A 54,223-nucleotide genomic window follows, 5' to 3' on the forward strand; every position below is an offset into this window, starting at 1 on the left:
CGTCACCGGAGCCTCCGAAGGCGGCGTCTTCCGCTGGACGGCCGCCGAAGAGGCCCTCTCGGCCAACTTCTCCCCCGACGCCGTCCCCCCCGCCCCCGCCGCCGACGGCATGATCGGAGACATCCACGGATCGCCCGAATACAGGGCCCATCTCGTCGCCGTGATGACGAAACGCGCCGTAAACGCCTGCTGAGACCGAACGGCGCCGCGCTCCGGCGCGGCGCCGTTCACATCCCTCGCGCCGCCTTCGCTAGGCGGCGCACGCCTTCCTCCAGCTTCGCCTCGTCGTTCAGCGTGAAGTTGAGCCGGATCGAGCGGCGATCCTCCCCCAGCGGGTCGAAGACGCGGCCCGGCGTGACGCAGACACCCGCCTCCAGCCCCGCCTCGAAGAGCCGGTCCGTATCGAAGGCCGGGTCCTTGGCCGTCGCCCAGAGGAACATGCCGCCGACGGGAACCTCCCAGTCGAAGACGTCCGGGAGATGCGTCGCCATCGCGGCGGCCAGCGCGTCCCGCCGCTTTGCGTAGAGCGCGAGGAGGCCGGGGCGGATCGCCTCCGGCAGGCGCGTCTCCAGCGCGCGGAGCGCGATCTTCTGCGTCAGCGGGCTCGTGCACATGTCCGCCCCCTGCTTCGCCGCGGCGAGCGCCGCGATCATCTCCGGCGCGGCGATGGCCCAGCCGATGCGGAGGCCGGGCGCGATCTCCTTCGAGAAGGTGCCGAGATAGACGACCGGGCCGCGATATGGGCCGGGGCGGAGCGCGCCGGAAAGGGAGAGGATGCGCGGCAGCGGCTCGGAATCGTAGTAGAGCGCGCCGTAGGGATCGTCCTCCACCAGCCATGTCCCCGTCGCCTCCGCCGCCGCCGCAAGCTCACGGCGCCGTTCGAGGCCGACGAGGCGCCCCGTTGGGTTGGAAAAATTCGGCACGACATAGCCGAACTGCGCGCCGGACAGCGACGCCTCTGCGTCGAACCCGTTCCGCTCGGGGAAGATCGGCCGCCAGGCCGGCCTGCGCGGGCGCCAGGCGTCGAGCGCGCCGAGATAGGCGGGGGACTGGCAGGCGACGACCTGCCCCGGCTCGATGAGAACCTGCCCGACGAGGCTGAGTCCCTGCATGCCTGCCGTCGTGATGAGCACGTTCTCCCGCCCCAGCGCCATTTCCGGCGTCGAGAAGCGGGCGGCGACGGCGTCGCGAAGCGCAGGCAGGCCGTGGATCGGGCCATAGGCCAGCGTCTCAGCGCTCTCCCGCGCCGCCTCGGCCGCGAGCGCGGCGACGGCCTCGCCCGGATAGGTCTCCGGCGCAGGCAGGCCGCCGGCGAGGTTGATAAGGCAGGGCACGCCCCCCGCGGCGAGAAAGCGGGCGGTGATGTCGTTCGTCTCCGACAGCCAGCCGGCGAAGGCGGGGCGGGGCGGTTGCGCGTTCATCGGCCTCGCTGCTCCTCGATCTCGCGGGTCGCCGGCGGGCGGGCGACGCCGAAGAGCAATCCCCCATCCGGCGGCACCGGTCAACGCCGCGCCGGAAATCAGGCCGCGCGCGCTGGCGCCCCGCCGCGGAGCGCGACCCAGGCGTCATGTTGCGAGAGGAAGACGCGGCCGTTCAGCGCGTCGAGGAAATGACTGCGCTTCAGCCGATCCATCACCGGCCCCTTCACCTCGGAGAGATGGAGGCCGACGCCGATCTCCCCGAGCCGCTGGTTGATCGCCTCGAGGCTTTCGAGGGCGGAGAAGTCGATCTCGTTCACAGCCGAGCACATGAGCACGACATGGCGCACGGCGCAGCCCTCCGCCACCCGGTCCTGCACCATGTCTTCGAGGAAGCGGGCGTTGGCGAAGAAGAGGCTCTCGTCCACCCGGAGCGTCAGGATCGCCGGGTCCGTCTCCACGTTGTGGCGGAGGATGTTGCGGAAATGCTGCGTGCCGGGGACGAGCCCGACCTCCGCCACATGGGGGCGCGAGGTCTTGAGGAGGTGGAGCGCGACGGAGAAGGCGACGCCGGCGGAGACGCCGGCCTCCACCCCGAAGCCGAGCGTGAGGAGGATCGTCGCGCTCACCGCTGCGAAATCGGCCTTCGAATAGGCCCAGGAGCGGCGGAGGATGGAGAAATCCACAAGGCTGAGCACTGCAACGATGATCGTCGCCGCCAGCGTCGCCGTCGGCAGGTGGAAGATGAGCGGCGTGAGCGCGACGGCGGCGACCGCGAGGCCGATGGCGGTGAAGGCGCCGGCGGCCGGCGTCTCCGCCCCCGCGTCGTAGTTCACGACGGAGCGCGCGAAGCCCCCCGTCACCGGATAGCCGCCGGTGAAGGCGGCGCCGAGATTGGCGGCGCCGAGGCCGATCAGTTCCTGGTCCGGGTCGATCCTCTGCCGCTTCTTCGCCGCCAGCGTCTGCGCCACGGAGACGGATTCGACAAAGCCGATCAGTGAGATGAGCGCCGCCGGGGCGAGCAGCGCCGTGACGAGGACGAGCGAGAAATCCGGCATGGTGAGCGGCGGCAGGCCTTGCGGCACGGAGCCGACCACGGCGACGCCCTCGGCTTCGAGCCCGAGACGGGCGACGAGCAGCGTCGTCGCCGCCACGGCGGCCACAGGGCCGGCCTTGGCCACGAGATCGGCGAGCCGCGGGCGGAGCCCGAGCCGGACGAGGAGCGGCTTCAACCCCTTCCGCACCCAGAAGAGAAAGGCCGTCGCCGACGCGCCGATGGCGAGGGTGATCGGGTTCGTCTCCGGCAACGCGGAAAAGAGCCCCGCGAGCATTTCGGGGAGCGTCCCGCCCCCCGCCTTCACGCCGAGAATGTGCTTGAGCTGGCTCGCCGCGATCAGGACGCCGGAGGCCGTGATGAAGCCGGCGATGACCGGATGGGAGAGGAAATTGGCGATGAAGCCGAGGCGCAGGAGCCCGAAGGCGAGCAGCATCCCGCCCGAAAGTGCGGCGAGGGTGAGCGCCGCGGCGGCGTAGTCCGCCCCCGTCTCCGCGACGGCCTGACCGAGGGCCGCCGCCGTCATCAGCGAGACGACGGCGACCGGGCCGACGGCGAGCGCCCGGCTCGATCCGAAGACCGCATAGAGCAGGATCGGCGCGATCGAGGCGTAGATCCCCACCTCCGGCGGCAGGCCCGCGAGCATGGCGTAGGCCAGCGATTGCGGGATCAGCATGATCGTGACGATGAGCGCGGCGACGAGGTCGTTCGTCAGCGCGCCGCGATCATAGGCGCGGCCCCAGGCGAGGATGGGGAGATAGCGGCTAAAGACGGGTTTCATGCGGGCTCCGGCCCTTCCTTCGGGGCCGGTCAGCGCGCGGCGCTGATCTTCTCCGGCTTCGCCATCCATTCGCGGCCGCGCAGCATCGCCTTCCAGTAAATCGGCGGCAGCATCTTCTCCTTCAGCAGCCAGGCGAGGCGGCTCGGCTTTGTCCCGTCGATCAGGAAGCCGGGGAAACTCGGCTTCAGCACGCCGCCATAGCCGAATTCCGCCAGCACGATGCGCCCGCGCTCCACCGTGAGCGGGCAGGAGCCGTAGCCGTCATATTGAGCGACGGCCTCGCGCCCCGCGATGTCGGCGGCGATGTTCTCCGCCACGACGGGCGCCTGTTTCCGCGCGGCGGCGGCCGTCTTGGCGTTCGGGGCGTTCATCACGTCGCCGAGCGCCCAGATATTGGCGTAGGTCTTGTGGCGGAGCGTGCTCTGGTCCACGTCCACCCATCCCGCCGCGTCCGCCAGCGGAGAGACGCGGATGAAATCCGGCGCCGTCTGCGGCGGGCAGACATGGATCATGTCGAACTCCGTCTCCACGCGCTCAGGCGCGGAATCCGGCCGCTTCACCTCGAAGGTCGCCTTTCGGGCCGGCCCGTCGATGGCGACGAGATTGTGGAAGAAGTCCAGCTTCGCGCCGTAGCGGTCGATATAGGACTGGAGCGCGGGCACATAATCCTTCACCCCGAAGAGCACGCCGCCGGCATTGCAGAAATGAATGTCGATGTCCTTCAGCGCGCCCGTCCGCCGCCAGTGGTCGGCGGAGAGGTAGAGCGCCTTCTGCGGGGCGCCGGCGCATTTGATCGGCATGGGCGGCTGGGTGAAGAGCGCGCGGCCGCGCTTCAGGCCCTGCACCAGCTTCCACGTATAGGGCGCGAGGTCGTAGCGGTAGTTGGAGGTGACGCCATTGCGGCCCAGCGTCTCCTCAAGCCCCTCCACCTTCGCCCAGTCGAGCTTGAGCCCGGGGCAGACGACGAGGCGCCCGTATTTCACCACACGGCAGCCGTCGAGGATCACCGCGTCGGCGCCGGGTTCGAAGGCGGCGACGGCGGACTTGATCCAGTGGACGCCGGGGGGGATCAGCGAGCCCATCGTGCGCGCGGTCTCCGCCGCCTCGAAGACGCCGCCGCCGACCATCGTCCAGCCGGGCTGGTAATAGTGGATGTCCGCCGGGTCGATGACGGCGATCTCGAGCCCCGGCTTCCGCGCCCGGAGGCTGGCGGCGACGGAGACGCCCGCGGCGCCGCCGCCGACGATGACGACGTCGAAGGAAGCGTCGCCCGTGTCCGTCGGCGTCCTGCCGCCATTGGCGATGCGCCGGGCGACGCCCGCCATGTCATAGCCCGCCGCCGCCGTCGCCCCGAGGATCTCCGGCAGGGGCCGGCGCCTGGCCTCCGCCAGCGACCAGAGCGTGGCGGAGCGCGTGCCGGTGCGGCAATAGGCGAGGATCGGCCCCGGCGCCTCGCGGAGCGCGCGGGAAAAGGCCGCCGCGTCCTCGTCCCGCACGATGCCGCCGGCTATGGGAATGTACCGCGCCTCCAGCCCGGCGGCGCGGGCGGCGGCCTCGATCTCCTCGAAATTCGGCTGGTCCGCGCCCTCCCCGTCCGGCCGGTTGCAGATGATGGTGCGGAAGCCGGCCGCCCCGATCGCCGCGACGTCCGCGGCGGCGATCTGCGGGCTGACGGAGATCTCGTCGGCGATCCTGCGGATGTCCATGTAGGTTTCCTCCCTTCGCGCCGCTCAGAGCGCGTTGACGGGCAGTTTCAGCATCTGGCGGCCGTCCGCATCCGTCGGCACCTCGCCGCCCCTCATGTTGACCTGGAGCGAGGGGAGGATGAGCTTCGGCATGCCGAGCGTCGCGTCCCGCGCCTCGCGCATCGCCACGAAGGCCTCCCGCGTCTTGCCGGCGCCGACATGGATGTTGTGCGCCTTCTCGTCAGCGACCGTCGTCTCCCAGCTTATGTCCCGCCCGTTCGGGCCGTAGTCGTGGCACATGAAGAGCCGCACCGAGTCCGGCAGGGCGAGCACGCGCTGGATGCTGTCATAGAGCGTCCCGGCGTCGCCGCCCGGAAAGTCGGCGCGGGCGGAGCCGCCATCCGGCATGAAGAGCGTGTCGCCGACAAAGGCGGCGTCGCCCATCACATGGGTCATGCAGGCCGGGGTATGGCCGGGCGTGTGCATGGCGAAGCAGGTCATCGAGCCGAGCTTGTAGGTGTCGCCATCGTTGAAGAGCCGGTCGAACTGGCTGCCGTCCCGCTGGAACTCGGTGCCCTCGTTGAAGATCTTCCCGAAGGTTTCCTGCACCACGAGGATGTTGGCGCCAATGCCGACCCGCCCGCCAAGCCGCTCCTGGATGTAGGGCGCGGCCGAGAGATGGTCGGCGTGGACATGGGTCTCGATGATCCAGTCGAGCGTCAGGCCGCGCTCCCGCACCCGCGCGATCAGCATGTCGGCATGCTCGAAGGTGATGCGTCCGGCGGCCTGGTCGAAATCCATCACGCTGTCGACGATGGCGCAGGCGTTCGAGTTCGGGTCCTTCACGATGTAGCTGATCGTGTTCGTCGCCTCGTCGAAAAAGCCTTCGACCTCGGGGCGAGTCTCGATGTTCAGGGGGTAGTTGGTCATGTCGATTTCCTCCGGAGCGTCATTTCTACAGGCTTGAACTGGAGATAAGGGGCCTTCGCCCCGGCTTCTGTGACGAAGTCACCGTAACGCGGAAGCCGCGGCGCCGCGTCGCGGGCGCCACCGGGTTCAGGCCCCGGCGAGGCGGGCGATTGCGGCCCGGTCCGCGATCTCGATCCGCCCGCGGGACTGAGCGATCCAGCCGCGGCGCTGGAATTCCTGCAACTGGCGGGAGACGACCTCCCGCGCCGTGCCGAGTTCCGCGGCGAGCTGCTGATGGGTGACGCGCAACTCGTCCTCCCCCGCCGCCAGCGCGATGAGGCGCTGGGCGAGGCGGATGTCCACCCGCCCGAAGGCGACGTCGTCGATCACATGGAAGAGATCCGTCAGGCGGCGGGCATAAGCTTCGAAGATCATTGCCCGGAAGGCGGCGGAACGGCCGGCGAGGTCGTCGAACACCGATTGCGGGATCGCGACCGCCTCCACATCCGTCTCCGCCACGCCCTCCGCCAGATAGGGGGCCCCGGCGAGCAGGCAGGCCGTCGTCATCACGCAGCTTTCGCCGGCGGAAACGCGGTAGAGCACGACCTCCCGCCCCGACTCGGAGGTCTGGCTCACGCGCACGCCGCCGGAAAGGACGAAGAGGAGGTTCGCCGCCTCCTGCCCCGAGGAAAAGACGACCGAGCCGGCGGGAACGCGGATGTAGACGCTGCGGCGCGCGACCTCGTCCCGCAATGGCGCCGGCAGGTCGGCGAGCGGGCCCAGACGGTCGATCATTCCCGGGGGAATCATGCCCGCGCCCTCGTCGGAGCCGCCGCCTCGAGCGGCGCGATCCGGGCGAGAAGCTCGCCCCGGTTGGCGGCGATGTCGGCCACCGTCACCCCGTCCAGCACGTCGAGAAAGGCGTGCGTCGCCTCCTGCAGGGCGCGGGAGAGGCGGCAGATTCCGATCAGCGGGCAGGTGTTCGTCGCCCGGTTGAAACATTCGACGATGTCGAGCGGCCCCTCCGTCAGCCGCACGACCTCCCCCACCGTGATCTCCGCCGCCGGGCGGGCGAGGCGGAAGCCGCCGCCGCGGCCGCGCTGCGTCTCGATCAGGCCGGCGCGGCCGAGGGCGTGGACGATCTTCACGATATGCGGGCGGGCGAGGCCATGGACCTTCACCACGTCGTCCACCCGCACCAGCGCCGGCGCCTTCAGCGCCGCAAGCTGGAGCGAGCGGAGCGCGTAATTGGTGTAGCTCGTCAGGCGCATCGGCCCTCGCCTCCCATTGCTCGATGCAGGATATAGGTTTCCGCCTCTTCGCGCCAGCCTCCGGCGCCGATGGCTCTGTATGGTAGATTGGTTCGCAACGCGCCTGCGTCGCAGCGCCGCGCATAAAGTTATATTAATTATATTGCTTATTAGGATGGGAGACCCCATCCCTCTTCCTGCAAGCCGCGGCGCCGCCGCGACGCTGGAAGGGAGCGAACCCATGAAGCCGATCATCCTCGCCGCCGCGGCCGCCGCCGCGCTGGCCGCCGCCTCCGCCGCTGCGGAGGAGCGCAAGCTTGTATCCGTCGTCACCACGCCGGAGCCGCAGACGCAACTCATGGCGATGGTGCTGACCATGCAGGCCGTGCAGCAGGGCGCGAAGGCGCATGTCCTTCTCTGTGGCCCGGGCGGCGACCTCGCGCTCCGGGACGCCCCGGCAAGCGCGACCGCGCCGCAGCCGCCGCGGGACATGAGCCCCCAGGGCCTGATGGGGAAGATCATGGAAGCAGGGGCGATTGTGGAGGTCTGCGCCATCTACCTGCCGGGCAAGGGCGCAGGGCCGGAGGCGCTGATCGATGGCGTCGGCGTCGCGCAGCCGCCGGCCATGGCGGGCGCGATGATGGACCCGGAGACGCGCGTCTGGTCCTTCTGACCGGAACGCAGCGGCGCCGCGGCTCACGTTTCCGGCGCCGCGGCCGCATCAAGCCTTGAATTGCGCCGCTCCGGCGCCCGACCTTGCGGAACGTGGGCCCCGAGGCCCGGCGATTCCATGAGGGAGGATGCGATGAGGGCGATTGCGACCGGCGTTCTGGCCGCGGCGGCGCTCGCCGCGGGCACGGCGGCCGAGGCGCCGGACCCGGCGGACTGGCCCGCCGTCCTCGGGGCGGCGAAGGGGCAGGAAGTGCACTGGCACGCCTGGGGCGGCTCCGCCGCGATCAACGACTACATCGCTTGGGCGGCGGCGGAGGCCGGGCGGCTTCATGGCTTCACGGTCGTCCATGTCCCGCTGGCGGACACGGCGGACGCGGTGAGCCGGGTGATCGCGGAGCGGGCGGCGGGGCGGGACGCGGGCGGCGCGGTCGACCTCATCTGGATCAACGGCGAGAACTTCGCGGAGATGAAGGAGCAGGGCCTCCTCTTCGGCCCCTGGGCGGAGAGCCTGCCGAACTGGGCGCTTGTGGACCCGGTCGCGAACCCTGCGGTCGCCTTCGACTTCACGATACCGACCGAGGGATACGAGGCGCCATGGGACATGGCGCAGATCGTCTTCTTCCACGACTCCGCCCGCCTGCCGGAGCCGCCGCGCTCCATTCCCGCCCTGCTCGACTGGGCGAAGGCCAATCCGGGCCGCTTCGCCTATCCGCAGCCGCCGGATTTCCTCGGCTCCACCTTCCTCAAGCAGGCGCTGATCGCCCTGACGCCGGACCGGGCGAGGCTTCAGGCGCCGGTGGACGAGGCGGATTACGAAGCGGCGACCGCGCCGCTCTGGGCCTGGCTCGACGAACTGACGCCCCATCTCTGGCGCGGCGGCGCGGCCTGGCCGCAGAGCGGGCCGCGGCTCATCCAGCTTCTGGCGGACGGGGAGACGGAGATCGCCTTCAGCTTCAACCCGAACGAGGCGGCGAACGCCGTCGCCAATTTCCAGCTGCCCGAAAGCGTGCGGAGCTTCGTGCTGGAGGAAGGCTCCATCGGCAACGCCAACTTCCTCGCCATCCCCTACAATGCGGGGGATGCGGCGGCGGCGATGGTTCTCGCGAATTTCCTGATGTCGCCGGAGGCGCAGGCGCGGAAGCAGGACCCGGAGATCTGGGGCGGGATGACGGTGCTGGCGATGGACCGGCTTTCGGCGGAGGACCGCGCCCGCTTCGACGGCTTCGCGCGGGGGGAGGCCTCGCTCCCGCCCGAGGCGCTGGGGCCGATCCTGCCGGAGCCGCATCCGAGCTGGATGGTCCGGCTGGAGGAGGACTGGGCGAAGCGCTACGGCTCGTCCCGGTGAGGCGGCGGTGACAGCGGCGGCGGGGCGAGCCCGGCGGGTTCCGTCGCTCGCTCCGGCGCTGACGGTCGCGCTGCTGCTCCTGCCGGTCTCGGCCGGGCTCCTCGGCGTCGCGGCCCCTTCGCTCGGCTACATGCCCGCGCTGGGCGGAGAGCGGCTGAGCGCCCTGCCCTTCCGGGAGCTTTTCGCCTGGCCGGGCCTCTCGCGCGCGGTCGCGCTCAGCGTCCTTGTCGGGCTCGCGGCGACGGCGCTCTCGCTCCTCGCCGTCATGCTGATCGTCGCGGGCTGGCGCGGGTCGCGGGCGTTCCGGGCGCTGGAGCGGGCGCTCTCCCCGCTCCTCTCCGTGCCCCATGCGGCGGCGGCCTTCGGCCTCGCCTTTCTCATCGCGCCCTCGGGCTGGATCTCCCGCGCCCTCTCCCCCTGGGCGACGGGGTGGGAGCGGCCGCCCGACCTCCTCATCGTGCAGGACCCGTGGGGCCTTTCCCTCATCCTCGGGCTCGTGGCGAAGGAGGTGCCGTTCCTTTTCCTGATGACGCTCGCCGCCCTGCCGCAGGCGCAGCCGGCGAAGAGCGAAACGGTGGCCCGCGCGCTCGGCTACGCGCCTTTGACTGGATGGTTCAAGACCGTCTTTCCCCGCATCTACAGGCAGATACGGCTGCCGGTGCTGGCCGTTCTCGCCTATTCGATGTCGGTGGTGGACATGGCGATCATCCTCGGGCCGAGCGCGCCGCCGCCCCTCTCCGTGCAGGTCGTGCGCTGGATGAACGACCCGGACCTTGCGCTCCGCTTCCGCGCGGCGGCGGGGGCGATGCTGCAGCTCGGGCTCGTCGCCGCCGCGCTCCTCCTCTGGGCCGGGCTGGAAAAGGCGGGCGCGGCGCTCGGCCGCCGCTGGGTCGAGCGCGGGGGGCGCGGCGGGGGAGCGGCGGAGGGCGCGCTGCGGCTCCTCGGCCTCGCGCTCGCCGCGCTCTCGGCGGGGGCGGTCTTCGCCGGGCTCGGGGGGCTCGCAATCTGGTCATTCGCCGGGCTCTGGCCTTTCCCGGACGCGCTGCCGGAGGGGCCGACGCTCCGCTCCTGGATGCGCCACGGCCCGGCGCTCGCCGCGCCGATGGCGGAGACGCTGCTGATCGCCGCCGCCGCCACCGCGCTTTCGCTCTTTCTGACGATCGCCTGCCTGGAGACGGAAAGCCGCCACGGGCTTGCGCCCTCGGGCCGGGCGCTCTGGCTTCTCTACCTGCCGCTGATCGTGCCGCAGGTCGCGTTTCTCACAGGGTTGCAGACGCTGGCGCTCGCCGCGGGGCTGGACGGCGGGCGGGGCGCGGTGATCGCGGCCCATGCGCTCTTCGTCCTGCCCTATGTATTCCTCTCGCTCGCCGGGCCCTGGCGGGAATGGGACGCGCGGCAGGCGCTCGTCGCGCGCACGCTCGGCGCCGGGCCGGGGCGCGTGCTTTTCGCGGTGCGGCTGCCGATGCTGTTGCGCCCGGCGCTGACCGCCGCCGCGGTCGGCTTCGCGGCTTCCGTGGGGCAATACCTCCCCACGCTGCTGATCGGCGGCGGCGCGGTGCGGACGGCGACGACCGAGGCCGTCGCCCTCGCCGCCGGGGGGGACAGGCGGGCGATTGCGATCTGGTCTCTGGCGCAGACCGCCGCGGCGCTCGCCCCCTTCCTCGCCGCGGCGCTGATCCCCCGCCTCGCCTGGCGCAACCGCGCGGGGCTCCGCGATGGCTGAGCGGGGGTTGCGGCTGGAGCGGCTGGAGATCACGCGGGAGGGGCGGCGCCTCGTCTCGCTCGACACGCTGATCGGCTCCGGCGAGGCGCTGACGGTGATGGGGCCCTCAGGCTCCGGCAAGTCCACCCTGCTCGCCGCCATCGCCGGCGCGCCGCCGCCCGGCTTCTCCGTTTCGGGGCGGGTGCTGCTCGACGGGCGGGACGTGACGGCGCTGCCGCCCGAGGCGCGACGGATCGGCATCCTCTTTCAGGAGGAGCTTCTCTTCCCCCATCTCTCGGTCGGCGCGAACCTCGCCTTCGGCCTCCGCCCGCATGTGAAGGGCCGCGCGGCGCGGCGCGCGCGGGTGGAGCGGGCGCTCGTCGAGGCCGGGCTCGAAGGCATGGCGGAGCGGGACCCGGCGACGCTCTCCGGCGGGCAGAAGGCGCGGGCGGCGCTGATGCGGATGCTTCTCTCCGAGCCCGCGGCGCTCCTCCTCGACGAGGCCTTCTCCCGCCTCGACGCCGCGCTGCGCGACCAGATCCGCGCGCTCGTCTTCGACACGGCGCGGCGGGAAGGGCTGCCGCTCTTGCAAGTGACGCATGACGAGGCGGATGCGGCGGCGGCGGGGGGGCGCATCGTCCGGCTTTGAACCGTAGGCGGTCGACGGCGCGGCGTCAGCGAGGGAGACACCGGCGCGTCGCGCATGTAACTAGAACCGACGGCAAAGCCGCGACGCGAACGGCGGAGGAGGCGCTCAACGCATGAAACGTCGCCTCGCCGCGATCCTCGCGGCGGACGCGGTCTCCTTCTCCGCCTTCGCAGGGCGGGACGAGGAGGCGGCGATCCGCGCGCTCAAGGGCCATATCGGCGCGATGGAGCCGGTGATCGGGCTCCATTCCGGACGTATCGTGAAGGGGACAGGGGACGGGTTCCTCGCCGAATTCGGCTCGGTGGTGGACGCCGTCTCCTGCGCCGACACCGCGCAGAAGCTGATGGCGGAGCGGAACGCGGCGCAGGGCGAGGAGAGCCGCCTCCTGTTCCGCATCGGCGTCCATGCCGGCGACATCGTGATCGCGGGGGATGACGTGCTGGGCGACGGGGTCAACATCGCCGCACGTCTCGAAGCGCTGGCGCCGCCCGGCGGCGTCGCCGTCTCGGCGAGGGTGCGGGAGGACGTCGAGGGCAAGCTCGACCTCGCCTTCACGGATACGGGCCTCCGGGAGCTGAAGAACATCGCGAGGCCTGTCCGCGTCTTCACGCTCGGCGCCGCGGCGGCCCTCGCGCCAGCCCCGGCGCCGGCGCTCCCCGACAAACCCTCCGTCGCCGTCCTTCCCTTCGCGAACATGTCCGCCGCCGCGGAGGATGATTATTTCGCGGACGGGGTGACGGAGGAGATCACCTCCGCGCTCGCGCATGTGCCCTCGCTCTTCGTCATCGCCCGCAATTCCTCTTTCACCTACAAGGGGCTGAACGTGGATGTGCGGGAGGTCGGCCGCGCGCTCGGCGTCCGCTACGTGCTTGAGGGGAGCGTCCGGCGCGGCGGCGCCCGGCTGCGGGTGACGGGGCAGCTCGTCGATGCGGAGACTGGCAAGCACATCTGGGCGGAGCGGTTCGACGGTGGGGTGGAGGACATCTTCGACCTTCAGGACCGGATCGCCGGCGAAGTCGCCGCCGCGATCGCGCCGGAGATCAGGAGCGCGGAGATCGCGCGCGGGCTCCGCAAGCGGCCGGAGAATCTTGACGCCTACGACCTTTACCTTCGTGCGCAGGACGCGCTGAACCGCTCCCGCATCGAAGAGGCCTGGGAGTTGCTGGCCAAGGCCGAAGAGGCAGCGCCGGGCTACGCAAAGGCCATGGCGCTCCGGGCGTGGCTGACGACGATCGGCCACATGTTCGGCGAGCTGACCGCAGAGGAGACGCATGAGACCGGCCGTCGCCTCGCGCGCCGCGCGCTCGACCTCGACGGGTCAGACCCGGAGGTGGCGGCCTACGCCGGCTACGCGATAGGTTTTCTCGAAGCCGCGCACGATCAAGCGCTTCGCCTGCTGGAGGAGACGACGGCGCGTTGCCCCAGCTTCGCCTGGGCGTGGATATCCTCCAGTTTCCTGTCAGTTTACGTCGGCGACGCCGAAGCGGCGATTCGTAAGGCGGAAACAGGGCTTCGCCTCAGCCCGCGGGACCCGCTCGCGTTCCGGGCATATATCGCGCTCTGCCTCGCGCATGTGATCCTGGCCGATTACGGGAAAGTGCTGGACTATTCCTCCCGCGGACTCTCGATGAACCCCCGCGCCTCGCTGATGCTGCGCTACCGTCTTCTGGCCTGCCAGAAGCTCGGCATGAGAGAGGAGGCCGAGATGGCGCGCCAAAGGCACGAAGAGATCTACCCGGAGTTTCGCATAAGCGAATATCTGACCATCGCCCGCGACAACCTCAAATCGGATCCTCGGCTCTGGAGCGCGGTTGTTTCGGCCCTGCGCGAGGCCGGCTTTCCCGAGTGATCCAAGGAGGAGCCCATGCCCAAGGTCATCTTCGAACGCGACGGCCGGATCGGCCGCGTCACTCTCAACCGCCCGGAGGCGATGAATGCCATCGACGACGAACTGCCGGGGCTGCTGGAGGCGGCGATCAAGGCCGCCGAGGCCGACCCGGGCGTGCATGTGATCGTTCTCTCGGGGAACGGCCCGGCCTTCTGCGCGGGCTACGACCTCAAGTATTACGCCGAGGGCAACGGCAACGGGCAGGCGACTCAGGACATGCCCTGGGACCCGATGAAGGACTACGCCTTCATGTGGGCCAACACGCAGAAATTCATGTCGATCTTCCGCTGCCTGAAGCCGGTGATCGCCAAGGTCCACGGCTACGCCGTCGCCGGCGGCTCGGACATCGCGCTTTGCGCGGACATGATCGTGATGGGGGAGGAGGCGCGGATCGGCTACATGCCGACGCGAGTCTGGGGCTGCCCGACGACGGCGATGTGGGTCTACCGGCTCGGCCCGGAAAAGGCGAAGCGGATGCTCTTCACCGGGGACAAGATCACCGGGCGGGAGGCGGCGGCGATGGGCCTCGTGCTCGAAGCCGTCCCCGAGGCCGATCTGGACGCGCGGGTGGAAGCGCTCGCGGCGCGGATGGCGACCGTGCCGGTCAACCAGCTCGTCATGCAGAAGATGGTCGTCAACCAGGCGGTGGAGGCGCTCGGCCTCAACGAGACGCAGCGCCTCGCGACGATCCTCGACGGCATCACGCGGCACTCGCCGGAAGGCCTGAACTTCAAGGCGCGGGCGGAGGCCGTCGGCTGGAAGCGGGCGGTGGATGAGCGCGACCGCGGGACATGGGACTGGACGGCGAACCGCCCGATCAACCCGGAGGCGTAGGCGGAGACGCCTCTCCCGCACAGGTTTCACCGGATCGTGAAGGCGGCGGGGGCGGCGCGCCCCTATTTCCCGAGATGCAGCTCAGGAGTCCGCCATGTTCCGCCGCGTTTCCCCCCTGCTTGTCGCCGTCTCCGCCCTCGCCCTCCTTTCCGCCTGCACGGCGGGGGCTACGTTCGAAGACCGGCATCCGGGCGCCGAGCGCGCCAACGCCTACGGCTGCCCCTGCCGCTAGGGCCGAAGAACGACGCTTGACGGATCGCTCCGCGCCGTGCTGCGTCTGTCACGGAACGCATCGCGATGGGGACGAGCGGCATGACCCATACCTACGAATCCGGCCGCCTGAATCTCCCCTTCGTCGGCATCGCGACCTTCGCGAAGAAGCCTTACGAGCCCGACTGGTCCGCGCTCGACGCCGATGTCGCGATCCTCGGCGCGCCGTTCGACATGGGGACGCAATATCGCGCCGGCGCCCGGTTCGGGCCCCGCGCGGTCCGGGAGGCCTCGACGCTCTTCTCCTTCGGCCATGCCGGCGCCTATGACCATGAGGACGACGCGGTCTATCTCGGCCCCGAAGTCTCCATCGTGGACATGGGGGACGCGGACATCGTCCATACCGACACGGAGCAGAGCCACGCGAACATCGAGGCCGGCGTGCGCGCCGCCCTCGCCGCCGGGGCGCTGCCTGTGGTGATCGGCGGGGATCACTCGGTCAACATCCCCTGCATCCGGGCCTTTGACGAGGAGGGGCCGATCCACATCCTCCAGATCGACGCGCATCTCGACTTCGTGGACGAGCGGCACGGCGTGCGCCACGGCCACGGCAACCCGATGCGCCGCGCGGCGGAGCGGGATCATGTGAGCGGGATCACCTCGGTCGGCATCCGCAACGTCTCCTCCACCGCGCGGGAGGGCTATGAGGCGGCGCGGGCGATGGGGGCGGACATCATCTCGGTGCGGCAGGCCCGCCGGCTCGGCGTTCCTGGCCTCCTCGACCGGCTTCCCGAGGGCGCGCGACTCTATGTGACCATCGACATCGACGGCTTCTGCCCCTCCATCGCCCCCGGAACCGGCACGCCGAGCCATGGCGGGTTCCTCTATTACGAGGTGCTGGAGCTCTTGCAGGGCGTCGCGCGCAATCATGAGATCGTCGGGATCGACCTTGTGGAGGTCGCCCCGGATTATGACCGTTCAGGGGTCACCGCGATCCTCGCCGCGCAGGTGCTGCTGAATTTCCTCGGCTTCGTCTTTCACGCGCGGGCGGAGCGATAGGCGCAACGGCCGCGGCGACGTGATAGGCTGAAGGCCGCAACCCGCCCGGAGCGCCCCATGCCCATCGCCGTCGGAGACCATATCCGCTTCCATCTCGGCCCGGACAGCGCCGCGCCCGGCCTCGACGACCTCGAGGCCGCCATCGTCGACTTCATCGACGGCGCGGAGAAGCGGCTCGACATCGCGGTGCAGGAGCTGGAGAGCCGCCCCATCGCCGAGGCCATCCTCCGGGCGGAGATCGAGCGCGGCGTGCGCGTGAGGCTCGTGCTGGAGGCGGATTATCTCCATGCCGGGCGGCGGCCGGCGAGCGTCGCCGAGGCCTTCGAGTCGAAGGGGCCGGAGGAAGAGAACCGCTTCCTCGCCGCCGCCGCGATGCGCGCGACCGTCTGGGTCCGGGCGGATTTCAACCCGGACATCTTCCACCAGAAATTCATCGTGCGGGACGGCTCCGCCGTCCTCACCGGCTCCACCAACTTCACGCCGACGGGAGTGGGCCGCTCGCCCGCGGGCGGCAATCTCAACCATGTGATCACCGTGAATTCGCCGGCGATGGCGAAGATCTATTCCCAGGAATTCGCCGAGATCGCGAAGGGAACCTTCGGGCGCCATTCGGCGGCCAGGGATCATCCGCCCGAATTCGTGGTGGACGGCGTGCGCTTCAAGGTCTGCTTCGCGCCGGAGCACAGCCCCGAGATGGAAATCGCCAAGCGCATCAACAAGGCGCGGGAGCGGATCGACTTCGCCATCTTCACCTTCGCCCAGTCGAGCGCGATCGACGACGCGCTGAAGATGGCGATGCGCGCGGGTGTGAAGATTTCGGGCGTGATGGACGGGATGCAGGCGAACCAGGTCTGGGCCGCGTCGAAGGGCCTGCTGGAGGCGGGGGCGGACCTGATGCGGGTGCCGAAAGTCTACGGCCTCGTGAACAAGATGCACCACAAGATGATGGTGGTGGACGAGGCGACGCTGGTGATCGGCTCCTTCAACTATACGGGCCCGGCGAACCTCGTGAACGACGAGAACATCGTCGTCATCACCTCGGACGGGGAATGCGGCGCCGCGCTGCCGCTCATCCGTGGCGCGCGGGCGGAGATCGAGAGGATTCGCGCGGCGCACGGCGCGCCGTTCCGATGAGGCGTTAACCGCGATTTAATATGGCGAATTCGCCGGAAACGGTTAAATGAGCGACAACATGCAGGCGCGCGCCTCCACCCCCGCGCGACGCAAGGCGCGGGAATGTTGCTGCGAAGCGCGCACGCCCACCCTCCCCTTCCCCTCTCCTGTTCTCGCGAGGGGGGAAGGGGGAGCCAGCAGGGCGCCTCACCCCCCGGTGAACCGCGGCGCGCGCCCTTCCGCGAAGGCGGCGACGCCCTCCCGATGGTCCTCCCCCGTCTGCGCAAGGGCGAACTGGTCGTAGTCCGCCCAGCTTGCGGCATGGGCGAGCGGCAGCGCGGCGGCCTCCACCGCCTGCTTGATCATCCGGAGCGGGACGGGCGGCATCGCGGCGGCGCGCGCGGCGAGGGCGAGCGCCGCATCCTCCGCATCCTCCGCCACCTCGTCCACGAGCCCGAACCGCTCCGCCTCCGCCGCGCCCCACCGCTCGGCCAGGATCAGGAGCCGCTTCGCCCGCGCCGGGCCGACAAGGGCGACGAGGCGCGGGACGGAGCCCCAGGACATGTTCATCCCCCGCTCGATCTCCGGCGCGTAGAAGACGGCGCCCGGCTCCGCGACGCGCAGGTCCAGCGCCCCGGCGAGCGCGACCCCGCCGCCGACGCACCAGCCCCGCACCGCGGCGATGGTGAGGCATTCGAGCTCCGCCCAGGCGCGGCACATCTTCCGCCCCGTCTGGAGGAGGAGCCGCCGCTCGGCGAGCGGCAGGGCGGCGAGGCTCGCCGTCTCCCCGTCCTTCAGGTCGAAGCCGAGCGAGAAGTTCTCCGCCCCGGCCAGCACGACGGCGGAGAGCGCGGGCGCCTCCGCCAGCCTCAGCGCCGTCTCGGTCAGCGCGCGCATGGCGGAGAGGGAGAGGGCGTTCGCCTTCGTCCCCCGGTCGAACCGGACGAGGGCGACGCGGCCCTCCTCCCGCATCTCCACGCTCACATCTTTCATGCCGCCTCCCTTGGCGTCAGGGCTGGACGCGCCCCGCGCTTCCCATAGTATCGGGATCAGAGCATGCCCGCGCCCCGCGCGCGAGGCGGGCCGAACCGACAAGGAGAGAAAGATGAAACACCGGAGCCTGAAAGGAGCCTCAGCCCTCGCGCTCGCCGCGGCCCTCGCCGCCGCGCCCGCCTCGGCGGAGAACGTCCTGCGCTGGACCAGCCAGGGCGACGCGCTGACGATGGACCCCCACGCGCAGAACGAGGGGCCGACCATCTCGATGAACGGCCAGATCTACGAGAGCCTCGTGACGCGGGACTACAACCTCGCGCTGCAGCCCGAGCTCGCGACCTCCTGGGAGGGCGACCTCGAAGGCTGGACCTTCACGCTCCGCCAGGGCGTGAAGTTCCATGACGGCGCCGACTTCACGGCGGAAGACGTCGCCTTCTCCTTCCGGCGCGCGCAGTCCGGCGCTTCGGACTACAAGGAGCAGATCAAGTCCATCAAGGACATAGAGATCATCGACGACCACACGGTCCGTTTCGTCACCGACGGGCCGAACCCGATCCTGCCGAACGAGATCACCTCGCTCTTCATCATGGATTCGGGCTGGGCCGCGGCCAACAACGTGGAGATGCCGCAGGACTACGCCGCGAAGGAGGAAACCTTCGCCGTGCGGAACGCCAACGGCACCGGCCCCTATCGCCTCGCCTCCCGCGCGCCGGACGAGCTGACCGTCATGGAGCGGAACGGCGAGTGGTGGGGCTGGAGCGAGTTCCCCGGCAACATCGACAAGATCGAATATCGCCCGATCAAGAACGCCGCGACCCGCGTCGCCGCGCTCCTCTCCGGCGAGGTCGATTTCGTGCTCGACCCGCCGCTGCAGGACCTGCCGCGCATCGAATCGACCGACGGGCTCGGCGTATCGACCGTCGCGCAGATGCGCTCGATCTTCTTCGGCATGGATGTGGGGAGCGCCGAGCTCCGCTCCTCCGACGTGAAGGGCAAGAACCCGTTCGCGGACCCGAAGGTGCGCCTCGCGGTCAACCATGCGCTCGACAAGGAGGCGATCAAGCGCGTCGTGATGGAGGGCCTCTCCTTCCCAACCGGCATGATCACCCCGCCGGGCGTGCGCGGCAACACGCCGGATAACGACGCGCCCTACGAGTTCAATGCCGAGGCCGCGAAGGCGCTGCTGGCCGAGGCGGGCTATCCGGACGGCTTCTCCGTGACGCTGGACTGCCCGAACGACCGCTACAACAATGACGAGAAGATCTGCCAGGCGGCGGTCGGCATGCTCGCGCGGATCGGCATCAAGGCGAATCTCGAGGCCGTCTCCAAGTCCCAGCACTTCCCGAAGATCCAGAACCGGCAGACGGACTTCTACCTCCTCGGCTGGGGCGTGCCGACGCTCGACAGCCATTACGTCTTCGCCTACCTGATCGACGGCGAGGGCTCCTGGAACGCCACCGGCTATTCCAACCCGCGGGTCAACGAGATCACCGACCTCATCGCCACCGAAATGGACGAGGAGAAGCGGGACGCGCTGGTGGCCGAGGCCTGGGACATCGTGAAGGCGGATGCGCCCTACGCCCCCGTCCACCATCAGGTCATCGCCTGGGGCATCTCCGACGGGTTCGAGATCCCGATCGGGGCGGATGACAGCTTCCGCCCGCGCTTCGTGGTGAAGAAGTAACGGAACTGCGGGGCGCCTCCCGGCGCCCCGCGACCCTGCACGGCCATGCTCGCATTTATCCTTCGTCGTCTGGCGCAGTCCGTCCTCGTGATGGCTGTCGTCTCCGTAATTTCCTTTTCGCTCTTCAACTTCGTCGGCGACCCGGTCAACAACATGGTCGGGCAGGACGCGACGCGGGAGCGGCGGGCTGAGATCCGTCTCGAACTCGGGCTCGACGATCCGATCCTCGTGCAATACGCGCGCTTCGTCGGGAACATCCTTTCCGGCGACTTCGGCATCTCCTACCGGATCAAGCAGCCTGTGGACGACCTCATCCTCGAGCGGCTGCCGGCGACGCTGGAGCTGGTCTTCGTCTCCGCGATCATCGCCCTCGTCTTCGGCATATCGCTCGGCGTCTATACCGGCATCAGGCGGGATTCCTGGATCTCGCGCCTCGTCCTCTCCTCCTCGCTGATCGGGGTGAGCCTGCCGACCTTCATCATCGGCATCGGGCTCATCTATCTCTTCGCCGTCCATCTCCGATGGCTGCCTTCCTCGGGGCGCGGCGGGGTGGTGGACCTCGGCTTCTGGAAGACCTCGCTGCTGACGCTGGACGGCTGGCGCTCCATCATCCTGCCCGCGATCACGCTCTCGCTCTTCCAGCTCACGCTGATCCTGCGCCTCGTGCGCGCGGAGATGCTGGAAGTGATGCGGACGGACTACATCAAGTTCGCCCGCGCGCGCGGCCTCTCCGAACGATCGATCAACTTCGTCCACGCGCTCCGCAACACGCTGGTGCCGGTGGTGACGATCATCGGGCTCAATATAGGCGGGCTCATCGCCTTCTCCGTCATCACGGAGACGGTGTTCCAGTGGCCTGGCACCGGGCTGATGTTCATCCAGGCGGTGGACTTCGTCGATGTGCCGATCATGGCGGCCTATCTCGTCTTCGTCGCGCTCCTCTTCGTGGTGATCAACCTGATCGTGGACATCCTCTATTTCGTCATCGACCCGAGGATCAGGATGGGCGGATCATGAGCGCCGTCGAACCCCGCGTCGATCCGGCCGCGAAACCGCCCTCAGCCTGGGCGCGGCTGCGGGAGAGCGACGTCTTCCACTCCTTCATCTCGACGCCCTCGGCGATGGTGGCCGCTTCCTTCACCGTCCTCGCCATCCTCGCCTGTTTCGCGGCGCCGCTGATCGCGCCCTTCAACCCGTTCGACCCGGCGCAGATCTCGCTCTGGGACGGGAAATTGCCGCCCGCCTGGGTGGAGGGCGGGCAGGCGCAATACGTGCTGGGGACCGACAATCAGGGCCGGGACATGCTCTCGACCATCCTCTATGGCGGGCGTCTCTCCATCATCGTCGGCCTCGCGGCGGTCGGGCTCGGCATGGTGCTCGGCGTCGGGCTCGGGGTGATCGCCGGCTATGTCGGCGGCGCGCTCGACGCTGTCATCATGCGGATCGCGGACGTGCAGCTGACCATTCCCGGCATCCTCCTCGCCATCCTCATAAACGGCATAGGGCGGGCCTTCCTGCCGCCCGAAATCCGGGAGGAATTCGCGATCTATGTCGTCATCATCGCCATCGGGCTGACGGACTGGCCGCAATTCGCCCGCGTCGCCCGCGGCGCGACGCTGGTGGAGGCGCAGAAGGAATACGTCCAGGCGGCGCGGGTGATCGGCCTGCCGGGCTGGCTCATCATGCTCCGGCACATCCTGCCGAACACGCTCCGCCCCGTCCTCGTGATCGCGACCATCGGCCTCGCGCTCGCGGTGATCGCGGAGGCGACGCTCTCCTTCCTCGGGCAGGGCATCCCGCCGACGACGCCATCGCTCGGCACGCTGATCCGCGTCGGCAACGAATATCTCTTCTCCGGCCTCTGGTGGATCACGCTCTTCCCCGCCATCGCGCTCGTCGTCCTCGTCTTCGCCGTGAACCTGCTGGGGGACTGGATGCGCGACGCACTCAACCCGAAACTCCGATGAGCGGCCACGGCGACCTACCGCCCGTGATGCTGCCGAGCGGGCGCACGATCCGCGAGCCGGCGGCGCGGGCCGAGGCGGCCGCGCCAGCCGCCCCGCCGCTGCTGGAGCTGCGCGGCCTCTCGGTCGAGTTCCCGACGCGGCGCGGCACGGTGGAGGCGGCGCGGAGCATAAACCTCGTCGTGAACGCAGGGGAGGTCGTGGGGCTCGTCGGCGAATCCGGCGCCGGGAAATCCACCATCGGCAACGCCGTGATCGACCTTCTGGAGCGTCCCGGCCGCGTCTCCGCCGGCTCCGTCCGCTTCGAGGGGGAGGAGATCCGCGGGCGCACGGAGGCGGAGATGCGCCTGATCCGGGGGGACCGGATCGGAATGATCTTCCAGGACCCGCAAACCTCCCTCAACCCTCTGATGACCATCGGCGACCAGCTCGCCGAGACCATCGCCAAGACGACCGGCCTTCGCGGCCCGGCGGCGCTTGAGCGGGCGGCGGAGCTTCTGGAGCAGGTGGGGATCGGGGAGGCGCGGGCGCGGCTCAAGTCCTGGCCGCACGAGTTTTCAGGGGGGATGCGCCAGCGCGTCGTCATCGCCCTCGCCCTCGCCGGCGACCCCGACCTCATCATCGCGGATGAGCCCACCACCGCGCTCGACGTCTCGATCCAGGCGCAGATCCTCGACCTCATCAAGGCCCTCTGCCGGGAGCGGAAGCTCGGCGTCATCATCGTCACCCACGATATCGGCGTGATCGCGGAGATCGCGGACCGGGTGGCGGTCATGTATCGCGGCGAGATCGTGGAGGAGGGGCCGGTCGCGCAGATCCTCGGTGCGCCGCGGCATGAATACACCAGGAGCCTCATCGCCGCCGTGCCGCGGGCGGACCGGAAGCTGCACCGCTTCGCCTCCGTGGACTATATCGAGGGCGGGGCGAGTGCGGCGCGGCGGATCGACATCGCCAATCACTGGCTCGGCCGCTCCGAGAGCCCGAAGGGAACCGGCGTCGCCGTCGAGATCGAGCATCTCAACCTCTCCTTCGTCCTCCAGAAGGCGGTGCTGAAGAAGAACCGCCGGATGCTGAAGGCGGTCAACGACGTGAGCCTGACGATCCGGGAGGGGGAGACCTTCGGCCTCGTCGGCGAGTCGGGCTCGGGCAAGAGCACGGTCGCGCGCCTTCTCGCCGGGCTCTACCGGCCGGATTCGGGCATGATCCGCGTGCTGGGGCAGGATCTCGTCACCAACCCGAAATCGCCCGAGGCGCGGCGCGCGCGGCGCGCGCTCCAGATGATCTTTCAGGATCCGTACTCCTCGCTCAATTCGCGAATGAAGGTGCTCGACATCGTGGCGGAGCCGATCCGCTTCTACCGGACCACCGGGAGCGAGGAGGAGACACGGCGCATCGTCGCCGACCTTCTGGACCATGTGGGCCTCGGCGCCGCCGCGGCGCTCCGCTACCCGCACGAGTTTTCGGGCGGGCAGCGGCAGCGCATCTCCATCGCCCGCGCCCTCGCCTCCCGCCCGCGGATTCTCATCTGCGACGAGCCGACGAGCGCGCTCGACGTCTCGGTTCAGGCGACGATCCTCAACCTTTTGAAGGACCTGCAGGAGGAGCTGGGCCTCACCATGCTCTTCATCAGCCATGACCTGCCGGTGATCCGCCAGATGTGCGACCGGGTGGCGGTGATGCGCCACGGCGCGATCTGCGAAACGGCGGAGACGGAACAACTCTTCGCCGCCCCGCAGCACGACTATTCGAAACACCTCCTCGGCCTGATGCCGAGCATGGAGCTGCTCGGCCCGACCGGGCTCTGAGCCGGCGCCTCAGTTGAGATCGGCGGAATGGGCGCGAAGATGCTCCAGCCGCACGATCTCCAGCGCGCGCCGGTGCGTCGCCGCAAGGCGCACCTTGGGCGCCCGGCCCGCCCGCCGCGCCTCCTCCCAACGCGCGGCGCAGAGGCACCATTGGTCCCCCGACTTCAGGCCGGGGAAGCCGTATTGCGGCATGGGCGTAGAAAGATCGTTCCCCGCAGCCTTCGAAAAGGCGAGGAATTCCGCCGTCATCACCGCGCAGACGGTGTGCGAGCCGCGATCCGCCTCGGCGGTGTCGCAGCAGCCGTTGCGGAAGAATCCGGTGAGGGGATCTTGCGAACAGGGCGCGAGATCGCCGCCGAGGACGTTCACCGAAGGGTCTAATTCAGCCTCGATCATGCAAGCCTCGTTGGAATCGCCGCCGGAATTGTCGATATAGAGCGTAACAGGCCGAAGATAAGGAGCCGAGCCATGATCGCCCTCACCCGCCGCACCGCACTCGCCGCCCTCGCCGCCGCGTCCCTGGCGCCGCTCGCCGCAGAGGCCGAGAGCGGGCCGGAGATCGACGCGAATGTGGACCGCGCGCTCCGCGAGCTCTACGGCACGGTTCCGGGCTCCGAGGAACTCGCCGCCCGCGCCCGCGGCGTGCTCGTCATGCCCTCGGTCGTGAAGGGCGGGCTCATCATCGGCGGCTCCTATGGCGAGGGCGCGCTCCGCGTCGGCGGCGCGACCGAGGCCTATTACAGCGTCGCCGCCGCCTCCATCGGCTACCAGATCGGCGTGCAGCAGACGGCGCACGCGCTCTTCTTCATGACCGACCCGGCGCTCAACCGCTTCCGTACCGCGAACGGATGGGAGCTCGGCGCGGACGCCGAATTCACCGTTCCGGGGGACGGGATCTCGCTGAACCTCGATTCGACGAGCGCGGGCAAGCCCGTCATCGCCATCGTCTTCGCGCAGGACGGGCTCCTCGCCGGGGCAAGCCTCGAAGGGGCGAAATACACGCGCATCGCCCGCTGAACCCGGGCTCCCGCCGGTGCGGGAGCCCGGAAACCTTCAGCGCCTCAGCCGGCGGATGAGGGAGGACGTGTCCCACCGCCCGCCGCCCATCGCCTGCACGTCGCCATAGAACTGGTCCACCAGCGCGGTGCCGGGGAGGGCGGCGCCGTTCGTCTTCGCCTCGTCGAGGCAGATGCCGAGATCCTTCCGCATCCAGTCCACCGCGAAGCCGAAATCGAACTTGTCCTCGCCCATCGTCACCGCGCGGTTCTCCATCTGCCAGGAGCCGGCGGCGCCCTTGGAGATCACGTCGATCACGTCGGGCACGGAAAGCCCGGCGCGGGCCGCGAAGTTCACCGCCTCCGAAAGCCCCTGGAGGAGCCCGGCGATGGCGATCTGGTTGACCATCTTCGTCAGCTGACCGGCGCCCGAGGGCCCGAGCAGCCGCCGCGCGCGCGCATAGGCGTCCATCACCGGGGCCGCGCGGTCGAAATCCGCCGCCTCGCCGCCGCACATGATGGTGAGCACGCCGTTCTCCGCCCCGGCCTGCCCGCCGGAGACCGGCGCGTCCACGAAGCCGAAATCGAGCCCCTTCGCCACCGCATGAAGCTCCCGCGCCACGGCGGCGGAGGCGGTGGTATGGTCGGTGAAGACGGCGCCGGGCGTCATCTCGGAAAAGGCCCCGTCTTCGCCGATGGTCACGGCGCGGAGATCGTCGTCATTGCCGACGCAGGCGAAGACGAGCTCGGCGCCCTTCGCCGCCGCGGCCGGCGTCTTCGCCGCCTTGCCGCCATGCTGGGCCGCCCAGGCCTCCGCCTTCGCCGCGGTGCGGTTGTAGACCGTCACCTCATGCCCGGCCTTCGCGAGATGGCCGGCCATCGGATAGCCCATGACCCCGAGACCGATGAACGCGCAGCGCGCCATGTTTCTTCTCCCCGTCCTTCCCGATAAGCTGGCGCACACTCGCCGCGCGCCGCCGCCCGGTCAAGGGCGCGGGGCCATCGAAGGGAAACGGATGCGGACGATCTTCAGGCTGCTGCTCTGGCTCGGCGGCGCGCTTGTCGCGCTCGCGCTGGCGGCTGCGGGCCTCGGCTGGCATCTCCTCTCCCGCTCCCTGCCGGACTATGGCGAGCGCCTCGCCCTCGCCGGGCTGGAAGCCCCGGTCGAGATCGTGCGGGACGCGAACGCAGTCCCGCACATCCTCGCGACGACGGAGCATGACGCCTTCTTCGCCATGGGCCTCGTCCATGCGCAGGAGCGCCTCTGGCAGATGGAGCTCTCGCGCCGGGGGGCGCAGGGGCGGCTCGCTGAGCTCTTCGGCCCGGCCGCACTGCCCCTCGACCGGCGGCTCCGCGCGCTCTCCCTCCACGCCGTCGCGCGTGCCGGGCTCGATCATCAGAGCGCGGAGACGCGCGCCGCGCTGGAGGCCTACGCCGAAGGCGTAAACGCATGGATCGAGGCGGTGAACGAGGGCGCGCGGGGCCGCGGCGCGCCGGAATTCTTCCTCTTCGGAGAGGGGCTTGCCCCCTGGACGCCGGAAGACAGCCTCGCGATCCTGAAGCTCATGGCGCTCCGCCTCACCGGCGCGGCGGAGAAGGAGACGCGGCGCGCGCGGCTCCTGCGGCAGGCGCCGCCCGAACGGCTGGAGGATCTCTTCCCGCTCAACCCCGATCCGGGCCTCATCGCGCTGCCGACCTTCGCGGAGGCCTTTCCCGGCCTCGATTTCCCGGAGACCCGGCGCGCCGAGGCGGAGACAGGGCCGGAGCGGCTGGCCTGGCTCGAAGGTTTCTTCTTCCCGCCGCAGGGCTTCGAGGGCGCGTCGAACGCCTGGGCCGTCTCCGGCGCCCGGAGCGCGACAGGCGCGCCGATCCTCGCCAACGATCCGCATCTCTGGCTCTCCGCCCCCAGCGTCTGGATGCTGATGCGCGTGGACTTCCCGGAAGAAAGCGCCATCGGCGGCACGCTGCCCGGCGTCCCCGCCATTCTCGTCGGGCGAAACCGCTCCCTCGCCTGGGGTCTCACCACGGTCGGGATGGACGATCAGGATGTCTATATCGAGCAGGTGAACCCCGAAAATCCCGGGGAATACCGCACGCCGGAAGGCTGGGCCCGCTTCATGACGAGGGAGGAGACGATCCGCGCCGCGGGCGGCGTGGAGGAGCGGGTGACGCTCCGCTGGACGCGGCACGGCCCGGTGCCGCCGCCCGATCTCTACGACCTCGGCGCGGTGACGCCGGAGGGCCATGTCGCCGCCCTCTCCTGGACGGCGCTGAATGTGGAGGACCGTTCGATCGAGGGGGCGCTGCGGCTGATGCGCGCCCGCACGATCGAGGAGGCGGAGGCGGCCGGCCGGCTCGTCATCGCGCCGGCCCAGAACGTGACCCTGGCGGACGGCGCGGGCGTCGGCATGATCGTGACCGGCCGCGCGCCGCTCCGCCGGGCGGACAGCCGGAGCCGCGGGCGGCTCCCCTCGCTCGGTTGGATCGCGGAGAATGACTGGCAGGGCCTCCGCGACCCCGGCCTGAACCCCCGGTCGATCCGCCCCCGCTCCGGCGTCGTCGCCAACGCCAACAACCGGACGACGGACGAGGCCTTCCCCGACCATATCTCCTTCGACTGGGAGGCCCCCTATCGCATCCGCCGGCTGGAGCAGAAGCTGAACGCGCGTGAATTCCACACCAAGGAGAGCTTCATCGAATTGCAGAACGACACCGTCTCGGAGATGGCGCGCGCCGTCCTCCCCCTCATCGCCGCCGATCTCTGGTGGACTCGGGACGAGGCGGTGGGCGACGCGAGGGGGGACCGGCGGGAGGCCGCGCTGCAGAAGCTCGGCGCCTGGAACGGCGAGATGAGCGAGCACCAGGCGGAGCCGCTGATCTTCGCCGCCTGGATGCGCGCGCTGACGCGGCGGATCGCGGCGGACGAGCTCGGCGAGCTCTTCGAGGCGGTGGAGGGGCCGCGCCCGCTCTTCATCGAGCGGGTGTTCTATGACGTGGACGGCGCAGCGCGCTGGTGCGACGTGGACAAGACGAACCGGGAGGAGACCTGCCCGGAAATGGCCAAGCTCGCGCTTGACGACGCGCTGGACGAGATCGAGGCGGCGCAGGGCGAGGACATGAGCGCCTGGCGCTGGGGAGAGGCGCACCGCGCGCGCCATGTGGCGACGCCGCTCGGCCTCCGCTTCCCCTTCGACCTCCTCGTGAACATCGAGCACGAGACCTCGGGCGGCGATCACACGCTCCAGCGCGCCCAGACGCGGGGGCGGGGGGAGGAGCCCTATCTGAACGTCCACGCCGCGGGCTATCGCGCCGTCTACGACTTCGCCGATCTCGACCGGTCGGTCTTCATCCTCTCCACCGGCCAGTCCGGCCACCTCCTCTCCCGCCACTACGACGACCTCGCCGCGCTATGGCGGGTGGGGGAATACATCCCGATGTCGATGGCGGAGGCCGATGTGCGGGCCGGCGCGCTCGGCTCGATGATGCTGGAGCCGGCGGAGTAGAGGGGGCCGGCTGCGGACTCCGCCAGGCGGAGCCATCAGGACCGGAGGACGAGGCCGGCCAACGCCGGAACGGGGCGCAAAGGGCCGCGGCTTCCCTCGGGTGGCCGCCTCGAAACGAATGGTTTCAGCGATTTATGGCGCCATGCACTCGAACGATTGCACGTCTCGCGCCGTCGCAATGCAGCCTCCGGTGCGGGAGGGAGGCCGCGGCCCGGGCTGGTCGCCCGAGCCAAGGATCGTGGGGGAAGCGCCGCGCCTTCGCTCGGCCACGCCCGCGAGACCGACCTTCGCCCTACCCCAGCAACTCGTGCGCCAGCGTCAGCGCATCCGCGAGCGCGTCCACCTCAGCCTTCGTGTTGTAGAGGCCGAAGCTCGCGCGGCAGGTCGCCGTCACGCCGAGATGCGCCATCAGCGGCTGCGCGCAATGATGCCCGGCGCGGACTGCGACGCCCTTGCGGTCGATGATCGTGGAGATGTCATGCGGGTGCCCGGCGCCCGCCATGGTGAAGGAGAAGATCGCGCCCTTGCCCGGCGCGTCGCCATGCACGGTCAGCCAGTTGAGCCCGGCGAGCCTGGCCGCGCAATAATCCCTCAGCTCCGCCTCATGCGCGGCGACAGCCTCCATGCCGAGGCCTTCGAGATAGTCGATCGCCGCGCCGAGGCCGATCATCTGCACGATCCCGGGCGTCCCCGCCTCGAAACGGAACGGCGCGTCGGCATAGGTCACCACATCCCGCCCGACCTCGCGGATCATGTCCCCGCCGCCGAGGAAGGGCCGCATCTCCTCCCGCCGCGCCTTCGAAATCCAGAGCGCGCCGGAGGCGGAGGGGCCATAGAGCTTGTGCCCGGTGATCGCATAGAAATCCGCGCCGAGATCGGCGAGGTCTACCGGCATGTGGACCGCGGCCTGGGAGCCGTCGACGCAGACCGGCACGCCCTTCTCATGCGCGCCCTCGACGATCCGCTTCACGTCCACCACCGCGCCGGTGACGTTCGACATGTGGGTGACAGCGACGATCTTCGTCCGCGGCCCGATGGCGGCGAGCACCTTCTCCGCGTCGAGCGAGCCGTCCGGCTCCGGCTCCACCCATTTCAGGACGGCGCCCTGCCGCTCCCGCAGGAAATGCCAGGGCACGATGTTGGCGTGATGCTCGAGCACGGAGAGCACGATCTCGTCCCCCGCCTCCACGCGCGGCGCGGCCCAGGAGGAGGCGACGAGGTTGAGCCCCATCGTGGAGCCGGTGGTGAAGATCACCCCCTCCTCCTCCGGCGCGCCGAGGAAGCGGGCGATCTTGCCGCGCACGGCCTCATACTTGTCGGTCGCGAGGTTGGAGAGGAAATGGAGCCCGCGATGGACGTTGGCGTATTCCTCGGAATAGGCGCGCGTCACCGCCTCGATCACCGCCTTCGGCTTCTGCGCCGAGGCGCCGTTGTCGAGATAGACGAGCGGCTTGCCATGAACGGTGCGGGAAAGGATCGGGAAATCCTTCCGGATCTCCTCGACATCGTAGCGGGGGGCGGCGTGACTGTTCATGTCGCTGATATAAGGCTCGGAAGCAGGAGGGACAGCACGAGACCGAGCATGAAAATCCCGGCGAAGAGCCCGCCCGCCACCCGCAGCGCGCTCTTGAAGCCATGCGCCTCGGCGATGAAGTTCGCGAGGAGCCAGACCACGACGGCGACCATGGCGAGCTGCGCCAGCGCAAGGAAGCCCGCCGCGCCGCCCGCCAGCTCCGGCACCGTCGCCGCAGCGACGAGCGGCGCGAAGATCACCGTCACGAGGCTGTGCCAGGCGACGGCGGCGCCGATCTCGATCATCGCGCCCGTGCCGCCGAAGAGCGCGCCGACCCGGTGGATCAGCACGACGGCGACGAGATAGGCGACGGCGCTGAACAACAGGTTGGAGACGACAAAGCCGAGCCCCGCGCCGCCCTCCCCCGCCATCAGCGAAAGCAGAACGGCGATGCCGGTGGAAAGGCAGAAGGCGAGGCCGAAGAGCATCGCCACGTCGCGCCAGCCGTCAATCCGGTCGATCACCTTCCGCACCGTCGCGCGGGGGGCGCGATAGCTGGCGATCACGTCTTCGATCAGGGTTCCGAACATCAGGCGCCTTGCATTCCAGCGAGCAGAAGCGCGCCGGCCGCGAGGCCGACGACGAGGACGGCCGTCACGGCCATCACGCGATAGGTGTAGCGGAAGCCCTGCGCTTCCGCGACCCCGGCGGAGAGAAAGAAGCCGAAGGCGATGGGGCCGAGGAAGTAGGGCGTCTCCGCCAGCCATCCCTCCGCCATCCCCGCCCAGACCGCGACGCCGGTGACGGCGGCGCCCAAAGCCTCGACCGGGGCGGAGACGAAGGCGGCCCAGAAGACGGCGCAGCGCGTCTCGTACCAGGAGCCGCGCCCGCCGAACGGGCGCGAGACGATCACCGCCGCCGCCGCGGCGACATAGAAGAACGAAGTTCGGACGAGGAAGGCCAGCACGATCCCGAAACCCACATAATCGGGCAGCCGCGCGCCGATCTCCGCAGGCGGCGCGACGACGAGCGAGAGCGAGCGGGAGAGGAAGAAGATCACGTCCGAGAGGAGCGCGAGGAACAGGAGCCGCCCCTCCGAAGGGCGCGACTCGATCAGCGAGCGGGTGGACCAGCGCATGTCCGCCCAGGCGTCAAGCACCCGGTCGGCGTAGCTGCGGCCCGACCTCAGGTCCGGGTCTTCGTCCGGTATCCGGTCGAGCAGGAAACGCCGCTCCGCCGACGCGCCAGTCCGGCGCGAGCCCCCCTTGTCCATGAACGCCCCCACGCTCGCTGCAACGATATTCATGTCAGCCGAACCGGGCGAGCGCAAACGACAATGCTGCGAAACCGAGGAAGACGAGCAGGACCGAGCCGGCGCGGAAGCCGTGCGCCGCCGCGAGCATCGGCGAAAGGAGACCGACCCAGAGAAGCCCCGCGGCGAGCCGCGCCGCCTCCGGCTGCGCCGCCGCCGCGCCGAGGGCGATGACGACCGCCGCCGCCGGGCCGGAGACGAGGCCCGACCAGAAGAGCGCGAGCCGCGTCTCCCGCCAGCCGCCGCGCCCCCCGGCGACGCGGCAGACGAGGCGGATCAGCGCCGCCGAGAGATAGAGCGCGAGCGGGAAGAAGGAGAGGCCGGCGAAAACGCGGGAGGCGAACCACGCCTCCCGTCCCTCCCCCACGGCGAGAACCGGGCGGATCGCCTCCGCCGCCACGTCGCCGAGCGCCAGGAAGGCGGAGGCGCCCATCGCATAGGCGACAAGCCGCGGCTCGCCCGCCCCGTCGGCCCATTCGGCGCGCCAGGACGCGCCCGGCGCCCGCCAGGCGCCGGCGATGCGGGAGACGAGGCTCACCGGATCAGACCTTGCGGCGCACGAGCCAGGCGGCGATCCGGTCCCGGATCACGTCGCGGAGCGGCTCGGACTCGATCTCGCCGATCGCCTCCTCGACGAAGGCGAGCACCATCATGTCCTTCGCCTCGGCCTCCGGCACGCCGCGGGAGCGGAGATAGAAGAGAACGTCCTCGTCCACCGCGCCCGAGGTCGAGCCGTGCGAGCAGGCGACGTCGTCCGCATAGATCTCCAGCTCCGGCTTCGCGTTGAACTCCGCATCGTCGTCGAGCAGCAGCGCCTGGCTGATCTGGTATCCGTCCGTCTTCTGCGCGCCGGGCTTCACGAGGATCTTCCCCTGGAAGACGCCCCGCGCGCCGGATTTCAGCACCTTCTTGAAGACCTGCCGGCTCTCGCAATGGGCGGCCGAATGGGTGACGAAGACCGTGTCGTCGTGGTGGAACCCCGCCGCGCCGATGGCGGCGCCGGCGACATGGCCCTTCGCGCCCTCCCCCGCGAGTTCGAGCACGACCTCGTTGCGCGTCAGCCGCCCGTTCGTCGTCAACGTGAAGCCGCGATAGGCCGCGCGCGCCCCGAGCCGGGCGAAGACATGGGTTGCGGCGAGGCGATCATGGTCCCGGCCTTGCGCGCGGACATGATGGAGCGCGGCGCCCTCGCCGAGTTCGACCTCCATGACCTTGTTGAACCGCGCCGCCGCAGGGCCGTTCTCCAGAAGCGTTGCTTCGGCGCCGGCTTCGACCCTGACGACATGGCGAATCATCGCCTCCGAGCTTTCCGACTCGTGGAGATACCGGAGATGGATCGGGCGGGCCGGCCGGCCCGTCACCCGGATCGCGAAACCCGTATCGGCCTGCGCCGTGTTGAGCGCGGCGAGCGGGCGGGGCACGGGGTTCTGCCCCGCCGCCTCCAGCGCCCCGTAGAGGCCGCGCGCCCAGTGGATGTCCGCCGCGAGCGCGGCCGAAAGCGGCTGTATCTCCACGCCTTCGAGGCGAGGATCGTCAGAGAGGTCGGCGCGGAACACGCCATCGACAAAGACAAGGCGGAGCGCCTCGACCTCGTCGAAGACCTGAACCTCCTCCGGCGCCAGCGCCGCCGCGCGCGGCGCCTCTGCGAGCAGCGGCGCCGGGTCGGTGAAGCGCCAGTATTCGTCCCGCCGCGCCGGGGCGCCGGCGGCGCGGAGCCGGCCGCGGGCCGCCTCCCGCGCCGTTTCGGCCCAGGGCGCGCCCTTTGCGGGGGCGGGCCGGGCGGCGAGCAGCGCCTCCGCCCCTTCCGCCTTCGCCTTCGGCAGCGCCGCCATCACGCCACCCGTCCGAGGATGTCGGCGTAGCCGTTCGTCTCCACTTCGAGCGCAAGCTCGGGCCCGCCCGTCTGCACGATGCGCCCGTCCGCGAGGATGTGGACGACGTCGGGACGGATATGGTCCAGCAGGCGCTGGTAATGGGTGATGACGAGGAACGCCCGCCCCTCGTCCCGGAGCGCGTTGACCCCGTCGGAGACGAGCTTCATCGCGTCGACGTCGAGCCCGCTGTCGGTCTCGTCGAGGATGCACATCTTCGGCTCGAGCACGGCCATCTGGAGGATTTCGTTGCGCTTCTTCTCGCCGCCCGAGAAGCCGACATTGACGGGGCGCTTGAGCATCTCCGCGTCGATCTTCAGCGCCTTCGCCTTCTCCCGCACCAGCTTTAGGAAGGAGCCGGCGTCGATCTCGGGCTCGCCGCGCGCCTTCCTCTGGGCGTTCAGCGCCGTCCGGAGGAAGGTCATGTTGCCGACGCCGGGGATTTCCACCGGGTACTGGAAGGCGAGGAACAGGCCGGCGGCGGCCCGTTCCTCCGGTTCCATCGTCAGAAGGTCGGCTCCGTCGAGTTCCGCGGAGCCGCCATCGACGACATAGCCCTCACGCCCGGCCAGCAGATAGGAGAGCGTCGACTTTCCGGAACCGTTCGGCCCCATGATCGCGTGAACCGTCCCCGGCTCCACGTCCAAAGTCAGACCTTTCAGAATCTGCTTTGGCTCCTCCGCCAGGGAAACCCTGAGATCGCGGACTTTCAGCATCGTCACGTCCTCCTTGCGCCGCGGCCCCGACAGGCCGCTGCGTGTCGCGTTTCGCGCCCGATCTGATCTCGGCCGCCATTTCTTCGAGTTTGGTCGCGATCTGGCCGCGCAGCTCCGGAAAGCGCTCGGCCATGCAGTGCGAGAAGTCCCGCACGCCCGCCTCGGCCAGAGCCACGCGGAAGATCGGGTCCGCGTCCAGGCTCTCCAGCCGCACCACGGTGGAGGCGATGGCGAGGCGCGCCACATCGGAGATGAAGCGGGCGCCGCCGCCCTCGTTGGTCGAATTGTCGAGTTTCGGTTGGTCCAGCATCAGGGATTCTCCCCGGCGCGGCCGCCCCGGAATGGAGCCGTCCCACCGCGCACGGAGCGAGGATTGCAACGGCCGGCCTTTTCATCGCGTTAATCGCGAAAGCCATGAGAATCTCCGCCATCGCCTAGCCCCTGAACACGAGCGCGGCGCCCGCCGCGATCAGAGCGAAGCCGGCGATCACGCCCCAGCTGATCCCCTCCTTGAGATAGAGGACGGAGAAGCCGACGAAGACGACGAGGGTGATCACTTCCTGTATCGTCTTGAGCTGGGCCGCCGAATATACCTGATGTCCTATCCTGTTCGCCGGAACGGCGAGGCAATACTCGAAGAAGGCGATGCCCCAGCTTGCGAGGATCACGATCCAAAGCGCCGTCGACTTGAACTTGAGATGCCCGTACCAGGCCAGCGTCATGAAGACGTTGGAGACGGAAAGCATCAAAATGGGGGCAATCCACGGATTCATGCCGGCTCCGTCGAAACGGCGGTGCCTGAGACGGAGACCATGAGCATCGATTCGCCCACGACCTCATAGTCGAGATCGACGCCCACCACCGCATCCGCCCCGAGCTTCCGCGCCTCGGCCTCCAGCTCCCCGAACGCCGTTTCCCGCGCGTCGCGCAGCTTCGCCTCGTAGGCGCCGGAGCGGCCGCCCACGATGTCGGTGATCCCGGCGAAGAAGTCCCGCACGATGTTCGCGCCCATGATCGCCTCGCCCACCACGATCCCGCGATAGGCGACGATGCGGCGGCCCTCGATGGAGGAAGTTGTGGTGACGATCATCGCCCTGTCCCGATTGAACGCGCAGTCTTGCGCTGCGGCGGCCCTATTTCGTATCGCCCTGCCGGACCCAGCCCAGCATGCAGGCCGTCCAGAGCAGGAAGAGCACGAGCCCGATTGTGACTTCGAGCACCGCCGCCTGCGCCGGCAGGAGGCCGATCTCCAGCGCCAGCCATTCGACGAACTCGTCCACGACCTGGCTCGCGATGAAGATCACCACATGCGCCGCGATCAGCAGCTTCATGCGGAGCGTGAGCCCGAGGCGGCTGGCATGGCCGAGCGAGAAGCGCGGCCGCGCCTCCGTCCGCTGCGGCCTTTCGACGACGGTCATCATCCGACCGATCCTTCCAGTGAGATCGCAACCAGCTTCTGCGCCTCGACGGCGAATTCCATCGGCAGCGCCTGAAGCACCTCCTTGCAGAAGCCGTTGACGACGAGCGCCACCGCCTCCTCCTCGTCCATGCCGCGCTGGCGGCAATAGAAGAGCTGGTCCTCGTCCACCTTCGAGGTCGTCGCCTCATGCTCGACGCGGGAGGAATTGTTGCGAACCTCGATATAGGGAACCGTGTGCGCCCCGCAGTTGCTCCCGATCAGGAGCGAGTCGCACTGCGTGTGGTTGCGCGAACTCTTCGCCTTCGGATGCATGGAGACGAGGCCGCGATAGGTATTCTGCGCCCGTCCGGCGCTGATCCCCTTGGAGACGATGCGGCTGCGGGTGTTCTTCCCGAGATGCACCATCTTCGTGCCGGTGTCGGCCTGCTGGGCGTTGTTGGCGATGGCTATGGAGTAGAATTCGCCCTGGCTCTCGTTCCCGCGCAGGATGCAGGACGGGTATTTCCAGGTGACGGCGGAGCCGGTCTCCACCTGCGTCCACATCACCTTGGAGCGGTCGCCGCGGCAATCGGCGCGCTTGGTGACGAAGTTGTAGATGCCGCCCTTGCCCTCCGCATCGCCCGGATACCAGTTCTGCACGGTCGAATACTTGATCTCGGCATCGTCGAGGGCCACAAGCTCCACCACCGCGGCGTGAAGCTGCGCCACATCCCGCTTCGGCGCGGTGCAGCCCTCAAGATAGCTGACATGGGAGCCCTTGTCGGCGATGATCAGCGTCCGCTCGAACTGCCCGGTATTCTCCGCATTGATGCGGAAATAGGTGGAGAGCTCCATCGGGCAGCGCACGCCCTCCGGCACATAGACGAAGGAGCCGTCGGAAAAGACCGCCGAGTTGAGCGTGGCGTAGAAATTGTCCGAGGTCGGGACGACGGAGCCGAGATACTTCTTCACCAGCTCCGGATGCTCGCGGATCGCCTCCGAGATCGGGCAGAAGATCACGCCGGCCTTCGCCAGCTCGTCCTTGAAGGTCGTGCCGAGGGAGACCGAGTCGAACACCGCGTCGACGGCGACCTTGCGGCCCTCCGCCGGCATGTCCTCCGCGCCCTCGACCCCGGCGAGGATCGCCTGCTCCTTCAGCGGGATGCCGAGCTTGGCGTAGGTCTCCAGCAGCGCCGGGTCCACCTCGTCCAGCGATTTCGGGCGCGAGGCGGCCATCGAGGCCGGGCGGGCGTAGTAATACTGCTTCTGGAAGTCGATCTTCGGATAGGAGACCATCGCCCATTCGGGTTCCGTCATCTCCAGCCAGCGCCGATAGGCGGCGAGCCGCCATTCGAGCATCCATTCCGGCTCCTCGTTCCGCTCGGAGATGAGGCGCACGATGTCTTCCGAGAGGCCCATCGGGGCGAACTCGGTCTCGATCTCGGTGGAGAAGCCATACTTGTAGCTGTCGCCGACGGCGCGCACCGCCTCCACCGTCTCGTCGTCCACGCCGTCCTTCACGCGGAGATCTTCAAGCGCCATCTTCGTCTCCTCCCGGCCCTCAGGCCGCTTTCACGGACCGGCGGCGCCAGGCCGCCGTCCATGCCTCGGCGAAGGCCAGAACCTCCGCCTCTGTATTCGTCGGCCCGAGCGAAACGCGGATCGCGCTCGAAGCCGTCGTCTCGTCGAACCCCATGGCGAGCAGAACCCGGCTCGCCCGCGCCACCTTGCCGGAGGAGCAGGCGGAGCCCGCGCTCACGGCGAAGCCGGCAAGGTCCATCGCCATCACCTGCGTCTCCCCCGCCCAGCCCGGAACCGCGAAGCAGGACGTGTTCGGCAGCCGCGGCGCCTCTCTCCCAAGAATGATGAGATCGGGCGCCGCGTCTTCAAGGCGGCTTTCTAGAATATTTCTAAGTTCGGCGACGCGCTCCCACGCGCCGGCCTCCAGCTCCGCCTTCGCGGCGCGGGCGGCGGCGGCGAAGCCGGCGATGCCGATCACGTTCTCCGTCCCGGCGCGCCAGCCCTCCTCCTGCCCGCCGCCGCGGACGAGCGGATGGGGATGCTCGCGGTCGTCATGGATGAAGGCGCCGACGCCCTTGGGCCCGCCGATCTTGTGCGCGGAAAGCGCCCCGGTCGCCGCTCCGCTTTCGCGGAAGGAGAAGGCCATGCGCCCCACGGCCTGCGTCGCGTCGCAATGCGGGCGGGCGCCGCGCGCCTTCGCGATGCGGAAGAGGTCCTCCGACGGGTCGATCACGCCCGTCTCCCCGTTCGCCGCCGCGACGGAGAGGACGGCGACGCCCTCCGGGATCGCCGGGTCGTCGCTGACCGGGCCGACGCCGTGAAAGAGCGGATGGTCGCGGTGAAGGCGGCCCGCCTCGTCCACCGGCAGCGCCTCGTCATGAAGCGCGCCCCAGTGCGCGGCGGCGACGACGCTCTCATGCTCCGTCGCGGCGAAGAAGCCGGAGCCGCGCCAGAGCCGGGCGAAGGCCATCGTGTTCGCCTCCGAGGCGCCGGAGGTGAAGACGACCTGCCCGGGCTCGCAGCCCGCCAGCGCGGCGACGTCGGCCCGCGCCCGCTCGACGATCGCCCGCGCCGCCCGCCCTTCGGCATGGACGGCGGAGGGGTTCCCCGCCTCGTCCATCGCCGCGAGCATGGCTTCGCGCGCCTCGGGCCTGAGGGGCGCCGAGGCGTTCCAGTCCAGATATGCGCGCCGCCGCGTCACGCCCGCGCGCCCTCCTCTTCGAGAAGCGCGGTGAAGTCCGGCACCGCCGGGCAGGGCGCCATCCGGTCCCCCACCACGTCGGCCAGCGTCGTCTGGTTCAGAAAGACATAGACATGGGAGGAAAGCTGCTCCCAGAGATTGTGCGTCAGGCACATGGCCTTGGAGCCGCCGCAGCCGTCTCCCTGCCCGCCCTCGCAACCCATCGCGTTCAGCCGCTCGTCCACCGCCGCCATGATCGCGGAGATGCGCGTGCCCTCCGGCCCGTGGGCGAGCCGGTAGCCGCCGCCGGGGCCGCGCACGCTCTCCACCAGCCCGGCCTTCCGCAGCTTCACGAAGAGCTGTTCGAGATAGGCGAGCGAAATGTCCTGCCGCTTTGCGATGTCCGCGAGGCTGACGAGCGCGGAAGGGCCCTGAAGCGCGATGTCGGCCAGCGCGGTGACCGCGTAGCGTCCCTTTGTGCTCAGCTTCATGGCCTCTCTCCTCCGCCTGCGACGTTTCAGCGCGAATCGTTGACCGGGCGGCGCACGAAGGCTTAATCAGCCACTTCGCGCGCGGGCCCGCCGACGACCCGGCGAAAGTTGGAACGGTTCTAAATTGACTGAGCGCAACAGTCAACGATTCCCGGCCGGGGCCGCGCCCGCCCCCGAAAGACAGGATGACCGATGCCCGAAGTGATCTTCCCCGGCCCTGACGGCCGACTCGAAGGCCGTTATCATCCGCAAAAGGAGAGGGACGCGCCGATCGCGCTCATCCTCCACCCGCACCCGCAATTCGGCGGGACGATGAACAACAAGGTTGTCTACAACCTCCACTACATATTCCACCGCCTCGGCTATTCCGTGCTCCGCTTCAACTTCCGCGGCGTCGGGCGCAGCCAGGGCGAGTTCGACCACGGGATCGGCGAGCTTTCCGACGCGGCGGCGGCGCTCGACGATCTCCAGAGCCTGAAGCCCGACGCGAAGATCACCTTCATCGCCGGCTTCTCCTTCGGCGCCTGGATCGGGATGCAGCTCCTGATGCGGCGGCCCGAGGCCTCCGGCTTCATCTCCGTCGCGCCGCCGGCGAATATGTACGACTTCACCTTCCTCGCGCCCTGCCCCTCCTCCGGCCTCATCATCAACGGGGAGAATGACAGGATCGCCCCGCCGGAGGACATCGTGAAACTGGTGGAGCGGCTCCAGGCGCAGCGGGGCATCACCATCACGCATGAGACGGTGCCGGGCGCGAACCATTTCTTCGAGCAGGGGATGGACGAGATGACCGCGACGGTCGAGGCCTATGTCGCGAAGCGCACCGCGGAGCTCAAGGCCCAGGTCGCCGCGCAGAGGTGACAGTCCCGGGCGGCGGGCTATGTCCCGCCGCATGACCGAGAAGCCCGCCGCCGAAATCCTCTACAATGAAACCTGCCCCGTCTGCGCGGCCGAGATCGCGCATTACCGCGCCCATGCGGAGGCGCGCGCCCTGCCGCTCGCCTTCCTGCCGCTCTCCGAGGCCGCCCGTTTCGGGCTGGGCGAGGAGGAGGCGGCGCGGCGGCTCCATGTGCTGAAGGCGGGGCGGCTCCTCTCCGGCGTCCCGGCCTTCCTCGCGCTCTGGGAGGAGATGCCGCGTTTCCGCCCCCTCGCCCGCGTCGTCGGCCTGCCGGGCGTCCGCCATCTCGCCGCCCTCGTCTATGACTTCATCCTCGCGCCCGCGCTCTACGCCGCCCATCGGCGGCGTCAGGCCCGCTCTCAGGGCCTTGCGATCCGCCCGCCGGAGACAGGCGCGGCGCAGCCCGTCGTCGAGGGCGCGGAGGTCGGCAAGCCGCGCAAGACGCGGACGGCGAGCCAGGCGAAGGCCTGAGCCTCCAGCATGTCCCCGTCGAGCCCCGCCGCCTCGACGGGCTCGACCGGGGCGCCGAGCCGCTCCGCCAGCAGCGCCATCATCGCCCCGTTCCGCCGCCCGCCGCCGCAAACGAGCCATCGCGACGGCGGTGAGGGCGACCACCGAAGCGCCTCGGCCACGCAATCGACCGTGAGCGCCGTCAGCGTCGCCGCGCCGTCCTCGAGCGATAGCCCCTCCATCGCGGCGAGGAGCGCGGAAAAGGCGTTCCGGTCCAGCGATTTCGGCGGCCGGCGTTCGAGATAGGCGCGCGCCGCATTGGAACTCAACCGATCCCGATGGACCCGCCCCGCGGCGGCGGCGCGCCCGCCCTCGTCCATCGCCGCGCCCGCCCGCCGCATCATCCAGTCGTTCACCAGCGCATTGCCCGGCCCGGTGTCGAAGGCCAGGAGCGCGCCCTCCGCCTCGGGCGCCGGCCTCGCCGGATCGACCCAGGTGACGTTCGCGACCCCCCCGATGTTGAGGAAGGCGACGGGCGCCGAGCCGCCGATCCGCCGCGCCAGCGCGAAATGGAAGAACGGGGCGAGCGGCGCCCCCTCCCCCCCCACCTTCATGTCGGCGGAGCGGAAATCCCACACCACGGGGCGGTTGAGCGCGCGGGCGAGCGCCGCGCCGTCCCCCAGCTGCCAGGTCCACCCCTCTTCCGGCGCATGGGCGACCGTCTGGCCGTGAAAGCCGATCAGCTCCGGCGCCGCCCCCGCCTCCGCGATCAGCCGCGCCGCCGCGCCGGCATGGAGCGAGACGACCTCCCGCTCCGCCGCCGCCAGAATCGCGGCGTCGCCGCCGGCGGCGGGCCGGAAGCGCCGCCAGTCCGCCGCCACCGCGGAGAGCGCGTCCGTCTCCCCCGGCGCATAGGCCATGAAGCGCGAGGGGCCGAAGGCGGAGATCGTCTCCCCGTCCGTCTCCAGCATCGCGGCGTCCACCCCGTCCATCGAGGTGCCGGACATCAGCCCGAGCGCCCGGATCGTCTCCGCCATGCCCTTCCTTTCATCGCCCGCTCCGGTATAGAGCGGCGGAAACGCGCCGGCCAGCGAGCGACAGATGATCTACACGCCGAAATCCGACTTCCTGCACATCCTCCTCGCGCGGGGCTTCGTGCAGGACTGCACCGACATGCAGGGCCTCGACGAGGCGCTCCTCAAGGGCGTGGTCCCCGGCTATGTCGGCTACGATTGCACCGGCGCCTCGCTCCATGTCGGCCATCTCGTCAACATCATGCTCCTGCGCTGGCTGCAGAAGACGGGGCACAAGCCCGTCACCCTCATGGGCGGCGGCACGACGCGGATCGGCGACCCTTCCGGCAAGGACGAGGCGCGCCAGCTCCTGACGGACGAAAAGATCGCGGAGAACATGGCCGGCATCCGCCAGGTCTTCTCCCGCTTCCTCGCCTATGGAGACGGGCCGACCGACGCGATCATGCCGAACAATGCGGACTGGCTGGGCCAGCTCAACTACATCGACTTTCTGCGGGATTACGGCCGCCACTTCACCATCAACCGGATGCTGAGCTTCGAGAGCGTGAAGTCCCGGCTCGACCGGGAACAGCCGCTGACCTTCCTCGAATTCAACTACATGCTGCTCCAGGCCTACGACTTCATGGAGATGAACCGGCGCATGGGCGTCCGTCTCCAGATGGGCGGGTCGGACCAGTGGGGGAACATCGTCAACGGCGTCGATCTCTCCCGCCGGATCAACGGCGCGGAGGTGTTCGGGCTGACGACGCCGCTCCTGACCCGGGCGGACGGCGCGAAGATGGGCAAGTCCGCCTCCGGCGCCGTCTGGCTGAACGAGGAGATGCTGCCGGCCTGGGACTTCTGGCAGTTCTGGCGGAACACGATGGACGCCGATGTCGGCAAGTTCCTGAAGCTCTTCACCGAATTGCCGCTGGACGAGATCGCGCGGCTGGAGGCGCTCGAAGGCGCGGAGCTGAACGAGGCGAAGACCATCCTCGCCAACGAGGTCACGGCGCTCGCCCGCGGGCGGGAGGCGGCGGAGCGCGCGGCGGCGACGGCGGCGGAGACTTTCGGCGCCGGCGGCGCGGGGGCGGACCTGCCGCGTGTCGCCTTCACGGCGGAGGAGGCGGCGGCGGGCGTCTCCGCCGCGCAGCTCTTCCTCCGGGCGGGCCTCGCCGCCAGCGGCAAGGAGGCGAAGCGGCTGATCGCGGAAGGCGGCGCGCGGGTGAACGACGAGCCGGTGACGGATGCGGGGCGCCTCTTCGCCGCGTCCGATTTCGCCTCCGGCCCGCTGAAGCTCAGCGCGGGCAAGAAGCGCCACGCCATCGCGGAGATCGGCTGACCGCCCCTACCGCCCGACCCGCGGCGCCGGCTCCGCGCCGTCGAGCGTGAGCGAGGCGTCGTCCGTCCCCCCGCCCTCGAAGATGCGGCGCAGGATGCCGGGCGTCAGCGCGGAGAGCGGGTTGACCGAAACGTCCGGGTCCCCCGCCGGGCCCGAGACGGAGAAGGTGACGGCGAAGACGCCCTGCCCCTTGCCCCCGGTCAGGATCGTCCCGATCACCGGGATCGCGCCCACCGCGCTGTTGAGGCCGTAGAGCGGGGTGAAGACGCCGTCCATGTCCAGCCGGTCCTCCGCCAGGAGGTAATCGCCGGAGATGTTCACGCCGATCGAGGGGCCGGTCGCCGTCGCATCCTTCAGCGTCAGCCGCTCCTCGCCATAGGCGAAGGGCGCGCGGATGCGGCGGAAGACGATCCCCTCCTCCCGCATCGTGGCGCGGAGGTCCGAAAGCTCCGCGCCGGCGAGCAGCGCCTCAAGCTTCGCATCCTCGTGGATCACGATGTCATCCACCCGCACCATGCCGGCGAGGCGGAAGGGTTCGCCCTTCTCGATCCGGGCGTTGAGCTTCAGCGCCCCGCCCGCCCCGTCGTCGAAGACCTTGGCGCCGCGGAGGAAGCCGCCCGCATCCGCGATGTCGAGCGTGAGCCGCCCGCCCTCAGGCCCCCGGCGGAAATCGGCGACGACGCGGGCGCCGCCCGCCACCCGCGCCTCGCCCTCCGCGATCACCGCGTCGCGCGCGGTGCGGCGGAAATTGCCGGAAACGTCGGTGAAGCTCTGCGTCTCGGTCACGACGAGCCGCCCGATCTTCGCGTCGATCCGGAACGGCGCGACCGCGGCGCCGCGCTCCGGCGCCGCGTCGCCCGCCGCGCCGTCGGACATGGCGTCGTCCAGCAGGTCCTCAAGCCGCGTGAGGTCGAGGAGCGGCCCCTCCGCCGCGATGCGCCAGCGGTCCTCCGTCCGCCGGGCGGAGAGCGCGAGGTCCACCGCCTCGCGGAAGCGGAAGCGGGAAAGCTCGACCCGCTCCGGCGCGCCCGCAGCGTCCGTCTCCGCCGCGCCGGCGGCCGAAAGGCCGGGCGCCTCGATCTCGAACCGGTCGAGCCTCAACCGCGCGCCCGCAATCTCCCCGGCGGCGGAGAGGGCGCCGGCGTCGCCCCGGCCCTTCGTCCAGCCGATCTCGGGTATGGCGAGCGCGCCGCCGGCGAGATCGGCCGAGACCGCGAAGCGCGCGCCCGCCCCGCCGGGCTCGATCGTCGCCGTCACCGGGATCGTTCCCGCCGTGAACCAGCCCTGCGAGATCCCGAATTCGGCGATCCGCTCCGGCGTCGCCTCCGCCCGCGCCGTGATCGAGCGCGCGGCGGGGGAGAAGACCTCCCGCCATTCCACCGCGGCGGGGAGCCCCGCGGCGACCACGTCGCCCGAAAGGAGGAAGCCCGCCGTGCTCGCCTCCAGCGTCAGCGCCGCCGCCGTGACTTCCCGCTCCAGCCCCGGCGCGACAAGCGCGACGTCGGTCATCATGGCGGTCGCCGCCGCCGCCACGTCTTCGAGGAGCAGATCCTTCAGCAGCGGAAAGGTCGAGACCGCCTCGATCGCCGCCTCCCCCGCAACGTCGCCGAGCGGCACGCCGAGCTGCGAGGTGAGGCCGAGCGGCTCCTCGTCGATCAGCGCCAGCGCGTCCGCCACGCGGCCCTTCGCGCGGATGCGCGCCTCGCCCGGCGTGTCCGGATGGTTGAGGTCCGCGATCACGAAGGTGGAGCCCGCAAGGTCGAGCGCCGCGCCGCCCGTCGGCGTCACATGCCCGGAATCGAGCGCCAGCGAGAAGCGCTGGAGGTCGACCTGCCCCGAGCCGACCCCGCCGAGGATCGGCGGCATCGGCCGGAGGTAATGGCCGACCGTATCCTTGAAGGTGAAGTCGATCTTCACCTCCTCGGCCTCGCCGCCGAGGCGCAGCACCGCGTCCGCCTCCGTCACGGTGGCGGCCTCCATGTTCTCCCGCATCCAGAGCAGCGCGCCCGGCGCCGCCTCCCGCGGCCAGTGCTCCAGCATCTCCGCGAGCGAGATGTCGGCGCCGCCGAGAACCATGTCCGTCCGCCAGCCCCCCGCCTCGGGCCAGAGCCGCCCGGCGGCGGAAAGGCTCATCCGCTCCCGCTCCAGCCGCAGCTCCCCGATCTCGATGAGAAGCGGATCGAGCGTGATCCGCCCGGTCAGCCGCGCCGCGCGATAGGGCAGCGGCGCGTCGAGCAGTTCGGGCGCGGAGACGCGGATATCGGAGAGGTCGAGCTGCGCCACCACGTCGAGCGGCTCCTCCGCCTCGTCCCGCCCGACCTGCACGAAGCCGGCGCCGGTGAAGGCCGCGCGGTCCGAAGCGAGCGAGACCTCCCCGATCTCGAACCGCTCCGCCGCCGGGTCGAAGACGAAGTCGAGCGCCGCGCGCTCCAGCGGCTCCACCGCCCCGCCGCCGAGCGCGACCTTCCCGGCCCCTGCTTCGAGCCGGCCCGAAAGCGCGGTCAGCGTTCCGGCCGCATCCATTTCGAGGTCGATCTTCCCGCCCACCGGCGCATCGAACGCCGCCATCCAGTCGAGCGCGACGATCTGCCCGGCGATGTCCGCCGGCGCCGCATTCTCGAAGGCCGCGCTCATCCGCACGGCGCCCGATGGCGCGCGCCATCCCCTGAGAGAGAGCGCCACGCGGCCATGCGCGCCCCCCGCGAGCGTCGCCTCCGCGCGGACGCCGACGCTCTCCCCCGCGAAGCGGAACCGGATGTCCGCGCCCTCCGCGCGATAGGCGCGTCCCGCGAACCGGTCGAGATAGAGGATCGAGGCGTCCGCCAGGCGCAGGCGGACGCGCCCCTCGGGCTCGGCGGGGAGGGGAGAGGCGGCCGCCGGCCCCGTCTCCGCGGAGATTGCGGCGACGAGCCGGGCGAAGGCCGCCGCGCCCTCCCCCTCCTCGTCCTCCTTCAGCCCGCCGAAGCCGAACCGGAACGCGCCCGAAGCGTCCCGCACCAGCCGGCCGGATATGCCCGTGAGCGCCACGTCGTCCGGCGTGAAGCGCCCCTCCAGCAGCGACCGGAGCGCGAAGCGGGCGGAAATCTCGGGGACGACCGCGAACGGCCCCGTCTCGTCGTCGATCAGCGTGACGCCGGAAAGCGCGACCGCCGCGCCCCCGCCTTCCTCCCGCGGCAGCAGCGCGAGCCGCGCCGAACCGATCTCGACATGCGCGCCCGGCGTGCGCGCGGAGGCCTCCCGCTCGATGACCGGCGCGAGGAAGGAGAGGTCGAGCGGGCCGACGGCGAGCCGGAACCAGAGCCCCGCGACAAGAACAAGCGAAAGGAGCAGCGCGCCGCTCGCCAGCGCCGCCGCGAGCCGCCCGAGGCGCAGGAGCGGCCCGCGCCGCGCCGGCGCCCGCCCTCCCTTCGCCTCGCCCTCGTTCATCGCCGCGCTCCCCGCGCCCGGCCCGGCGCCCTTGACGGACGGGGGGGCGGATTACCTATCGTCGGGCGAACGACCTGCGCCGCGTTCGCCCGAACGCTTCATCACACTGAAATAAGTCCGCTTGAAGGAACGCGCCATGACAATTCCGCAAGGCCCCGAAATCGGCGCCCCCGCCCCCGCCTTCGACCTGCCGGCCACGGGCGGCTCCGCGAAGCTCGCCGACCATGCCGGCAAGGCCGTCGTCCTCTACTTCTACCCGAAGGACGACACGCCCGGCTGCACCACGGAGGCGCAGGACTTCACCGCCGCCGCCGCCGATTTCGCCGCCGCGGGCGCGGTCGTCATCGGCGTCTCGAAGGACCCGCTGAAGAGCCACGAGAAATTCGCGGCGAAGCGCGGCCTCACCGTCATCCTCGGATCGGACGAGACCGGGACGACCTGCGAGGATTACGGCGTCTGGGTCGAGAAGAGCATGTACGGCAAGACCTATATGGGCGTCGAACGCGCCACCTTCCTGATCGACGGCGCCGGCATCGTCCGCGGCGTATGGCGCAAGGTGAAGGTGAAGGGCCACGCGGCGGAGGTGCTGGAGGCGGCGAAGGCCCTTGGCTGAGCCGGGCCTCTGCGAGCGCGCCCTCGACGTCCTCGCCGAGCCCGACGCGCGGGAGAAGGCGCGGAAATCCCGCGCCCACGCCGCCGCCTGGCGCGCGGCGCGGGAGGCGGGCCATGCGGAGCCGGGCGAGGCCGCGCCGCCCGATGCGCCCGCGCGCCCCGCGCGGCCCGAACTCCTCGACCCGCGGGAGATGCCGAAGCGCCGCCGCGGCGGGGTTCAGGGCCGCGTCGCCCTCCTCCACGCCATCGCGCATATCGAGCTCAACGCCATAGACCTCCACTGGGACATGGCGGCCCGCTTCGCCGGCGAGGGATTGCCCCCCGGCTTCGCCGACGACTGGGTGAGCGCGGCGGATGACGAGGCGAAGCATTTCGGCCTCCTCGCCGACCGGCTGGAAGCGCTCGGCTCCTCCTATGGCGCGCTCCCGGCCCATGCCGGCATGTGGCGCGCGGCGGAGGAGACGAAGGGAGACCTCCTCGCCCGCCTCGCCATCGTGCCGATGGTGCTGGAGGCGCGGGGGCTGGACGTGACCCCCGGCATGGTCGCCGCCTTCGAGGCGGCGGGGGACGAGGAGAGCGCCGCCGCGCTCCGCGTGATCCAGGCGGAGGAGGTGGCGCATGTCGCCTATGGCTCGAAATGGTTCAACTTCCTCTGCGGAAGGCGGAACGAGGACCCGAAACCCGCCTTCCACGCCCTTGTCCGCCGGCATTTCCCCGGCGGGCCGAAGCCGCCCTTCGCCGAGGCGGCGCGCGCCGAGGCCGGGTTGCCGCCGGATTTCTACTGGCCGCTGGTGGAATCGGAAACGCTTCGTGACCGCGGGACGGGAAATTCTTGAAGGCGGCCGCCCGATAGACTAGGCGTGACTTGAAAGCGGGCCCAGACCTGCGCGACGAGAGACCGCGAGTGGGAAAGCTGATGCTCCAGACGGCGAGCGAGACCGTAAACCGCACCCTTTCGAGGGTCTTCCCCGAACGGCGCCTGATCCTCCGAAGCGAAACGAACACGCGCTACTTCCGCGCGTCCCCGCTGATGCAGGCCTCTCTCCTCACCCTCGCCCTCGGCTTCGTCGGATGGACGGGCTACGCCAGCCTCACGCTCGCGGAAACCTCGCTCCGCGCCGCGGCGGCGACAGGAAAGATGGAGGCGGCGGAGGCGGCCTACGAGGCGCGCATCGCTTTGCTCGAAGGCCGGACCTTCCGCATGGCCGAAGCGCTCTCCGAGGCGCGGAGCGACGAGCATCTGGCGCTCGAACGCCTCCACGGCCAGCACGATACGCTCACGAACGCCATGTCGAGCGAGCGGGAGATCGCGGCGCGGCTCCAGTCCCAGCAAAGCCGGCTGATGAGCCTCTCCTCCGAACATGACAGCGCGATGCGCGTCTGCGAGGCGACGGAGCGGCGCGTCGCCGGGCTGGAGCGACAGCTCGCCGGCAAGACTGCCGAGGTGGCCCGACTCTCAGACACGCTCGCCGCGCTGAACGATACGGTGGTGGACGTCGCCTCGGCGCGGGACGACGCGGCCGAGACGACACAGAGCCTCGTCCTTCGGGTGGACGAGCTTTCGAGCGAGATCAGCGAGCGGGCGGAGCGGCAGAACCGAATTTTCGCGCAGCTGGAGGATGCGGCGGCGCTGAGCCTCGGCTCGCTCGAAAGCGTCTTCGAGAAAAGCGGCGTGCCGCTGGAGCCGATCCTCGACGCCGTGCGGCGTGAGGCGGGCGGCTCGGGCGGCCCGTTCATCCCGGCCGATCAGGTCGAGGCGCTGAGCCCGGACGCCGAATCCGCCCCGCGCCTCGCCGCGCTGATGGCCGATCTCGAACGGGTCAACCTCCTCCGCATCGCGGCTGAGCGGATGCCTTTCGCCCGCCCGGTCGGAGCCGCGCGGTTCACGTCGGGCTTCGGCTACCGGAAGGACCCCTTCAACGGCCGTTCCGCCCTCCATACGGGGATCGATTTCGCCGCCCGGCGCGGCTCGTCCATCGTGGCGACGGCGGAGGGGCGCGTCGCCTATGCCGGATGGCGGCGCGGCTACGGGAAGGTGGTGGAGATCGAGCACGCCTTCGGTTATGAAACGGTGTATGCTCACCTGAGCGAAATCCGCGTGAAGGTCGGTCAGCGCGTCTCGCGCGGGGACCGGATCGGGGATATGGGCTCCACCGGCCGCAGCACCGGAACCCATCTGCACTACGAAGTCCGCGTCGATGGAAAGCCCGTCAACCCGTTGAAATATATCGAGGCCGCACGAGATGTTCTCTAAGAGCAAGATCAACGAACCCACCCCCTCCCCGGCGCCGCAGCCGCCGCAGCCCTCCGCGCCTTCGGCGGCTTCGCCCTCGCCGACTCCGGCCGCGAGCCCGGCCGCCGCGCCGAAGCCGAAGGCCGCGCCCTCCATCATCTCCACCGACCTGAAGATCACCGGCAACCTTTCGACCGCCGGAGACATCCAGGTCGAGGGCACGATCGAGGGCGACATCCGCGCCCATCTCCTCACCGTCGGCGAGACGGCGGTGATCTCCGGCGAGGTGGTGGCGGACGATATCGTCGTCCACGGCCATGTGAAGGGCCGCGTCCGCGGCCTCAAGGTCCGGCTCACCTCCTCCGCCAAGGTCGAGGGGGACATCATCCACAAGACCATCGCGATCGAGAGCGGCGCGCATTTCGAGGGTTCGGTGCAGCGCGCCGAAGACCCGCTGAAGGCCGGCGCCAACCCGCCGAAGCCGTTCGCCGCCTCCGGCGACTGACGCCCCCGCCTCCCGAAGCCGGGGGGCGATGCGTTCATTCCTGCCCGGGCCCCGGACTTGATCCGGGGCCTCGATGCTCAGCGAGGAACGCTTCACAAACGCGGCCCGCAGAAAACATTTCAAACGCATCACGACTTTTATCGAGCAAATTCAAAGGCCGAGGGGCGATAACCATGGTTATCCCCCTCCCGGGCCCGAATCCCGCCCCTCGCACAACCCTGCCTCGCCTCCCGCCGAAGCCGGTGGCGCGGTCGCGGCGGAGCGGCTAACCCTGTCGCAAACACGACGAGGGAGGCCCGAATGGCGCGCCACTACGACGATCTCGAAACCCGTGGGCAGGATGAGCGGGAGGCCGCGCTCGCCGCCGCCCTCCCCCGCCAGATCGCGAACGCCATGGCCACGGCCCCGGCGATGGCGGCGCATCTCGGCGCCGTCGAGCCCGCGGCGGTGACGGACCGGGCGGCGCTCGCGAAGTTGCCCGTCCTCCGCAAGTCCGCCCTATCCGCCGCTCAGAAGGCCGCGCCGCCCTTCGGCGGCTTCGCCCCCTCACCCGGCGCGACGCATCACGTATTCCAGTCCCCCGGCCCGATCTACGAGCCGGGCGGCGTGGGGCGGGACTGGTGGCGCATGGGCCGCGCGCTCTTCGCCGCCGGGATCGGGAAGGGCGACATCGTGCAGAACTGCTTCTCCTACCACCTCACGCCCGCCGGCATGATGTTCGAGAACGGCGCCGCCGCGGTCGGCGCCTCCGTCCTCCCGGCGGGCACGGGGCAGACGGAACTGCAGGCGGAGGCGGCGGCGGCGGTCGGCGTCACCGCCTATACCGGCACGCCGGACTACCTGAAGGTGATCCTCGACAAGGCGGCGGAGATGGGGCTCGACCTTTCCCGCCTGAAGAAGGCGCTGGTCGGCGGCGGAGCCCTCTTCCCCTCGCTCCGCGCCGAATATCGGGAGCGGGGAATCCTCTGCATCCAGGGCTACGGCACGGCCGATCTCGGCTCCATCGCCTATGAGAGCCCGGGCCCGGACGGCGCCGTGGAGGGCATGATCGTCGACGAGGGCGTGATCGTGGAGATCGTCCGCCCCGGAACCGGGGACCCGGTGCCGGAAGGCGAGGTCGGCGAGGTCGTCGTCACCACGCTCAACCCCGATTACCCGCTGATTCGCTTCGCGACCGGAGATCTCTCCGCAATCCTCCCCGGGCTCGGCCCCTGCGGGCGCACCAACATGCGGATCAGGGGCTGGATGGGCCGCGCGGACCAGACGGCGAAGATCAAGGGCATGTTCGTCCGCCCCGAACAGGTCGCCGCCTTCGTCGCCCGCCATGCGGAGATCGCAAGGGCCCGCGTCACCGTCACCCGCGCGGGCGAGCAGGACGCGATGCTGGTCGAGGTGGAATCGCCGGGCGGGGACGCGGCGGCCTATGCCGAAAGCGTCTCGGCCGCGCTGAAGCTGAAGGGGGAAGTCCGCATCGTCGCCCCCGGCTCCCTGCCGAACGACGGCAAGGTGATCGACGACCAGCGGAAATACGACTGAAAGCGGAAGGGGGCGGGCCGGAGCCCGCCCCCGCGCCCGTCACCACATGGCGACGGGGTTGATCATCATCTGCACGGCGCCCTTCAGCCGCGCCTGCCCGAGCACGAACATGAACTCGTGGACTTCCTCCGCCGCGAGGCGGCCGGTGTTCATCGTCTCGAGGATGTAGATGCCGTTATGGGCGAGAAGGGTGACGTGCCCGTAGAACACCTTGTCCCCCGGCGCCGGCGGCACGGCCTCCAGCCCCCAGGTGTCCGCGCCGACCGCGACCGGGTTGAACCCGGCGAGGAACACCGCCGCCTCGTTCGTCAGCCCCGGCTCGCCCGAAACCCAGGCCGCCGGCTCGGCGTTCAGCTTCGCATCCGTCCAGCCGGTGTGGAACAGGATCACGTCGCCCTCGCGGAACTCGACGCCCTGCGCCGCGGCCGCTTCCTTGATCATGTCGGAGGTGATGGCCTGCCCGGCCTCCATCGTCTCGACGCCGAGATGCTTCGCCATGTCCACCAGCACGCCGCGGGCGACGATCGGCGGCACCTTGTCGATGCCGAGCTTGGTGAGCCCGGTCAGCTGCGCGAAGTCCGCGCCCTTGTTGCAGTTGTAGTAGGTGTCGTTCTCGCCAAGATGGCCAAGCCCGTCCAGCTGCGGGCCGGTCCCCCACCAGAGCTGGGAGATGTCGTCATTATAGGAGCCGGGCCAGCCGAAGCCGCCTTCGAGCGTCTTGCCGCCCTGCTGCCCCGGCTGCACGACCTGCAGCTGCATCTTCCGCGGCGGGAAGGCCGGCATGTTCGGGTCAATCACGATGCCGAGCGGGTGCGCCTCGCCCTTGACCACGAGTTTCGCCGCCGCCGCGACGCGCTCCGGCGTCACGAGGTTGGCGGCGCCGATCTCGTCATCGGCGCCCCATTTCGAGGGCTGGCAATCCTGAGCCGCCGCGCCGAGCGCGGAGGCGAACAGGGCGGCGCAGGCCGCAGCCGCGAGCCGGGAAATTGTCATCACGTCTCCTCCAGAGGGTCTTGTTCACGCGCCCTTTCCGGACGTCGCCAGCGAAGGCTAGCAGAGCCCTTCGCCGTTATTCTATCACATCGTCACGTCGCACGGGGCGAAGGGGCGGCCCGCTGAGGGGCCGCCCGCAACCGGTTCAGAACGCCGCGAGCGGCGCGCCGGCGGAGCCGGTGGCGCCCTTGATCGGCATCGGCGAGAAGATATAGGCGAATTCGGAGACGCCGGCCTCGATCAGCCGCTCCGTCGCGATGTTCTCGTGGATGAAGATGCCGTTCTTCGCGATGAACTCCTGGTGAACCGGGAAGGCGAGGTTGGGGTCGGGGTTGGGAACGACCTCTACCGGCCAGGTGTCGGCCCCGACAACGGCGACGCCGCGCTCGATCAGATAGGCCGCCGCTTCGAGGCCGATCCCAGGACAGCCGGAATTGTAGGTCGCGTTGTCCGTGATCCAGTGACGGCTCCAGCCGGTATGGATCAGGACCACGTCGCCCTCTCCCGGCTCGGCGACGCCCTGCCGGTCCATCGCCGCCCTCAGATCGGCGAGCGAGATCTCCTCCCCGGCGTTCATCGGCGCCCCGCGCACCGCGGCGATGTCGAGCACGATCCCGCGGGTGAAGAACGGCTTCACCTGCTCGACGCCGAGCTTCTTGACGCCGTAGGAGCCCGCGACTTCGGGGATCGTGGCGCCATTATAGAACTGCCCGCCTATGCCGATATGCGCGAGGCCGTCGAACTGCGTGCCGACCTGGCCGATCTCGGTGGCGAGGAAATCGTCCATCCAGATCACTTCGTTCTGGCCGAGCGGCCCGCCTGCGAGCCCGCCGGTGCCGCGAAGGCCGAAGACCCGGGCGCCGAAGAGCGGCATGGACGATTCGTAGGTCCGGCCGATCGAGATGACCGTCCCGGTCTTCATCAGCGCCATCGCCTCCATGACCTTCGCAGGGGTCATGAGGTTGGAGGCGCCGGCCTGGTCGTCCGGCCCGTATTTCGATTTCGTCCAGTCCGCGGCGGCGGCGCCGGCAAAGAGCGCGGCCGAGCAGGCGAGCGCGGTCATCATGCGGGGCTTCATGGGGTTCCTCCGGTCAAAGCCTTGTCCAAGCCGCGCTTTTCCCGGCGGCTGCGACAAATTGTTACCAGAGGCGCGGGCCGTTATTCTATCACATCGAAGGGCGATCAGGCGTCGAGCCATGCGAAGCCGCAGGAGACCGTCGCGGCGAGTTTCCCGCCCCCCGCCGCGCGGAACTCGGCCTGCGTCGCCGCCATGCGTCGCCCGTTCGAGAGGATCGAGACGGCGATCTCCACCTCCCCCTCCCCGAGCGGGCGCAGGAAACGGACCGAGAGATCGGTCGTCGTGCAGGGCCGGAACCGGTCCAGCGTCGCCACCAGCGCCATGACGGAGGCGGTGTCCCCCGCCGCCGCCAGCGCCTGCCCGCAGATCACCCCGCCCCCTTCCCCGCCCCGCCGCACAAGGTCCGCGCCGGCCGGCATCAGGAACCGCGCGCCCGCCGGCCCGATTTCCACCGGCCGGATGCGGAGCGCCTTCACCCAGGGCGCGAACACCTCCTCATGCAGCGCGGCAAGCTCCTCCAGCGTCATCCTCGGCTCCATATGTTACGAATGTCGGTTTGACTTCGCGATTTGCGTCACATATTCTCGATTGTGTAAGAGAGCGTAAGGCGGAGGCAAGCGGCGATGTATTCCCAGGGCCTGATCGGCGCGCATCACGAGGTGGAGGAGACGCCGGAATTCCTCGCCGCCTTCCAGCGGCGCATCGACGCCGAGGAGAAGATCGAGCCGAACGACCCGATGCCGGAGGCCTACCGCAAGACGCTGATCCGCCAGATCGGCCAGCACGCGCATTCCGAGATCGTCGGCATGCTGCCCGAGGGCAACTGGATCACGCGCGCCCCGTCCCTCCGGCGCAAGGCCGCGCTCCTCGCCAAGGTGCAGGACGAGGGGGGCCACGGCCTCTACCTCTACGCCGCCGCCGAAACGCTGGGCGTGAGCCGGGAGGAGATGACGGAGCAGCTCCATGACGGGCGGGCGAAATTCTCTTCCATCTTCAACTACCCCACCCTCTCATGGGCCGATATCGGCGCCATCGGCTGGCTGGTGGACGGCGCGGCGATCATGAACCAGATCCCGCTCTGCCGCTGCTCCTACGGGCCTTACGCCCGCGCCATGATCCGCGTCTGCAAGGAAGAGAGCTTCCACCAGCGGCAGGGCTACGAGATCATGATGTCGCTGGCCCGCGGCACGCCCGAACAGAAGGCGATGGCGCAGGACGCGCTGGACCGTCTCTGGCAGCCGGCACTGATGATGTTCGGCCCGCATGACAGCGACAGCGCGCATGGCGAGCAGTCGATGAAGTGGAAGATCAAGCGCTTCACGAATGACGAATTGCGCCAGCGCTTCGTCGACGCGACGGTTCCGCAGGCCGAATATCTCGGGCTCACGATCCCCGACCCGGACCTGAAGTGGAACGAGGAACGCGGCCATTACGATTTCGGCCCCATCGACTGGGACGAGTTCTGGCGCGTCGTGAAGGGCGGAGGCCCCATGACGCGGGACCGGGTGAGGGACCGCCGGAAAGCGTGGGAAGAGGGCGCCTGGGTCCGCGAGGCCGCGCTCGCCCACGCCGCGAAGCGCCGGGCCCGCGCCGCCGCGGCGAAGACGGCGGCGGAATAGGCCCGTGCCCCTCGCCCAGTTCAACATCGCCCGCGGGCGCTGGCCGAAGGGCGACCCAAGGATGGGCGAGTTCGAGGAGAACGTGCCGCGGATGAACGCGCTGGCGAGGCGGAGCCCCGGCTTCCTCTGGCTGCTCGACGACCGCGCCACGATCCTCGACGATCCGCGGATGACATGGACTCTCTCCCTCTGGGAAAGCCCGGAGGCGCTGGCAGCCTTCGCCTTCAATACGGTCCACCGCCGCTTCTTCCGCCGGAAGGCGGAATGGTTCGAGGCGATCGACCACGCCTGGTTCATCCTCTGGCCCATCGAACCCGGCCGCCTGCCGACGCTGGAGGAGGCGCTGGCGAAGAAGGCGAAGCTGGACGCGGAGGGGCCGTCCGACGAGGTTTTCGGCTGGGAGCGGTTCCCGCATCTCGCCGCCGCACGGGAGACAGCCGCATGAGCGCCGAGACGCCCCTCTGGGAAGTGTTCATCCGCCCGCGGAACGGGCTCAGCCACCGCCATGTCGGCTCCGTCCACGCGGCGGACGAGGTCCTGGCCGTGCAGGCGGCGCGGGACGTCTACACCCGCCGCGGCGAGGGCCTCTCGATCTGGGTCGTCCCCTCCGCCGCAATCACGGCTTCCGATCCGGACGCGAAGGGCGAGATGTTCGAGCCGGCGGAGAGCAAGATCTACCGCCACCCGACCTTCTACGACATCCCGGATGAAGTCGGGCATATGTGATGAGCACGCGCGACACGCTCTTCCAACTCCTGATCCGCCTCGCCGACGATCACCTGATCCTCGGCCACCGGCTCTCGGAATGGTGCGGCCATGCGCCGATCCTCGAGGAGGATCTCGCCCTCGCCAATATGGGGCTGGACTGCATCGGCCAGGCCCGCGCGCTCTACGCCCTCGCTGCGGAGCGCGAGGGGAAGGGGCGGAGCGAGGACGATCTCGCCTATCTCCGGGAGGAGCGGGCCTTCCGCAACCTCCTCCTCGTCGAGCGGCCGAACCGCG

Annotated in this window: 54 protein-coding genes and 1 pseudogene (1 of these 55 cut by a window edge); 28 read left to right on the forward strand and 27 right to left on the reverse strand. The window is 70.1% G+C overall.

What is annotated here, in order from left to right:
* Positions 1-193, forward strand: a pseudogene (locus ACE37J_RS10245) (carbon monoxide dehydrogenase); the annotation flags it as partial.
* Between the two features lie 34 nt (positions 194-227).
* Here ACE37J_RS10245 and ACE37J_RS10250 read toward each other — a convergent pair.
* From ACE37J_RS10250 to ACE37J_RS10275, 6 genes are all read right to left on the reverse strand, one after another.
* Positions 228-1,421, reverse strand: a complete 1,194-nt coding sequence (locus ACE37J_RS10250; protein ID WP_409710974.1) for a PLP-dependent aminotransferase family protein — start codon at positions 1,419-1,421, stop codon at positions 228-230.
* Positions 1,422-1,519: 98 nt separating this feature from the next.
* The gene (locus ACE37J_RS10255; protein WP_409710976.1) at positions 1,520-3,253 is read right to left on the reverse strand and encodes a SulP family inorganic anion transporter; all 1,734 of its coding nucleotides are present in this window, start codon (positions 3,251-3,253) and stop codon (positions 1,520-1,522) included.
* Between the two features lie 29 nt (positions 3,254-3,282).
* Positions 3,283-4,959 (reverse strand): TIGR01244 family sulfur transferase, encoded by a 1,677-nt coding sequence (locus ACE37J_RS10260; protein WP_409710978.1) that lies wholly within the window; start codon positions 4,957-4,959, stop codon positions 3,283-3,285.
* Between the two features lie 24 nt (positions 4,960-4,983).
* The gene (locus ACE37J_RS10265; protein ID WP_409710980.1) at positions 4,984-5,868 is read right to left on the reverse strand and encodes an MBL fold metallo-hydrolase; all 885 of its coding nucleotides are present in this window, start codon (positions 5,866-5,868) and stop codon (positions 4,984-4,986) included.
* A gap of 126 nt (positions 5,869-5,994) precedes the next feature.
* Positions 5,995-6,642 (reverse strand): Crp/Fnr family transcriptional regulator, encoded by a 648-nt coding sequence (locus ACE37J_RS10270; RefSeq protein WP_409710982.1) that lies wholly within the window; start codon positions 6,640-6,642, stop codon positions 5,995-5,997.
* 11 nt (positions 6,643-6,653) lie between these two features.
* Positions 6,654-7,118 (reverse strand): RrF2 family transcriptional regulator, encoded by a 465-nt coding sequence (locus ACE37J_RS10275; protein WP_409710984.1) that lies wholly within the window; start codon positions 7,116-7,118, stop codon positions 6,654-6,656.
* Between the two features lie 220 nt (positions 7,119-7,338).
* Between ACE37J_RS10275 and ACE37J_RS10280 the strand changes: the two genes are divergently transcribed.
* From ACE37J_RS10280 to ACE37J_RS10320, 9 genes are all read left to right on the forward strand, one after another.
* Positions 7,339-7,770 carry a hypothetical protein gene (locus ACE37J_RS10280; protein ID WP_409710986.1) on the forward strand — a complete coding sequence of 144 codons (432 nt, stop codon included), beginning with the start codon at positions 7,339-7,341 and terminating at the stop codon, positions 7,768-7,770.
* Between the two features lie 132 nt (positions 7,771-7,902).
* Positions 7,903-9,114, forward strand: a complete 1,212-nt coding sequence (locus ACE37J_RS10285; RefSeq protein WP_409710988.1) for an ABC transporter substrate-binding protein — start codon at positions 7,903-7,905, stop codon at positions 9,112-9,114.
* A 7-nt stretch (positions 9,115-9,121) separates the two neighbouring features.
* On the forward strand, positions 9,122-10,837 hold the full coding sequence (locus tag ACE37J_RS10290) for an ABC transporter permease (RefSeq protein WP_409710990.1): 1,716 nt from the start codon (positions 9,122-9,124) through the stop codon (positions 10,835-10,837).
* Positions 10,830-11,465, forward strand: coding sequence for an ATP-binding cassette domain-containing protein (locus tag ACE37J_RS10295; protein ID WP_409710992.1), 636 nt, complete (start codon positions 10,830-10,832; stop codon positions 11,463-11,465). Before ACE37J_RS10290 ends, ACE37J_RS10295 begins: the two co-directional genes overlap by 8 nt.
* Positions 11,466-11,577: 112 nt before the next feature.
* Complete coding sequence (locus tag ACE37J_RS10300) at positions 11,578-13,314, forward strand: adenylate/guanylate cyclase domain-containing protein (RefSeq protein WP_409710994.1); 1,737 nt, start codon at positions 11,578-11,580, stop codon at positions 13,312-13,314.
* 15 nt (positions 13,315-13,329) lie between these two features.
* Positions 13,330-14,187: a crotonase/enoyl-CoA hydratase family protein gene (locus ACE37J_RS10305; protein ID WP_409710996.1), complete on the forward strand. Its 858-nt coding sequence runs from the start codon at positions 13,330-13,332 to the stop codon at positions 14,185-14,187.
* Positions 14,188-14,281: 94 nt separating this feature from the next.
* Positions 14,282-14,419 (forward strand): hypothetical protein, encoded by a 138-nt coding sequence (locus tag ACE37J_RS10310; protein WP_409710998.1) that lies wholly within the window; start codon positions 14,282-14,284, stop codon positions 14,417-14,419.
* An 80-nt stretch (positions 14,420-14,499) separates the two neighbouring features.
* Positions 14,500-15,456, forward strand: a complete 957-nt coding sequence (gene speB / locus ACE37J_RS10315; RefSeq protein WP_409711000.1) for an agmatinase — start codon at positions 14,500-14,502, stop codon at positions 15,454-15,456.
* Positions 15,457-15,513: 57 nt separating this feature from the next.
* Positions 15,514-16,590, forward strand: a complete 1,077-nt coding sequence (locus tag ACE37J_RS10320; RefSeq protein ID WP_409711002.1) for a phospholipase D-like domain-containing protein — start codon at positions 15,514-15,516, stop codon at positions 16,588-16,590.
* Positions 16,591-16,776: 186 nt separating this feature from the next.
* Here the strand turns inward: ACE37J_RS10320 and ACE37J_RS10325 are convergent, their stop codons facing one another.
* A complete protein-coding gene (locus ACE37J_RS10325; protein WP_409711004.1) occupies positions 16,777-17,562 on the reverse strand; it encodes an enoyl-CoA hydratase/isomerase family protein in 786 nt (261 codons plus the stop codon).
* A 112-nt stretch (positions 17,563-17,674) separates the two neighbouring features.
* Here ACE37J_RS10325 and ACE37J_RS10330 point away from each other — a divergent pair, with 112 nt between their 5' ends.
* Genes ACE37J_RS10330 through ACE37J_RS10345 form a run of 4 tightly spaced genes read left to right on the forward strand, consistent with a single transcriptional unit; the run spans position 17,675 to position 23,015 of the window.
* A complete protein-coding gene (locus ACE37J_RS10330) occupies positions 17,675-19,246 on the forward strand; it encodes an ABC transporter substrate-binding protein (protein WP_409711006.1) in 1,572 nt (523 codons plus the stop codon).
* Positions 19,247-19,291: 45 nt separating this feature from the next.
* On the forward strand, positions 19,292-20,263 hold the full coding sequence (locus ACE37J_RS10335; protein ID WP_409711008.1) for an ABC transporter permease: 972 nt from the start codon (positions 19,292-19,294) through the stop codon (positions 20,261-20,263).
* On the forward strand, positions 20,260-21,213 hold the full coding sequence (locus ACE37J_RS10340; protein ID WP_409711010.1) for an ABC transporter permease: 954 nt from the start codon (positions 20,260-20,262) through the stop codon (positions 21,211-21,213). The genes ACE37J_RS10335 and ACE37J_RS10340 overlap by 4 nt, the downstream gene beginning before the upstream one ends.
* Positions 21,210-23,015, forward strand: coding sequence for a dipeptide ABC transporter ATP-binding protein (locus ACE37J_RS10345; RefSeq protein ID WP_409711012.1), 1,806 nt, complete (start codon positions 21,210-21,212; stop codon positions 23,013-23,015). Before ACE37J_RS10340 ends, ACE37J_RS10345 begins: the two co-directional genes overlap by 4 nt.
* A 9-nt stretch (positions 23,016-23,024) precedes the next feature.
* Here the strand turns inward: ACE37J_RS10345 and ACE37J_RS10350 are convergent, their stop codons facing one another.
* On the reverse strand, positions 23,025-23,411 hold the full coding sequence (locus ACE37J_RS10350; protein WP_409711014.1) for a DUF2237 family protein: 387 nt from the start codon (positions 23,409-23,411) through the stop codon (positions 23,025-23,027).
* Between the two features lie 72 nt (positions 23,412-23,483).
* Between ACE37J_RS10350 and ACE37J_RS10355 the strand changes: the two genes are divergently transcribed.
* On the forward strand, positions 23,484-24,032 hold the full coding sequence (locus ACE37J_RS10355; protein WP_409711016.1) for a YSC84-related protein: 549 nt from the start codon (positions 23,484-23,486) through the stop codon (positions 24,030-24,032).
* Between the two features lie 36 nt (positions 24,033-24,068).
* On the opposite strand, the gene ACE37J_RS10360 is transcribed toward ACE37J_RS10355, so the two are convergent.
* On the reverse strand, positions 24,069-24,935 hold the full coding sequence (locus ACE37J_RS10360; RefSeq protein ID WP_409711018.1) for an NAD(P)-dependent oxidoreductase: 867 nt from the start codon (positions 24,933-24,935) through the stop codon (positions 24,069-24,071).
* A 91-nt stretch (positions 24,936-25,026) separates the two neighbouring features.
* On the opposite strand from ACE37J_RS10360, the gene ACE37J_RS10365 reads away from it, so the two are divergent.
* A complete protein-coding gene (locus ACE37J_RS10365; protein ID WP_409711020.1) occupies positions 25,027-27,513 on the forward strand; it encodes a penicillin acylase family protein in 2,487 nt (828 codons plus the stop codon).
* A 292-nt stretch (positions 27,514-27,805) separates the two neighbouring features.
* Here the strand turns inward: ACE37J_RS10365 and ACE37J_RS10370 are convergent, their stop codons facing one another.
* The 13 genes from ACE37J_RS10370 to ACE37J_RS10430 all read right to left on the reverse strand — a co-directional run bounded on the left by ACE37J_RS10370 (position 27,806) and on the right by ACE37J_RS10430 (position 37,516).
* Positions 27,806-29,047, reverse strand: coding sequence for a cysteine desulfurase (locus tag ACE37J_RS10370; RefSeq protein WP_409711022.1), 1,242 nt, complete (start codon positions 29,045-29,047; stop codon positions 27,806-27,808).
* On the reverse strand, positions 29,044-29,616 hold the full coding sequence (locus ACE37J_RS10375; protein WP_409711024.1) for a YIP1 family protein: 573 nt from the start codon (positions 29,614-29,616) through the stop codon (positions 29,044-29,046). The genes ACE37J_RS10370 and ACE37J_RS10375 overlap by 4 nt, the downstream gene beginning before the upstream one ends.
* Complete coding sequence (locus tag ACE37J_RS10380) at positions 29,616-30,299, reverse strand: hypothetical protein (RefSeq protein WP_409711026.1); 684 nt, start codon at positions 30,297-30,299, stop codon at positions 29,616-29,618. The genes ACE37J_RS10375 and ACE37J_RS10380 overlap by 1 nt, the downstream gene beginning before the upstream one ends.
* Before the next feature lie 34 nt (positions 30,300-30,333).
* Positions 30,334-30,876: a hypothetical protein gene (locus ACE37J_RS10385; RefSeq protein WP_409711028.1), complete on the reverse strand. Its 543-nt coding sequence runs from the start codon at positions 30,874-30,876 to the stop codon at positions 30,334-30,336.
* Positions 30,877-30,880: 4 nt separating this feature from the next.
* Positions 30,881-32,170 (reverse strand): Fe-S cluster assembly protein SufD, encoded by a 1,290-nt coding sequence (sufD, locus tag ACE37J_RS10390; protein WP_409711030.1) that lies wholly within the window; start codon positions 32,168-32,170, stop codon positions 30,881-30,883.
* Complete coding sequence (gene sufC, locus ACE37J_RS10395) at positions 32,170-32,874, reverse strand: Fe-S cluster assembly ATPase SufC (protein ID WP_409711246.1); 705 nt, start codon at positions 32,872-32,874, stop codon at positions 32,170-32,172. The genes sufD and sufC overlap by 1 nt, the downstream gene beginning before the upstream one ends.
* On the reverse strand, positions 32,768-33,235 hold the full coding sequence (locus tag ACE37J_RS10400) for a hypothetical protein (RefSeq protein WP_409711032.1): 468 nt from the start codon (positions 33,233-33,235) through the stop codon (positions 32,768-32,770). Before ACE37J_RS10400 ends, sufC begins: the two co-directional genes overlap by 107 nt.
* A gap of 124 nt (positions 33,236-33,359) precedes the next feature.
* Positions 33,360-33,698, reverse strand: a complete 339-nt coding sequence (locus ACE37J_RS10405) for a DMT family protein (protein WP_409711034.1) — start codon at positions 33,696-33,698, stop codon at positions 33,360-33,362.
* Positions 33,695-34,015, reverse strand: a complete 321-nt coding sequence (locus ACE37J_RS10410) for a heavy metal-binding domain-containing protein (RefSeq protein WP_409711036.1) — start codon at positions 34,013-34,015, stop codon at positions 33,695-33,697. Before ACE37J_RS10410 ends, ACE37J_RS10405 begins: the two co-directional genes overlap by 4 nt.
* Before the next feature lie 43 nt (positions 34,016-34,058).
* Positions 34,059-34,346 (reverse strand): hypothetical protein, encoded by a 288-nt coding sequence (locus ACE37J_RS10415; RefSeq protein ID WP_409711038.1) that lies wholly within the window; start codon positions 34,344-34,346, stop codon positions 34,059-34,061.
* Entirely contained in the window at positions 34,343-35,866 is a 1,524-nt protein-coding gene (sufB, locus tag ACE37J_RS10420; RefSeq protein WP_409711040.1) for a Fe-S cluster assembly protein SufB, read from the reverse strand. Before sufB ends, ACE37J_RS10415 begins: the two co-directional genes overlap by 4 nt.
* 19 nt (positions 35,867-35,885) lie before the next feature.
* Positions 35,886-37,046: a cysteine desulfurase family protein gene (locus ACE37J_RS10425; protein ID WP_409711042.1), complete on the reverse strand. Its 1,161-nt coding sequence runs from the start codon at positions 37,044-37,046 to the stop codon at positions 35,886-35,888.
* Positions 37,043-37,516 (reverse strand): Rrf2 family transcriptional regulator, encoded by a 474-nt coding sequence (locus ACE37J_RS10430; protein WP_409711044.1) that lies wholly within the window; start codon positions 37,514-37,516, stop codon positions 37,043-37,045. Before ACE37J_RS10430 ends, ACE37J_RS10425 begins: the two co-directional genes overlap by 4 nt.
* A 192-nt stretch (positions 37,517-37,708) precedes the next feature.
* Here ACE37J_RS10430 and ACE37J_RS10435 point away from each other — a divergent pair, with 192 nt between their 5' ends.
* Both ACE37J_RS10435 and ACE37J_RS10440 read left to right on the forward strand, forming a co-directional pair.
* Complete coding sequence (locus tag ACE37J_RS10435) at positions 37,709-38,377, forward strand: alpha/beta hydrolase (protein ID WP_409711046.1); 669 nt, start codon at positions 37,709-37,711, stop codon at positions 38,375-38,377.
* 31 nt (positions 38,378-38,408) lie between these two features.
* Entirely contained in the window at positions 38,409-38,885 is a 477-nt protein-coding gene (locus ACE37J_RS10440; protein WP_409711048.1) for a thiol-disulfide oxidoreductase DCC family protein, read from the forward strand.
* Here ACE37J_RS10440 and ACE37J_RS10445 read toward each other — a convergent pair.
* Positions 38,774-39,901, reverse strand: a complete 1,128-nt coding sequence (locus ACE37J_RS10445; RefSeq protein ID WP_409711050.1) for an anhydro-N-acetylmuramic acid kinase — start codon at positions 39,899-39,901, stop codon at positions 38,774-38,776. The genes ACE37J_RS10440 and ACE37J_RS10445 overlap by 112 nt on opposite strands.
* Before the next feature lie 64 nt (positions 39,902-39,965).
* Between ACE37J_RS10445 and tyrS the strand changes: the two genes are divergently transcribed.
* Positions 39,966-41,219 carry a tyrosine--tRNA ligase gene (tyrS, locus tag ACE37J_RS10450; protein WP_409711052.1) on the forward strand — a complete coding sequence of 418 codons (1,254 nt, stop codon included), beginning with the start codon at positions 39,966-39,968 and terminating at the stop codon, positions 41,217-41,219.
* 6 nt (positions 41,220-41,225) lie between these two features.
* On the opposite strand, the gene ACE37J_RS10455 is transcribed toward tyrS, so the two are convergent.
* Positions 41,226-44,645, reverse strand: a complete 3,420-nt coding sequence (locus ACE37J_RS10455) for an AsmA-like C-terminal region-containing protein (RefSeq protein WP_409711054.1) — start codon at positions 44,643-44,645, stop codon at positions 41,226-41,228.
* Positions 44,646-44,781: 136 nt separating this feature from the next.
* Between ACE37J_RS10455 and ACE37J_RS10460 the strand changes: the two genes are divergently transcribed.
* The 5 genes from ACE37J_RS10460 (at position 44,782) to ACE37J_RS10480 (ending at position 49,531) form a co-directional block, all read left to right on the forward strand.
* The gene (locus tag ACE37J_RS10460) at positions 44,782-45,258 is read left to right on the forward strand and encodes a peroxiredoxin (RefSeq protein ID WP_409711056.1); all 477 of its coding nucleotides are present in this window, start codon (positions 44,782-44,784) and stop codon (positions 45,256-45,258) included.
* A complete protein-coding gene (locus tag ACE37J_RS10465) occupies positions 45,251-46,093 on the forward strand; it encodes a ferritin-like domain-containing protein (RefSeq protein ID WP_409711058.1) in 843 nt (280 codons plus the stop codon). Before ACE37J_RS10460 ends, ACE37J_RS10465 begins: the two co-directional genes overlap by 8 nt.
* An 80-nt stretch (positions 46,094-46,173) precedes the next feature.
* A complete protein-coding gene (locus ACE37J_RS10470) occupies positions 46,174-47,511 on the forward strand; it encodes a DUF5930 domain-containing protein (protein WP_409711060.1) in 1,338 nt (445 codons plus the stop codon).
* Positions 47,501-47,995, forward strand: a complete 495-nt coding sequence (locus ACE37J_RS10475) for a polymer-forming cytoskeletal protein (RefSeq protein ID WP_409711062.1) — start codon at positions 47,501-47,503, stop codon at positions 47,993-47,995. The genes ACE37J_RS10470 and ACE37J_RS10475 overlap by 11 nt, the downstream gene beginning before the upstream one ends.
* 300 nt (positions 47,996-48,295) lie before the next feature.
* The gene (locus ACE37J_RS10480; RefSeq protein WP_409711064.1) at positions 48,296-49,531 is read left to right on the forward strand and encodes a phenylacetate--CoA ligase family protein; all 1,236 of its coding nucleotides are present in this window, start codon (positions 48,296-48,298) and stop codon (positions 49,529-49,531) included.
* 39 nt (positions 49,532-49,570) lie between these two features.
* Here ACE37J_RS10480 and ACE37J_RS10485 read toward each other — a convergent pair whose 3' ends face one another.
* From ACE37J_RS10485 to ACE37J_RS10495, 3 genes are all read right to left on the reverse strand, one after another.
* Positions 49,571-50,524 carry a cyclase family protein gene (locus tag ACE37J_RS10485; RefSeq protein ID WP_409711066.1) on the reverse strand — a complete coding sequence of 318 codons (954 nt, stop codon included), beginning with the start codon at positions 50,522-50,524 and terminating at the stop codon, positions 49,571-49,573.
* Between the two features lie 145 nt (positions 50,525-50,669).
* Positions 50,670-51,602 (reverse strand): cyclase family protein, encoded by a 933-nt coding sequence (locus ACE37J_RS10490; protein WP_409711068.1) that lies wholly within the window; start codon positions 51,600-51,602, stop codon positions 50,670-50,672.
* 104 nt (positions 51,603-51,706) lie between these two features.
* A complete protein-coding gene (locus tag ACE37J_RS10495) occupies positions 51,707-52,129 on the reverse strand; it encodes a PaaI family thioesterase (protein WP_409711070.1) in 423 nt (140 codons plus the stop codon).
* Between the two features lie 96 nt (positions 52,130-52,225).
* Between ACE37J_RS10495 and paaA the strand changes: the two genes are divergently transcribed.
* The 4 genes in view from paaA to paaC are tightly spaced (at most 4 nt apart) and all read left to right on the forward strand, a layout consistent with a single transcriptional unit that may run on beyond the window.
* On the forward strand, positions 52,226-53,221 hold the full coding sequence (gene paaA / locus ACE37J_RS10500) for a 1,2-phenylacetyl-CoA epoxidase subunit PaaA (RefSeq protein WP_409711072.1): 996 nt from the start codon (positions 52,226-52,228) through the stop codon (positions 53,219-53,221).
* 4 nt (positions 53,222-53,225) lie between these two features.
* Complete coding sequence (locus ACE37J_RS10505; protein ID WP_409711074.1) at positions 53,226-53,666, forward strand: DUF3291 domain-containing protein; 441 nt, start codon at positions 53,226-53,228, stop codon at positions 53,664-53,666.
* A complete protein-coding gene (gene paaB / locus ACE37J_RS10510) occupies positions 53,663-53,947 on the forward strand; it encodes a 1,2-phenylacetyl-CoA epoxidase subunit PaaB (protein ID WP_409711076.1) in 285 nt (94 codons plus the stop codon). The genes ACE37J_RS10505 and paaB overlap by 4 nt, the downstream gene beginning before the upstream one ends.
* Positions 53,947-54,223 carry the beginning of a 1,2-phenylacetyl-CoA epoxidase subunit PaaC gene (paaC, locus tag ACE37J_RS10515; RefSeq protein ID WP_409711078.1) on the forward strand. It continues 482 nt past the right edge of the window, so 277 of the gene's 759 nt are visible here — the first part of the coding sequence; the start codon lies at positions 53,947-53,949; its stop codon lies off the right edge, out of view. Before paaB ends, paaC begins: the two co-directional genes overlap by 1 nt.

The organism is Pikeienuella sp. (assembly GCF_046290545.1).
Classification (GTDB): Bacteria; Pseudomonadota; Alphaproteobacteria; order Rhodobacterales; family Rhodobacteraceae; genus Pikeienuella.

Excerpts from the sequence above, each read along its gene's own strand:
- ACE37J_RS10250 (WP_409710974.1), bottom strand. The coding sequence starts at position 1,421 with ATGAACGCGCAACCGCCCCGCCCCGCCTTCGCCGGCTGGCTGTCGGAG.
- ACE37J_RS10255 (WP_409710976.1), bottom strand. The coding sequence starts at position 3,253 with ATGAAACCCGTCTTTAGCCGCTATCTCCCCATCCTCGCCTGGGGCCGC.
- ACE37J_RS10260 (WP_409710978.1), bottom strand. The coding sequence starts at position 4,959 with ATGGACATCCGCAGGATCGCCGACGAGATCTCCGTCAGCCCGCAGATC.
- ACE37J_RS10265 (WP_409710980.1), bottom strand. The coding sequence starts at position 5,868 with ATGACCAACTACCCCCTGAACATCGAGACTCGCCCCGAGGTCGAAGGC.
- ACE37J_RS10270 (WP_409710982.1), bottom strand. The coding sequence starts at position 6,642 with ATGATCGACCGTCTGGGCCCGCTCGCCGACCTGCCGGCGCCATTGCGG.
- ACE37J_RS10275 (WP_409710984.1), bottom strand. The coding sequence starts at position 7,118 with ATGCGCCTGACGAGCTACACCAATTACGCGCTCCGCTCGCTCCAGCTT.
- ACE37J_RS10280 (WP_409710986.1), top strand. The coding sequence starts at position 7,339 with ATGAAGCCGATCATCCTCGCCGCCGCGGCCGCCGCCGCGCTGGCCGCC.
- ACE37J_RS10285 (WP_409710988.1), top strand. The coding sequence starts at position 7,903 with ATGAGGGCGATTGCGACCGGCGTTCTGGCCGCGGCGGCGCTCGCCGCG.
- ACE37J_RS10295 (WP_409710992.1), top strand. The coding sequence starts at position 10,830 with ATGGCTGAGCGGGGGTTGCGGCTGGAGCGGCTGGAGATCACGCGGGAG.
- ACE37J_RS10300 (WP_409710994.1), top strand. The coding sequence starts at position 11,578 with ATGAAACGTCGCCTCGCCGCGATCCTCGCGGCGGACGCGGTCTCCTTC.
- ACE37J_RS10305 (WP_409710996.1), top strand. The coding sequence starts at position 13,330 with ATGCCCAAGGTCATCTTCGAACGCGACGGCCGGATCGGCCGCGTCACT.
- ACE37J_RS10310 (WP_409710998.1), top strand. The coding sequence starts at position 14,282 with ATGTTCCGCCGCGTTTCCCCCCTGCTTGTCGCCGTCTCCGCCCTCGCC.
- speB (WP_409711000.1), top strand. The coding sequence starts at position 14,500 with ATGACCCATACCTACGAATCCGGCCGCCTGAATCTCCCCTTCGTCGGC.
- ACE37J_RS10320 (WP_409711002.1), top strand. The coding sequence starts at position 15,514 with ATGCCCATCGCCGTCGGAGACCATATCCGCTTCCATCTCGGCCCGGAC.
- ACE37J_RS10325 (WP_409711004.1), bottom strand. The coding sequence starts at position 17,562 with ATGAAAGATGTGAGCGTGGAGATGCGGGAGGAGGGCCGCGTCGCCCTC.
- ACE37J_RS10330 (WP_409711006.1), top strand. The coding sequence starts at position 17,675 with ATGAAACACCGGAGCCTGAAAGGAGCCTCAGCCCTCGCGCTCGCCGCG.
- ACE37J_RS10335 (WP_409711008.1), top strand. The coding sequence starts at position 19,292 with ATGCTCGCATTTATCCTTCGTCGTCTGGCGCAGTCCGTCCTCGTGATG.
- ACE37J_RS10340 (WP_409711010.1), top strand. The coding sequence starts at position 20,260 with ATGAGCGCCGTCGAACCCCGCGTCGATCCGGCCGCGAAACCGCCCTCA.
- ACE37J_RS10345 (WP_409711012.1), top strand. The coding sequence starts at position 21,210 with ATGAGCGGCCACGGCGACCTACCGCCCGTGATGCTGCCGAGCGGGCGC.
- ACE37J_RS10350 (WP_409711014.1), bottom strand. The coding sequence starts at position 23,411 with ATGATCGAGGCTGAATTAGACCCTTCGGTGAACGTCCTCGGCGGCGAT.
- ACE37J_RS10355 (WP_409711016.1), top strand. The coding sequence starts at position 23,484 with ATGATCGCCCTCACCCGCCGCACCGCACTCGCCGCCCTCGCCGCCGCG.
- ACE37J_RS10360 (WP_409711018.1), bottom strand. The coding sequence starts at position 24,935 with ATGGCGCGCTGCGCGTTCATCGGTCTCGGGGTCATGGGCTATCCGATG.
- ACE37J_RS10365 (WP_409711020.1), top strand. The coding sequence starts at position 25,027 with ATGCGGACGATCTTCAGGCTGCTGCTCTGGCTCGGCGGCGCGCTTGTC.
- ACE37J_RS10370 (WP_409711022.1), bottom strand. The coding sequence starts at position 29,047 with ATGAACAGTCACGCCGCCCCCCGCTACGATGTCGAGGAGATCCGGAAG.
- ACE37J_RS10375 (WP_409711024.1), bottom strand. The coding sequence starts at position 29,616 with ATGTTCGGAACCCTGATCGAAGACGTGATCGCCAGCTATCGCGCCCCC.
- ACE37J_RS10380 (WP_409711026.1), bottom strand. The coding sequence starts at position 30,299 with ATGGACAAGGGGGGCTCGCGCCGGACTGGCGCGTCGGCGGAGCGGCGT.
- sufD (WP_409711030.1), bottom strand. The coding sequence starts at position 32,170 with ATGGCGGCGCTGCCGAAGGCGAAGGCGGAAGGGGCGGAGGCGCTGCTC.
- ACE37J_RS10400 (WP_409711032.1), bottom strand. The coding sequence starts at position 33,235 with ATGCTGGACCAACCGAAACTCGACAATTCGACCAACGAGGGCGGCGGC.
- ACE37J_RS10405 (WP_409711034.1), bottom strand. The coding sequence starts at position 33,698 with ATGAATCCGTGGATTGCCCCCATTTTGATGCTTTCCGTCTCCAACGTC.
- ACE37J_RS10410 (WP_409711036.1), bottom strand. The coding sequence starts at position 34,015 with ATGATCGTCACCACAACTTCCTCCATCGAGGGCCGCCGCATCGTCGCC.
- ACE37J_RS10415 (WP_409711038.1), bottom strand. The coding sequence starts at position 34,346 with ATGATGACCGTCGTCGAAAGGCCGCAGCGGACGGAGGCGCGGCCGCGC.
- sufB (WP_409711040.1), bottom strand. The coding sequence starts at position 35,866 with ATGGCGCTTGAAGATCTCCGCGTGAAGGACGGCGTGGACGACGAGACG.
- ACE37J_RS10430 (WP_409711044.1), bottom strand. The coding sequence starts at position 37,516 with ATGAAGCTGAGCACAAAGGGACGCTACGCGGTCACCGCGCTGGCCGAC.
- ACE37J_RS10435 (WP_409711046.1), top strand. The coding sequence starts at position 37,709 with ATGCCCGAAGTGATCTTCCCCGGCCCTGACGGCCGACTCGAAGGCCGT.
- ACE37J_RS10440 (WP_409711048.1), top strand. The coding sequence starts at position 38,409 with ATGACCGAGAAGCCCGCCGCCGAAATCCTCTACAATGAAACCTGCCCC.
- ACE37J_RS10445 (WP_409711050.1), bottom strand. The coding sequence starts at position 39,901 with ATGGCGGAGACGATCCGGGCGCTCGGGCTGATGTCCGGCACCTCGATG.
- tyrS (WP_409711052.1), top strand. The coding sequence starts at position 39,966 with ATGATCTACACGCCGAAATCCGACTTCCTGCACATCCTCCTCGCGCGG.
- ACE37J_RS10455 (WP_409711054.1), bottom strand. The coding sequence starts at position 44,645 with ATGAACGAGGGCGAGGCGAAGGGAGGGCGGGCGCCGGCGCGGCGCGGG.
- ACE37J_RS10460 (WP_409711056.1), top strand. The coding sequence starts at position 44,782 with ATGACAATTCCGCAAGGCCCCGAAATCGGCGCCCCCGCCCCCGCCTTC.
- ACE37J_RS10470 (WP_409711060.1), top strand. The coding sequence starts at position 46,174 with ATGCTCCAGACGGCGAGCGAGACCGTAAACCGCACCCTTTCGAGGGTC.
- ACE37J_RS10475 (WP_409711062.1), top strand. The coding sequence starts at position 47,501 with ATGTTCTCTAAGAGCAAGATCAACGAACCCACCCCCTCCCCGGCGCCG.
- ACE37J_RS10480 (WP_409711064.1), top strand. The coding sequence starts at position 48,296 with ATGGCGCGCCACTACGACGATCTCGAAACCCGTGGGCAGGATGAGCGG.
- ACE37J_RS10485 (WP_409711066.1), bottom strand. The coding sequence starts at position 50,524 with ATGACAATTTCCCGGCTCGCGGCTGCGGCCTGCGCCGCCCTGTTCGCC.
- ACE37J_RS10490 (WP_409711068.1), bottom strand. The coding sequence starts at position 51,602 with ATGAAGCCCCGCATGATGACCGCGCTCGCCTGCTCGGCCGCGCTCTTT.
- ACE37J_RS10495 (WP_409711070.1), bottom strand. The coding sequence starts at position 52,129 with ATGACGCTGGAGGAGCTTGCCGCGCTGCATGAGGAGGTGTTCGCGCCC.
- paaA (WP_409711072.1), top strand. The coding sequence starts at position 52,226 with ATGTATTCCCAGGGCCTGATCGGCGCGCATCACGAGGTGGAGGAGACG.
- paaB (WP_409711076.1), top strand. The coding sequence starts at position 53,663 with ATGAGCGCCGAGACGCCCCTCTGGGAAGTGTTCATCCGCCCGCGGAAC.